The following is a 55,176-nucleotide window of genomic DNA, read 5'->3' on the forward strand; positions in this document are numbered from 1 at the left end:
AAATCACTTCCCAAGATGCCCACCGTCTCTCCGATGCGTCTCCGCCGTCTCCAGCGTCCCAACAACCGCCTCAGCAGCGCCGGTGAAGGGGGTTCTAAGGTTTACCAAAACAACCCGCAAGCAGAAAATTACATATTGCGCGATTTTTTTACTGCTTGCTGAATTATAGATTACTTTCAGATAGTTAACCCAAGTACTCTTTCCTCCTATTCACGGGTTTGCGTGCCTGATGCCTCCTTAAGTGTCCGACCAAGACCAAAGTCGCAACGCTCCCACCCAATATATAGTGAGTCTTTCAATCTCACCCACAAGAGCAATCCGACTCGGCCCGCGAAACTGATTCAGATTTGGGTCAGTTTCTACGACTCATTCCACAATCCAAACGCCGGAAACAGTGTGGGCATATCCCTGCTCTTGCGCATTGGCCTGGAATACGGTCAGGTCACCACGAAGATACGCCCGCGTTGTGATATGACATTAATGAATACGGACTCTTTTCCCCGCATAAGCACAGTTGGTCTGGATGGCCTGCTGGTGTCGTTTGCGGACACAATGGCCGAACCCTCTAATCGGGCAGCATTGGCCTTTCGCAATGCGGTCGATTCTCTGCAATGGTACGGCGTGATTGAGACATCCGCCTCTCTGGCGTCGGCCTATGTTCGGTTTGACCCCCTCTGCCTGTCGCATTCAGAAATAAAAGAGCGCATAACAGATGTGCTACGGCAGCAGGATTGGTACCATGCCCCCCTGCCCGCCGGTCGACGTCTATGGCAGGTCCCGACAGTATATGGAGGCACGCTTGCGCCGCAATTGGACGAGGCGGCGGCCGCCGCCGGACTGTCCGCCGCTGAAGCAATAAAGCGTCTGAGCGAAACCCGCGTTCGTGTGTTGACCATCGGGTTCGCGCCGGGGCAGCCGTATCTCGGGCCGCTGGGTCCGGAATTCAACATACCGCGCCTTAAGGAGCTTACCCCAATGGTGCCGGAAGGGGCTCTGGTTCTGGCGATTTCCCAATTCGTTCTGTTTTCCAGCCCGACCCCAACAGGCTGGCGGCACGTGGGCCAGACGGCCTTTCGCTGTTTTCGCCCTGACTCCGCGCAGAGTTTTGCTCTGCGCCCCGGCGACGAGATGCAGTTCCTGCCAGTCTCGCAAAACGAATTGGAGAAGGTTCGCGAAATGGATGTCGACGGATCGGGCGGCGCCACTTGCGAGGAGATCCGGGAATGAGCCTGATCGTTCGCTCGATAGGGCCGTCCTGCACAGTACAGGATCAGGGGCGCACCGGTTATCTGGATCAAGGGCTTTCAAGATCGGGCGCAGCGGATCAGTTGGCCCTACATGAGGGCGCGGCCCTGCTGGGGCAAAACCCGGATTGCGCCGCCCTGGAGATGGCGGGGATGGGCGGCACGTTCGAGGCCACCCAGACGACCACCATCGCTCTGACCGGAGCACCAATGCAAGTCAGCATCGATGGCAACCCTGTCGTCTGGAATGCCTCTTATACATTAGAGCCTGGACAACAGCTGGTGGTCGGAGCGGCCAAGCAGGGCACTTATGGTTACCTGCATCTTGGCGGGGGTATTGATGCGCCGGTGTTTCTGGGCTCGCGCTCGGCTCACCTGACGGCGAATATCGGACGTGTGGTGCAAGTGGGCGATTTACTTTCTGCTAGGGCACATGCGGCAATCTCAGGAATGAAACTACACGCCGTCGACCGTTTTGCCGGCGGCACATTGCGCATCGTAGCAAGCTTTCAGACACCCCTGTTTGACGAAGAGACGCTGGATCGCTTTACCCGCACAGTTTTCCAACGCGGAGCACGGGCCAACCGGATGGGGATGCAACTGGATAGGGGTGGCGAAGGTTTTGCCGCCAAAGGGCAGTTGAACATATTGTCCGAGGTAATCACCCCCGGAGACATCCAGATGACCGGCTCGGGAAATCCTTTCATCCTTTTGCCCGAATGCCAGACCACTGGCGGGTATCCCCGCATCGCCACCATTCTGCCCTGCGACCTGCCCCGAGCGGCGCAGACCCCTGCTGGCGCGCCGGTGCAATTCGAATTCGTGTCAATGGAGAGCGCAGTCGCCCTGAACGCCGCTTATCTGACCGAACTTGCACGGCTGCCGACGCGAGTAGAACAACTGGTACGCGATCCTCATGACATTCCGGATTTGCTATCATACCAATTGATCGGCGGAATGATCTCTGCCACCGACTAAGGAGTTTAGCCAATGCCCAGCGTCGATCTGAATGCAGATATGGGGGAAAGCTTCGGCCCCTGGAACATGGGGGACGATGAAAGCCTGCTAAAGATCATCACCTCGGCCAATATCGCCTGTGGTTTTCATGCGGGCGACCCGGATGTGATGGCGCGGACAATGGCGCTGGCGGCCGAAAACGGCGTGGGTATCGGCGCACACCCCGGCTTTCCCGATCTGCAAGGCTTTGGCCGCCGGAATATGAAAGTTCCACATGCCAGCTTGCGCAACCTCGTGCGGTTTCAGTTGGGGGCCGCCATCGGCATGGCCAAGGCGATCGGAACTGAAGTGCGCCACCTGAAACTGCATGGTGCCTTGGCCAACATGTGTTCGGTCGATATCGACATGGCGCGGGCTTGCTATCAGGGTGCATTGGATGTCGCCCCGGACATCATCATCATGGTGCTGGCCGTCACCAAACAGGAAGAGGCGGTCCGGGAACTGGGCTGCAAATGGGTCGGTGAGATTTTTGCGGATCGTGCGTATAATGACGATGGCACGCTGGTCGATCGCAGCCTGCCTGGCGCGGTCATCCACGATCCTGATCTGGCGGGCCCACGCATCCTGAACATGGTCCGCGAAGGCGCCATCATAACCGAATCCGGCAAACTGTTAGAGACATCAATCGACACGATCTGTTTGCACGGAGACGGCCCGACGGCGGTGCAGATTGCGCAATCCGTGCGTCAGAACCTGATCGAAGGGGGCGTCGAGGTAACAAAATTCACCCGATAACCATGCAGCCGTAATATCAACGGACGACCTTCTAACTGTTGCCCGCCCGAAAATCAGCCCCTAGCATGCCTGCAAGTGCATGTTCTGATTATTGGAAATTCAAGCATGGCCACGCCCGAGGATCATCGGGCATGTGCAAGGAGGTAAGTTAATGTCTTTCGATTTGATGTCTTATGAGCCGCGCGGGGATAAAAAGAACTCGGAGTTTTTTAACGAATACCTGCCCATGATTTACGAGCGTCGCACCAACTCGGGCGTTGCCGATCAGGTCGGTGCGATGCGGGCGATCGTGATGCAGGTGGAAACAGCAGCCGTTTTCGACACGCTGATCGAGCTCTATGTGATGACACCCTACCGTCACACGGCCTCTTACCTAGGACAAACCCACAAATTCGCGATCCTGCATTCCCACGCCGACTATCCGGCGCTGATTGTGATGGCACCGCTGAACCCGGGGTTCGAGGATTTCATCCCACGCGTCAACCGCATGTACCCGCTGGCGCGCAAAACCCCGCAAACCCGCTATGTGGGCGAGATTTACGGCGCGACCGATTTGAAAAACCTGTCGAAAACGCTCGAAGATCAGAATATCCGCTTCGAATATCGCGGTGACACCGAAAATCCCTTTTACACGCTGGATGGGTTCTGTTTCACCACCCCGTCCGATTTCACCTGCAATCGGGTTGGTTATTCCACACTGGATTTCAACGACACAGACAGTCTGGGATTGGGAGACCGCGTCCTGCTGAGCGACGCGGAACAGGCGCAACTGGATCAGGCTGCGGCCTTTGGCACGGACAGTAAGATTTCTCCGCTGATGCTGGGAATCGACCATCTTGCCACCCGTATTCTGGCCGGTGAACGTGAGGACGCGATCCTCGAGTTCCTGACTATGGTACCCTATTACTTCTGGGGGGCGTACAACATCTTCGACATGAATTCGTCCACCAATGTGAACCGCAACCCGAACGTGGATGACGACAAGAAATCACCTGCCAAGGTATTTACGGCGAACAACACACCCTCTTTTGTGAATTCATTTGCCAAATTGCCGATGCCGACCGAGGACTTTGTGCGCAACTTTGGCCGCCGGTTGCATCACATGGCCGTCGAGATTCAGGATGGGAACCACAACGCGGGCGAAAAGAACGTCGATTTCGTGGTCAACACGCTCAAGGACAAGGGCGTGCCGTTCCTGGCCCATGTGGTGGGTGAATGCAAAGACGATCCGAACCTGAAACAGATATTCTCGAAACACTCAAAGAACACGCTGCTGATCACGGAATATATCGAACGCTGCCATCACTATGACGGGTTCTTCACCAAGGACAACGTCGCTGCCCTGACTGCGGCCGCCGGGCAGGATGAGCAATACCAGCATGGCCACGTCTTCGATTAAGGTGATTTGCCCAAAAAATGGCTGCGAGTTCCCTCGCAGCCAATGTCCAACCAGGAGAATGCATGTCGGGTCTTATGACGGCCCGATCATGAAACAGGTGACATTCCGGGCCTGAAGCCTGCGACACGCCAGATCGGCCTGTTCGCGAGTCATGCCCTGGAACGTTGCCTCGAAGCCGCGCGAGCTTTGGTTTACCTTGCGCAGCGTGCCTTCCAGAGTGGTCATTTCCGACAAGGCGGTTTTCAGCAAAACCTTCTCTGCCTCGTATCGGGTGGTATATCGGCCCACATTGACGCCCCACAGGTGCCCGCCCGAAGTGGACAACCGTGTGACGATTTCCTGTTCTGGCTCAGGCTGTACCGTCGGTTCGGTCGAGGCCAGAACCAGGTTTTCAGGCCGCGTGGCGGGCCGCGTCGTATCGTCGGTCGGTGCCTGGATGTCGGCCGCTGCAATGGCGGCTGCGATGCCGTCCTGAATGCGCGAACCGTTCTTTGCGGCTGTCGCGGCGACAGTCCCGGCCACCTGAACGGCGGCACCGGGCCCCGGACGCAGCACGGGCCGTAGGCTGGTGGTCGGCGCACCGACCAAGCTTGCAACGGTGGCATTCAAACCCGCGTTTCCAGCATAGGCCGGACGGGCTGGTTTGCGAATGGGCGCGCGCGACGGAGCCCGGCGAAAACCCATATCCAGAAGCTCCGCAACCTTGGCATTACGTGATGCACCGGATTTGCCGCCGAATACGGTCGCTATGATGCGTTCATCCTTGCGCTTGGCTGATGCAACAAGGTTGAACCCTGCGGCACGTGTATACCCGGTTTTGATCCCGTCGGCCCCTTTGTAGGCCGCCAGTAGGCGGCGATTCGTATTGGGAACCGTTTTGATCCCCGCATGCGTAGATTGCCGCGAGAACAGGTTATAGTACTGAGGATAATCATAAAGCAGATGCCGGCCCAGCGTGGTCATGTCCCGCGCCGTCGACAGGTGGCCCGATTCTGTCAGTCCGTGCGCGTTTTTGAATGTCGTCCGGCTCATGCCCATGGCCTTGGCGGTGCGCGTCATGCGGCGGGCAAACGCCGCCTCAGAACCGCTGATCGCGATTCCGATGGCCGTAGCCGCGTCATTCGCGGACTTTACCGCCGCCGCGCGGATCAGATAGCGGAATGCAATCGTCTGACCGCTGCGCAGACCCAGTTTCGAGGGCGGCTCGGATGCGGCTTTCTTGGTGATGCGCACAGGTGTGTCCAATTCGATCTCACCGTTCCGCACCGCTTCGAACGCGATGTAGAGAGTCATCATCTTGGTCAGTGACGCCGGGTGTAGCCGAGTATCGGCATTACGCGAATGCAGCACCTCGCCGGTGCGAGCGTCAATCACCATCGCCGCATATGGCGCGGCCATCCCTTGCAACGGCGCAAAGGAAAGCAGCCACAAGAATGCTATAAGAAATAAGCCCATTCGGGCCGGAACTGTCCGCCGAACCTGCACGATCTTTGCCTCTGTCTACCTCGCGCCGCCGGGTTTTCCCGGTCGGCTAATCATTTATTTTATTATTGGTCAGGCTAGCACACGGACCGGGCAAAATAAACCGAAAGCTCATAATTTTGAGGTTTTGCATTCACGCCGCTGACATACCAGATATGGCCAGTTGCCGTGCAACACCCACCAAATCCTTGAAAATGGCCAGATTGTGCCGCCAACCCATGTCGAATTTTCAGGACTGAGACCAATCGGCAACATCACTTTAATGACTGAACCAGCCCCGCCAGTTGCCCCAAATCCCGTATCTCTTTGAATCGGGGGCTATCCGTCGGGGTTTCAGCCTCTTCAATCTCCCAGACCAGACCATGCGGCACATACACCCCCCAGCACCCGGCCTGAATCGGCGCGACCACATCTGACCGCATCGAGTTTCCAACCATCATTGCAGACGCCGGACCCTCACCGTACTGGTCGAAAATATGCTGATACGTCCGCGGCGTTTTTTCGGATACGATCTCGACCCCATCAAACAATTCTCCTAATCCGGACTGGGCCAGCTTTCTCTCCTGATCAATAAGATCGCCCTTGGTGATCAGTACCACCTTATGAGTCACCGCCACGCTTTCAATTGCCTCGCGTGCATGGGGCAGCAATTCGATCGGGTGGGCCAACATCTCTTGCCCGGCTTCGATCAACTGACGAATAACCGAGGCCGGAACACGGTCTTCGGTCACTTCGATCGCGGTTTCGATCATCGACAGGGTAAAGCCTTTGATTCCGTACCCGTAATGGCGGATATTTCGTTTTTCGGCAGCCAGCAGACGCTCTAACAGGTGGTCACGTCCGGCGTGATCTGCCAGCAGATCAGTGAAATAAGCCTGCGTCAGTTGGAAAAAACGTTCGTTGTGCCACAAAGTATCATCCGCATCGAAGCCGATTGTGGTAAGATTTTGGCCCATATCTATTACGTCCTGCTGGCTCTTTTCTCTGGCCCGTTCGACGTTATATAAGCGCACAGATAAACCGAAGCCTGAATCGGACAGTAGAACGCGATGCTTGAACACCAATGGATGATGTCTGACAAATCGGACGACGACCCCGATACGTCCGTCCTGGTGCAAACGCGCCCCAAGACCAAGCGGCCGCCTCTGTACAAGGTTCTACTATTGAACGACGACTACACACCAATGGAATTTGTCGTGCATGTGCTGGAACGCTTCTTCAGCATGACCCACGCACAGGCGTTCGAGATTATGCTGACTGTGCACAAAAAGGGCGTCGCGGTTGTGGGCGTGTTCAGCCACGAGATTGCCGAAACCAAGGTCGGGCAGGTCATGGATTTTGCCCGCAGGCATCAACACCCCCTGCAATGCACCATGGAACGCGAAGAGTAGGGCGCCTCAGGCCTGAACGCTGAATCGGATTCGTTTATGTCCCCTCGCCTTGATCTTGCGCTGCAAAGCGGCCTTGAGTTGTCACAACCTTTGACGGTGATCGGACCAACCCCGGATCATGACCTGTCTGACCTTCCACGCGAAACGCAGGTGGTTCAGCCGTTCAAGCCCTTTCACGACCATTTTGCGGATCGGGGCTTTGCCACGGTACCTGAGACGCAGGACACATGTCAGGACGCAATCGTTATCCTGCCCCGCGCCAAAGCATTGGCCCGCAGTCTCGTACATCAAGCCTGTCAGCGTGCCAGTGGAATGGTTGTGGTAGAAGGAGCGAAAACCGACGGCGTTGACAGCCTGCTGAAAGATATCCGCAAGAGGGTCGCTGTCGAAGGGCCGATTTCCAAGGCGCATGGTAAAATCTTCTGGTTCCAATCCGACGCGCAGGCCTTCACGGATTGGACCGCGCCAGAAAGCCAGACGGCAGATGGGTATCAAACCGCTCCGGGTGTGTTTTCCGCGGATGGAATCGATCCTGCCTCGGCCCTGTTGCTGGCGGCGCTGCCCGAAAAGCTGGGGGCGCGGGTTGCCGATCTGGGGGCCGGATGGGGATACCTGTCCGCTGGTCTGCTTCCAGCTCCGGGTCTGAAGGCGCTGCATCTGGTCGAGGCGGATCATGCCGCACTGACCTGCGCACGCACCAATGTCCCTGACTCACGCGCCTGTTTTCACTGGGCTGATGCGGTGACATGGCGCGCGCCGGACCCGATAGACGCGGTGGTGATGAACCCGCCCTTCCACACCTCGCGCAGTGCAGAACCCGCGCTGGGTCAGGGGTTTATCAAGTCCGCAGCCAAGAACCTGACTCGCAATGGCCACCTTTGGATGGTCGCCAACCGCCACTTGCCTTATGAAACCACGCTGACAGACACCTTCGCCCATATCGAAGAAGTCGCAGGTGACAATCGATTCAAGGTGTTCCACGCCTCTCGCCCTAAACGATGATCCCGGCTAACCTGCGCCGCAATTCAGGAGGAAACGCATGTCCTTTTCCATAGCTGGCAAAACAGCGATCGTGACGGGCGGAGCCAATGGCGTCGGGCTGGCCATCGGACGCCATTTTGCCGATGCGGGTGCCAACGTGATGTTCGCCGACATGGACGAAAAACGGCTGATCGAGGAACTGGGTGAGCAGGCGGACGACAGCAACATCCGATTCTTTGCGGGCGATCTGCGAGAAAAACTGACCATTGCCAATCTGCTGTCGGCCACCATCGACGCTTTCGACCAAGTCGATATCCTGATCAACGGCGCGCGGCAGGTGATCCCGTCCGATCCACTGGATACCGAGGACGACTCGGTCCGCACCCTGCTGAACCAGAACCTGATGCCCGCATTGCGTTTAAGCCAGCTTGTGGCCAAGCGGATGATCAAACAGTCAGGTGACGACGATGAAAATCCCGCCGGATCGATCATCAACCTGTCATCGATTGCGGCGCGGCGGACTCATCCCGACCTGATGGCCTATTCGGTATCGACGGCGGCCCTGGATCAGATGACGCGCTCGCTGGCCGTGGCACTGGCCCCAAACCGTATCCGGGTAAATTCTATCGCGTTGGGGTCTGTTATGAGTGCGTCGCTACAATCCACCCTGAAAGAGAACCGGGATTTTCGCAACGACATCGAAAAACACACACCGCTGGCGCGGATCGCAGCCCCGACCGAGCTGACCGAAACCGCGCAGTTTCTGGCCTCGGACGCGGCCGGGTTCATCACCGGACAAATTCTGACCATTGACGGCGGCCGCACCCTGCTGGACCCCGTCGCAGCCCCTGCTCACTAAACCTTATGTTCGAAAAAGAAAAATCCACCGCTTCGGCCTGGTTCCGCCAATTGCGTGACGAGATCGTCACCGCCTTCGAAACCCTTGAAGACAGCCACAACACGGGACCGTTTTCAGACAGCAGGCCTGGGCGGTTCGAAGTCAAAGAAACGACCCGTCAGTCCGATGACGGTTCTGACGCGGGCGGCGGGTTGATGTCCGTGATGCGCGGCGGTCGTGTATTCGAAAAGGTCGGCGTCAATATCTCGACCGTTTACGGCACGCTGGGCGCCCGCGCGCAACAGGCAATGGCCGAGCGCAAGGGCATTCCCGGGATGACCGAAGACCCGCGATTCTGGGCCTCGGGAATCTCGCTGGTGGCCCATATGCAGAACCCGCATACCCCCGCGGTTCATATGAACACGCGCATGTTCTGGACGCCCCATGCCTGGTGGTTCGGTGGCGGGTCCGATTTGAACCCCTGTATCGAATATGACGAGGACACCTCCCATTTCCATGCCACACAAAAGGCCTATCTGGACCCGCACGGGCCAAGGCACTATCCACGCCTGAAGGAATGGGCCGATGAATATTTCTATATTCCCCATCGCAAACGCGCCCGAGGTGTAGGCGGGATTTTCATGGACGACTATTGCACCGGCGACTGGGCCTCGGACTTCGCACTGACACAAGACATTGGCCGAGCCTTCCTGCCCGCTTTCCTGCCGCTGGTGGAAAAGCGCCGCGTGCAGGGTTTCAGTGACGCGGACAAGAACACCCAACTGGTGCACCGAGGGCTCTATGCCGAATACAACCTTGTGTATGATCGGGGCACCAAGTTCGGCTTGGAAACCGGCCATGACCCGGACGCAGTTCTCATGAGCTTGCCGCCCATGGCCAAGTGGGTCTGACCAGAGGTCAGCGCCTGAATTCAAGGAAGTTATCGTAGCAGTGGTTCTGGGCCGAATTCGCCGACATGTTTGCCCCTACACGTTTTACCGTCACGGAATAACTCGGCGAGGTGTCCGCACCCTCGGGTGGCGTCAGGGAAAATTGAACGGTCCGCACATGCTTTTCATAGGCCCTGGCGACATAAATACGCTGGTTCCCCTTTAATCCGAGGCCGCGTTTGACATAGTCGCCAATGCCACACCAATAGACGATTGGCGCAGATGAGCCGTGCGTGGCAACCTCGTACCAACCGTTTTTCAGTGGCGTGATCGTTGTGCGAAAGGCCGGGTTGATGCCGACGCCGAACCCCACTGCCTGCGCTTGCACCAGCCCAGGCAACAAGACCAATGCGGCCACGCAAGACATTTTCCAAATACCCATGGTGACATTCCTTAACAAAAAAACCTTTTCACGATCATAGGTTGCTGAGGCGATCAGTAAAGTTCTGAACAACCAGAACGCTGCTCTAGGATTGGCGCAGACGCCCACCGACGTCCTGCGGAGCCAGCGCCACCGTCTTGATCACTGCGAAACAAGAATTGCCCGGCGCCAGCCCCAACGCCTCGACCGAGCGGCGTGTAACGCGGGCCAGAACAGGCCCGGCCGGGGTTTTGACGGACACGATTGCACCCGGCCCCTCACCTGCACGTATTGTATCGACCACACCTTCCAGAATGTTCAGGGCCGAAAGTCCCTCGGGCCGCTTGTTCGACAGGATCACCTCCTGTGCGGGAATTCGAATTCGCAGACCCTCGCCCACTTTGTGCGTAATGCGCGGTAGAAACAGGCGTGCACCTCCGGCATCTAACTCGGTCAGCCCATCCGAATGATGGGCATGAACCCGGACTTCAAGTACGGCGCCGACGGCTCGCACCCCGGCCGGGGCCACTGATGGGTCGGCCATCACCTCGGATGCCGGGCCATGCCGCACGACCTTGCCGTCTTGCAAGGCAACCACAGACGTGGCCAGTCGAGCGACTTCGGCGGCGGAGTGTGTGACATAGAGAATGGGCACAGACACCTCATCCCGCAGACGTTCAAAATAGGGTAGAATCTCAGCCTTGCGCGCGTCATCAAGCGCCGCCAGCGGCTCATCGGCCAGGATCAGGCGCGGGCTGGCCAGCAGCGCGCGCCCGATGGCCACACGCTGCTTTTCCCCTCCTGACAAACCGGCTGGACGTCGGTCCAATAGATGCCCGATTCCCAACATCTCGATCACCTTGTCTGGGCTTTCCCGGCGGGCATTCTTCGGTGAGAACCAGCGGCCATAGGACAGGTTCTGTCGCACGGTCAGGTGGGGAAACAAGCGCCCTTCCTGAAAGATATACCCCAGACGGCGGCGATGCGGCGGCAACCAGAGGTTCCGCGCGGTGTCAAACAGTTCCCAGTCATTCACGGCGACACGCCCGGCCTTGGGCCTCAGCAACCCTGCCACCGCATTGACAACAGTTGTTTTACCCGAGCCGGACCGGCCAAACAGAACCGTCACTCCCGGCGGCGCATCAAAGCTGAGATCCAGATTGAGATCGGGCAAATCATGCTGCAGGCGAACAGACAGACTCATGACCCCGACACCCTTGCGGCGGCGCGGCGGCCTACATATTCCGACAGCAGCAACGCCCCCATGGCGATGATGATCGAGATCACGACCAATCGGGTCGCTGCAGTCTCACCCCCCGGGACCTGCAAGAACGCATAGACCGCCGAGGGCAGTGTTTGTGTCTGGCCCGGGATATTCGACACGAAGGTGATCGTTGCCCCGAACTCACCCATCGCTTTGGCAAAGGCCAGTATTCCCCCGGCGATCACACCAGGCAGGATCATTGGCAGAGTCACAGTGGCAAACACAAAAGGTCGCGACGCGCCTAGGGTTGCGCCGGCCTGTTCCAGTTTGGGATCAACCGCTTCGATCGACAATCGGATGGCGCGCACCATCAGGGGGAAGGCCATGATACCTGCCGCCAGCGCTGCCCCTGTCCATCGGAATGCCACGACAATGCCAAACTCAGCCAACAGTTTGCCCAACGGCCCTTGGACGCCGAAGGTCAGTAACAACAGATAGCCAGTCACAACGGGCGGCAGAATCAGCGGCAGATGCACCAACCCGTTCAGCAACTGGCGTCCGGGAAACTGCCAGCGCGCCAGCGCATAGGCCACAAAAATTCCAAACGGCAAGGTCACCAGCGTTGCCCAGAATGACACGCGCAGCGACAGCCTCAACGCCTCAAGCTCGGCAGGGCCCAACCAACCCATCGCTTAATGGTCCAGCAGGGCAAAGCCCTGTTCCGCAAAGACAGCACGGGCTTCGTCCGATTGCAAAAAGTCCAGAAATGCAGTTGCTTCGGGCGACGCCGGTGCGATCAAGGCTGCCGGGTAAATAATCGGGGGATGTACATCGGGCGGAAACGAGGCCACAATCTGAACCCGGTCTTCCGCCTGAGCATCGGACTGGTAAACAATCCCCAGCGGTGCCGCCCCGGCCGCCACCAACGCAAGCGCCGCACGGACATTGTCGGTTTGGGCGATCCGGGCCTGTACATCCCCCCACAGCCCCAAATTCTGCAGGGCGGCCTTGCCGTAAATGCCTGCTGGAACAGCATCGACCAAAGCCATCGCCAGATGCCCATTACCCAGCGCTGCAGTGAGATCAACATCGGGTTGCATTCTGCCAATCTGCCTTTGATCACCCGCGCCTATCAGCACCAACCCATTGCCCAACAGATCAATCCGCGACGCCTCGTCGATCAGCCCCTGTTCCTGCAGAACATCCATCCAGTCCACATTGGCCGAGATAAAAAGACCCGCAGGCGCCCCCAACTGTATCTGTCGCGCAAGAACAGATGAGGCGGCGTAGGACACAGTCACGTCATGCCCCTCCGCCTGTTCAAATACTGGAGCGATCTCATCCAATGCGGTCTTCAGGCTAGCGGCGGCAAAGACCAATACTTCCCCGGCACTGGCCCGTACAGGAGCCAGAGTCAAAGCGCCCAGCACCAAGGCGGTGGCCACAAATCGGCGAGCAATGGACAGGATCATGTGCTCCCCCGTCTGGAAGGTTACGATCCCTTCCGGAATATCTGAGGCAACAGGTAACACGCAAGCGCGTTTCCCGAGCGTGGGTCGCACAATTCACCGAAAACGCACGAAAATACCGGGGCCTGCAGTCATTAAGGGTTATTCGACCACCATCAAATCACTGAGACATCTACACCCTACCAACCTCTTCCCATGCAGGATGGGCTAGCGGCCGTAACGGTCCATTCCAGATTCCGAGAAAGAAATTGCGCAGACCCTCTTGCGTCCGCGCGCTGGCTTAGCTACATGCACCGTCACGGGTGATTAGCTCAGTTGGTAGAGCGCTTCGTTTACACCGAAGATGTCGGGAGTTCGAGTCTCTCATCACCCACCATCCTACCCCAATAAGTATCACGGGCTAACGCGCATAGGACCCGTCTAGGAACTCTTGCCGCAAACGCAGACGTTCGGGGTATTCGCCCAGAAATTGCTCGGGTGGTTTGCCTTCCCAAACTTGTGCAAAAACCCGCATCTTGTTGCCGCCATAAATCTTTGCAAGATCTTCGTTGGAATAGCCGCGGGTCCAAAGGTCATCGGTGATCGCCGCAAGGATTTTAGCAAGTTCACCGTTACCAGTGGCCCCTTTATTGAAGGCGTCGATCATGTAGCCGCCATCATCGTACATGCTGGCGTTTGCCGTCGCCCACTGCACAACCAGTTCAAGTGAGAACATGTCGTCCGTCGCGATCCCGACATGATCGACACCCACAAGTTGAACATAGTAATCGATCATATCGGCGGCCTGTTTGGGTGAAATATCCTCGGGCCAAACACCGTCCATCATCCATTCAGTGAACGTAGGGGAAATGTAGCCGCCCGATTTCGCCGCACGCAGTGCTTCGTCGTCGGGAATGGCGCGATAACATCCTTGTGGCGTGGCATTAGGCTCGTTCGCGTAAAGGCCCGCAGGGACCGAGTGTGTGTAGACATAAGGTACGCCGGGGTAGTTTTCGTCCATGTAGTCCATGGCATCGTGGGCTGTTTTGGAGCCGGTGTGGCTGAGGTCAAGCAGGATTCCGAACCGCACCATTTCATCGATGACCGACTTTCCCCAAGGTGTCAGCCCGATATCGCGCCCGTTATAGGCTGCCAACTGCCCCGATCCGGTTCGAAAAATGTCATTGTAGGCCAGGATCATACTTTTGATTCCCATGTCCTTGAGCAAGGCCATCTTCTTGAGGTCGCCATTAAGGATTGTGGCGGTTTGGCTGTTCCAGATGACGGCCGTCTTGCCCTGTACATGGGCAGCCTCAATATCGCGGGTTTCATTCACGATCAGATAGTTTTCTGGCTGCTGGGCCATGGCCGCGCGGAAGTGGTAGTGTTGATCAAGCAAAGCGTCAAAAGACATGCCCGCCGCGGCCAGCGTCATCTCATGCCCTGTAATGCCGTTGTCGCGAGCACGTTCAAAATAGGTGTGGAGTTGCTCGTACTCGGTCCAGCCGGTGCCGTACGGACTGGCCAGCATGCCCAAAACGATCGTGTCCTGCACAAATTGCTTCGCCTCGTCTGACGCGTCCCACGTCTTGCTTTCTTCACTGGCAAGTAGCGCTCCACCATAGACGATTGCAATTGCGCTTGCGGCCAACAGGGTCTTCATTATGGATCCTCCCTAAATACATCGTTGTCAGCTACTGCTTTTAAACCGCATCAGAAAACGATCCGGGTTCTTAGGCCGAACAGCGTTATGGTATCCTGAGTGGGGTTCAGCAGCGGGTCGGAAATGAACTGAACCGACGGTGTGATCTGCAAACCGGGCGAGATTGAAAAGCGATAGAATGCCTCAAGCGTGAACTGGTTGCCGTCAATGCCTCTTGCCTCGGCCCAGTTCAGGCCCAGACCGGCCAGATCAGTGTTGCGACCGTAATAGCCCAGGCCGGCAGAGACGGCCCTATCATAAAGCGCCGCCGTACCTTTTGAGGCACCCGCCCGAAAGAACGGCATCCATTTATTGCCGACAAACCAGGCCGCAGAAAACGCCGCGCCATAATCCTCAGCTCGGCTACCATCCTTGGCCGCATCCGCATGCCAAAGGGTCAGGTGGACATTATCGAAATAGATGCGATCAAAACCGGACGTATAACCAATCTCGAGCGATTTGAAGAGATTGCCATCGCTGAATAAATCGAAATTGGGATCAGACGGGTCGGCGTTGGCATCGGCGACGCTTGCAACCGCATACAGGTTGCTGCTGAGCTTCAGGCCGCCAGCTATTCCCAATCCGGGGTTCGGAGCATTTATGGTCGGATTGGTGTTAAATGCGAGGTTCTGGAACCCGCTGTAGGGGCTGACCAACCCATAGACATCAACGAAATCAGTCACGTCGATCTGCCCGGCTTGCAGCGTCCATGAGCCGTCCTCGGCCCTCTGCGTCCAGAACAGGTTTGTCAGCAGTAAACCGCTGTCGTTGAAAGCTGTCCCAGTGATCGAAAGGGCTCCGCCATTTAACCCGAGAAATTGCGGAGCAACGTCAGTATAGCTGTGCCGGTGTTCGATCTTGAACACCAAAGAGCCCCGTTCAGTTGCCTGCCAATTGCCGTAGAACCGGGCAATACCGCTGGCCGCGTCCCCTGTTCCCAGATCAGCGTTCGTAGTTTGGCCCAACGCCAAATAATCAATGTTGAACCGAAATCCGTCCTTAGCCAGCTGATCCTTCCAGTTGAACCAGCCCGGTGCAATGTTGCGCGGGAAGTCCGAACGATATTGCGGATCCGTCAGGCCATCCCCTGGCTGTAGGTCAGCCTCAACAGATGACGGTCCGGATAGGCCTTGCGCCGAGACCTGAGCAGCGCAGGCGATACCCAATACCGCAATCAGTGTTCTGATCATTCGGACGCCGATGCCCCGCCAGTCTTGCGATTACCCGCTGCGCGCACGTGATCGGCAGTACGCTGCTTCCACTCTAGCCTGTCAGCTTCCGATTCCAGGGTTTCGACACTGTCCGTCTCTAACCGGAAGGTCGCATTCATTGGCACAAGGCCATCCACCACCATCATGTTTTGAACAGAGGGGGCGATAGTCAGCGTACCCGTCAACCGAACAGGTTCGTGAAAATAGGCGGGCGCCCAGTCGCCGTTCAGAAGCACACGGATCATTTGGTTTGGCGGGGGTGGAGGCATGTGGCTGCACATCCCGCGTTCTGGCACCAAATATGCCACGGGCTGCCCATCTGGATCAGTTGGTGCTGGAATGGCAAAGCCCGACAGAGTAACCGTCTGACCGTCGAATAGCGGGTTTCCGTCCGTTGCTGCCTTTCTCCGGCGTTCTGTCACAACCTCTCGCTGATCCAACAGCCAGTCGATATTGATACCTTCGGCCGCCAGAGCGTCCTCTGTCTCGGTCAGAAGATCTTGCCATTTCTGCCTTTCTTCATCGCTGCCACCGCTCTGATACAGCTTGCCGCGCAGGCGCAGGACAAAGAGGACGTCGTCGAACTGTTCGGGGCTGAGATCGCGGTAGGGATCTTCAAAGACCTGCGAGGAAGGCTCGGGCAGGTCCGCCCAATCAAGCATCGTCCCCGGCGTCGCGAAGGCAGATTGGCAACACCAGACAAACCCTGCGACTACAGCGAAATGAAACCAATGGCGCATAAAGAATCTCCGGCTGGTTTTCGGATCAATCCAATGTGTTTTTGTATATCACACCATCCTTCATGATCAGGCGAATTGTTTCTGGGCTCTCTGGCCTTGGATCGGCTCCAAACCACTGATCGCCTGTTCCTACGACCGAAAAATCTTCAAGGGGGTTGCCATCAATCAGCAGAAGGTCTGCGTAGGCGCCCTCTTCGATCACACCCAGTTTGCCAGCTGTATACGGGTTCATGAAATCGCCAGACAGCGCGACGACCTCACCGCCGGTGGATGTCAGCGTCACCATCGACGTATAGGGCCCGAAGAATTCATTGTTCAGGTGTTTCTCGTAGGCAATCTGAATATTGCACGCCTCGACCGAGCCAACACAATCCGTCTGAAACCCCCGCTTTACCGGGCATTCCTTCATGTTGTCGATATAGCCCGCAAAAGTGGCCGACGCCGACTTTGCTTTGGCCAGGCTAGACGGTACGTTCGCCACCGCTGGAATATCCAGCAGGCCGGGATCAAAGGCTGTCAGGTTCGTGGTAATGTAGGCCCCTTTTTCGTTCATGACCTGGGCAATATCACAATCAAACGAGAAGCCATGTTCGATCGACATCACGCCGGCATCAAGCGCATTCAGGATCGCTTCCTTACGGTAGGAATGCGCCATGACATAGCTGCCATACTCATTCGCCACCTGCACGGCGGCCCTGATTTCCTCGGGCGACCCGGCCAATAATTGCCACGGGTCAAAGGCGGACACTACGCCACCGGACTGCATGTACTTCAGTTGGGTCGCGCCCATACGAAAATTGTTCCGACCATACTTCTGCACATCTGCAACGCTGTCGACTTCCTGCGCTAGGTTCAGGCGGCTCATATTCGTCTCAGACCCCGGCGGTGCCGTAAAATTGGCAAAGTCTGCATGACCACCGCGCGTTCCCAGAAACGCACCAGAGGCATAGTGGCGCGGGCCGATGATTTGCCCCGAGTCAATTGCTCTGCGCAGCCCTCCATTGGCACCGCCTGCATCCCGCACGGTAGTGAACCCCTGCATCAGGTACATCTCAGCCATCCGAGCACCGTGAATGGCAAAGTCTTCCCAGGTTGTGTTGGCTTCCATCGCCGGCAGCGTTGGCCCCATCAGCATAAGGTGTGCGTGGAGTTCGATGAATCCGGGGGTCAGTGTACGCCCCCCACCATCTATGACTGTCGCGTCGGGGGCATCGATCGCATCTAAGGATACGGCCCTGATCAGATTGCCCTCGACCAGAACACTGGCATTTTCGATGCGTTGTTCATTCACTCCATCGAAGACGTGCACGTTGGTAAACAGCGTTTGTGGTTCTTGTTGATCCTGAGTCTGCGCAGACACCGGGAAAGTAAGAGTTGCTGCGGCAAATACCATCGAGCAAAGGGACATTCGCATGCCGGACATAGGGACCCCCTTTATATTCAGGTTTTCCTAACTGTAGTTCGGAAATCCTTAGCCCGGTTGCCACTTTTGCATTAAAATGTTCGAATGTGATTTCAAAAGTGGCCACTTCGCAAAACTTCTATTCGCACCAAGGGTGACGAACTTGCCAATAAACTCCACCTCTCATGAGCATAGCGAGGGTTTTATCCGCCTCGTTTTGGCGGCACCGTTTTTTCAATACCTCACCGACCGCAAAATCGATCCGCAACCGGCCCTGGATCAGGTCGGCCTGAAAGCAGAACTGCTGTCTGACCCATCTGTCTATGTCCATTCCGAGCTGGTCTATGGCCTGTTGAATGCCTTTTCGGAATTGTCAGGAGAGCGATACCTTGGACTAAATGTGGGGGAGACATTTGACCTGCAGGGGTGGCCTCCATTCGCACAGTCCCAGCAGACTTCAAAGACGTTGTTCGAGTTCTTCGCCCGTTTCGTAAGACTTGTGCCCCAGGAATCCAATTCAGTGCGGCACAGTCTGGTTATCGAAGCTGACAAAGCGACCTATCGGATCACACGTCAACAGGAACCAACTGTCCCACCCATTCAGGTCACCGGTTTCGGAGCCGCGATCTACGTACGCCTACTGCAGACCGTGGTTGGAAACTCGTGGGATCCCGCTCGAGTGCGATGGGAAAGCAGATATGTCAACGGCCTGCCCTTTGATTACAAGGGCATTCAGGTCGGTCTTGGAACCGATCCCGGAATGCAAATTAGTTTCCCTGTGGAATGGTTGTTATTACACCATGATCCTCAGGCCCCTACCACGCTCAACTCCTTACATCGGCAAGACGAAGAGGTAACCGTGGTGGCCGCTTTGCGGTCTGTCCTGCGCGAAAAGCTGGATGAAACAGAGCTGGGGCCGGAGATGGTGGCGGGATTGTTGGGTATACAGCCAGAGCGGCTTCTGAAAGCCCTTCAGAAACAACAGACAACGCTAACCCGCGAGATAAAACGGCTACGTATTGATGTTGCCAAAGAACACCTCAGAGAGGGCAAGCTGACAATTGCAGAGATCGGACTCATGCTGGGCTACTCTGACAAGTCCCACTTCACCCGTTTTTTCCGAGGTCAGACCGGCATGACGCCGACCAAATTTCGCCTGGATTCATAGCATCGGGGCGCATTTCCGAACAGGCTGTTCGGCGTGCCGCCAAGGCTGACAAGAATACCGAACCTATTATTTAGAATATTTTTCCAATGGCCTAAGAGGGACGTTTACCCCCAAAACACAACGCGATAGACACGGGCTTGGCGTAATTTGCATCAGACCCTTGCAACCGATTGCAAGTTCTGCCCGTTGAGGCATAGTATTTCTCTCATGAATTCACTTACCAGCCTCTCCCTAATCCGTGGTTGCCAACCATGAGTGTCACCCTGAAAGACGTGGCCGCACTTGCAGGTGTATCGCGTTCCGCGGTTTCACGAACCTTTACAGAAGGTGCCTCTGTCTCGGCCAAGACCCGCAGCAAGGTTGAAAAGGCCGCGAAGGAGCTTGGGTACAGCCCCAATGCGTTGGCCTCGTCGCTAACCACCGGGCGAACCAAATTGATCGGGCTGATCTCGAACAACTTTCATAACCCAATCTTCCTTGAGGTGTTCGATCAGTTTACCCGCGCCCTGCAGGAACGGGGTTTGCGGCCCCTTATCGTCAATCTGACGGATGAAACCGAACCGACCAACTCGGTGCGGATGCTGCGGCAGTATTCAGTGGACGCAGCCATTGTCGCCTCGTCTACCCTGCCACCCAGCTTTGCCAAGGCGTTCCACGACGCGGGCGTGCCCGTGGTGCATACCTTTGGGCGCTCAGCCACCTCGCCCGAAGTTCACGTCGTAGGGATCGACAATGTGGAGTGCGGACGCATGGCGGCACGGGAACTGATGGCGCGGGGGTACAAGCGCGTCGGGTATCTGGGTGGCCCCAAGGATGCGACCTCGGCCATGGACCGGTATCGTGGCTTCATGGAAGAAGTTGAAAACCATGCCGGTCTCGACGTTTCTCATTCCTTTGCCGACAATTATTCCTTCGAAGCAGGACGGGCCGAGATGTTGCGCCTGCTGGATGGCGCACCGGCTGATGGCTATTTCTGCGGCGACGACATCCTGTCCATCGGTGCGTTGTCCGCTTTGTCGGACCATGGATTAAATGCAGGTCAGGACATCGGCATCATCGGCCTGAACGACATGGAGATGTCGCGCTGGGAAAGCGTGAATCTGACCACCATTCACCAACCCATCAAGCAGATCATCACATCGTCTGTCGATCTGGTCGAGGAGATGCTCAAAGATCCCGAACGGTACCCCGAAGCGCGTATCTTCCCCTGTCGGGTGATTGAGCGGGGCACGTTGCGCCCCCGCCTCTGATCAGCGGAACATCGGCGGGCGCGCGTCTTTCCAAACGCCGTCTTCTTTCCCCGACGCGACCGCGGCATGCACGGCTGCGATGGAACGAACACCATCTGCTGCACCGGGCAATCCATCGCGAGCTTCGCCCCGGATAGCATCGGCCAGATCGCAGTAGACATTGGCCACGGCCAAGGGAAACCCTTCGGGATGGGCGATGGCAACACGGGACAGACGCTGCACTTCGTCATGTAGGCCGCTTTCCCCTTTTTCGATGATTTGGGTGCGCCCGCCGACCGGGGTGTAAATCAACTGGTTGGGCCGCTCGGATTCCCAAGACAGGCCACCCGTCTCGCCAAAGACCTGAATGTCGAACCCGTGCTGACGGCCAATCGCCACCGAAGACGTCCACAGCCGTCCGACGGTTCCTCGCTCGGTGCGGAAACAGATCAGGGCGTCGTCCTCCAACTCTCGGCTTGGGATGGTCGAAGCCATGTCTGCCGATAGGGTCTTTACCTCATCATCACAGATGAAGCTGGCCATATGCAGCGCGTGGATACCGCAATCCGCGAATTGACCCGACACCCCGGCCATCGCAGGATCATAGCGCCAGCGGACCCGCGGATTGTCGGCATCGGTGGCGTCGCCGTGATGGCCGTGACTGAAATTCGTCACCACCAGCCGAACTTTGCCAATTTCCCCCGCCCGCACCATCGCACGGGCCTGCCGCACCATAGGATAAGCCGAATAGCAGTAGTTCACAGCGCAAATCTTGCCCGAAGCTTCGGCGACGCGAACGATCTCTTCGCCTTCTTCCACGGTCATGGTCATTGGCTTTTCACACAGCACATTGAACCCGGCTTCCAGAAACGCCTTAGCGATTTCGAAATGCGTGGCATTCGGAGTGGCAATCGTCACCAGATCAATCCGGTCGGCGCGGGCCCTTTCCCCGGCCAGCATCTCTTGCCAGTCGCCATAGGCGCGATCGGCGGCTACACCCAACCGCTGGGCGTATTCGCGACCAACATCCGGGCGGTGGTCCAACGCGCCTGCGGTGAATTCGAACATTCCGTCCGCCAGCGCCCCCAGCCGGTGGGCCGGACCGATCTGGCTGCCTTCGCCACCGCCAATCATGCCCCATTTCAGCTTTGCCATGGTTCGTATCTCTCTTCAGGTCGTTCGTGTTGTGCGTTCAGAAATCTTGGATGTCTTGCCAGGTTCGTCGCTCGGACGACGCCAGCGCCGCGGCCAGTACCCGGTTAACCTCGTGCCCATCGCGGAAAGTGGGCCATGTTGGGTGACCGGTATGGATGGCCTCAAGGAAATCCTTGGCCTCGATTATGATCTGGTCCTGATAGCCGGTACCGTGACCGGGGCCCTGACAGAAGGGCTCGTAATCGGGATGGGCCGGGCCGGTCAAAATCTTGGTGAACCCACGGTGCGCTTCGGGACCCTCACGGCGATAGAACCATAACGCATTCTGGTCCTCCTGATCGAACCGCAGCGCGCCCTTGGTGCCTGAAACCTCGTAGGCATACCCCATCTTGCGCCCGGTCGAGATTCGGCTGACATAGATATTGCCCATTGCACCGCTTTCAAACCGACACATGATCTGGGCGTGGTCGTCATTGGTGACTTTGCCACCGGGGCGGGTTTCGTGAACGGTTTCGACCTCGGCCATAACGACCTTGATCGGCCCCATCAGCGCAAGTGCGCCGTTGACCATATGCGGCGCAAGATCGCCGATTGTTCCGTTGGCCATACCAGTGGTGCGCCACGTCGCCGGGGCCTGCGGGTCGGCATAGAAATCCTCGGTGTGCTCGCCCCGGAACCAGGTGATATCGCCCAGCTCACCATCTGCGATCAGTTGGCGCGCGAATTGAGTGGCCGGCGTGCGGACATAGTTGAAACCGACCATGTTGGTCACGCCCGACGCCTCGGCCGCAGCCACCATGGCGGCACCGTCCTGAATCGACGCACCCAGAGGTTTTTCGCACAACACCGGCTTGCCCAAGGCAAAGGCCGCTTCAGCAATCTGCCGATGGGTTTCCTGAGGTGAGGCAATAACCACGGCCTCGACGGCTGCATCGTTGACAAGCTGCCGCCAATCCCCGGTCGCGCGCTGAAACCCGTAGGCGGCACGGTAACGCTCGGCGCTTTCAGAAGAGGACGCACAGATCATCTCAAGCCGTGGGCGTAGCGCAGTGTTGAACACCGCACCAACAGCTGACATCGCGACTGAATGAGCCTTGCCCATATAGCCGCCACCAATGATTCCAATTCCGATTTCAGGCATCTGTCACGGCTCCGAACATACTATTTGCAACCGGTTGCAAAATGAGTATCGTGTGAATCGATTCAGCGCAAGGTCCAAACTTTGCCAACCCCACTTTGCCGGAGGACATGACGTGAGCGCTTTGATAGACGGTATCAAAGGAAATCGCTTTGCCGTACTGGGGCGCGCGGGCATGGACCTGTATGCTGATCCCATTGGTGTCAAAAGCGAGGACGCTGATATGTTTCACGCCGATCTGGGCGGGTCGTCCGCCAATATCTGCGCCGGTCTGGTCAAGCTGGGCAGTCAGGCGTCGCTGATCACCTCGGTTTCGGATGATGCTGTGGGACGGTTCTGTCTCAACCGGTTGCACCACTACGGGGTGGACACGTCATATATCCGGGTTCTGGGCGGTGAATTCCGCATGTCGCTGGCCGTTTATGAAAGCCGGATCGAAGATTTTCAGAACGTTATCTATCGCAACGGCGCGGTCGATTTTCAGGTCACCGATGCAGATATGGATCGTGTCGATTTCACAACTTTCTCCGCGCTGATCTCGGCAGGCACAGTCTTTGCCGCCGAACCTTCGCGCAGCGCCACATTCCGGGCTTTTGACAATGCCCGCGCGGTTGGCCTGCCGATCATCTTCGATATCGATTACCGCCCCTACAGCTGGCCCTCACCCGAAGTGGCTGCCGACGTTTTGTCCCGCGCCGGAGAAGCCAGCGATTTGATCGTCGGCAATGATGAAGAGTTTGGTTTCATGGCCGGTGGCCTCGACAAAGGGTTCGCCAAGGCCAAGGAGCTGGCCGAAAAACCGGGCCGGATCGTCATCTACAAGATGGGCGAGAAAGGTGCCGTCACGCTGATGGACAGTCAGGAAGTCCACACCGGGATCTACCCGGTGACTGCCGTTAAACCCAATGGTGCCGGTGACAGTTTCATGGCCGGTTTGCTGGCCTCAATCGCGGCAGGGCACACGCTGAAAGACGCCGTCATGCGCGGTTCGGCCTGCGCCTCGGTCGTGGTGTCAAAGCCCGGTTGCGCACCCGCCATGCCGACAACGCCGGAACTGGACGCGTTCCTCGCGGATCATCCCGGCCCGACCACATAGGAGTACCCCATGCACATCGCGCCCTATGACAACCAGAATAAACCCATCGTCGATGCAGAGGACCCTACGGTACCGCTGAACTATTTCAACATCGTCAAACTGAAACAGGGCGAGGCGTTTGATTATCAGGTGCCGGGTTATGAAACCTGCATCGTACCCGCCACCGGCAGTGTGGATGTCGATGTCGAAGGCGTACAGTTTCCCAAACTGGGCAACCGCAGCGAAGACGTCTGGGATGGCGAACCCGAGGGCGTTTACGTCCCTGTTGGCGCCAAGGCACAGATGGTCTGCGTTTCGGACGAGGCCGAAGTATTCGTTGCTGGCGCGAAATACGACAAAGTGCTGGACCCGTTCGACGTGCGCCAGCATGACCTTGTGCAATACGGCAGCGACGACACCAAGACGCACCGTAAGATCAAACACATCCTGGGTCAGAAACAGCACGACAAGGTTGGCCGCCTGCTGGTCAGCGAATTGTTCACGGTTGGTCAGGGGGGCTGGTCTGGTTTTCCCAGCCATAAGCACGACACCAACCGCCTGCCGGATGAAACCCGGCATGATGAGACCTATAACTTCCGCTTCAAACCCAACTGGGGCTCGGGCCTGCAAATGTTGCAGCGCGAGGACAACGAACCGGGAGATGCCTATCACATCGTCGACGGCTCAACGATCTGCATCGACACGGGCTATCACCCCTGCTGCGTCCTTCCGGGATATGAAATGTACTATTTCACCATTCTGGGCGGTCTGAGCCAACGGTCGCTGGTGCAGTATTTCCAGCCCACACATGCCTACCAAATCGAGACAATTCCGGGCATCAAAGACATGATTGCAAAGTTCAAATGACCCTTGCCACGCTGAAAGACGTCCTGACCCCCGCCTATGAACAAGGTTACGCCGTGGGCGGTCTGGTGACGCTGGGTTGGGAGGACATGCGCGCCTATGTGGCCGCAGCCGAGGCCGAAAACGCCCCCGTGATCCTACAAGCCGGCCCCAGTTGCCGCGAGCACACGCCCCTACCCGTGCTGGGCAAGATGTTTCGCCATCTGGCCGAGTATGCTTCGGTGCCCGTAGTGGCTCATTTGGACCACGGATATACGTTTGACGAGTGCAAGTTGGCCCTCGACAGCGGGTTCACGTCACTGATGTTCGACGGGTCGCGCAAACCATTGCAACAGAATATCGACGAAACTGCAGCGATTGCCGAGATGGCTCATGCCGCTGGGATTTCCTGCGAAGGTGAGATCGGCTTTGTCGGGTATTCCGGCGGCGAAGGGTCGAACGGGACCGACCCAGCCGAAGCCGCGCAATTCGCGCGTGAAAGCGGTGTAGACGCGATGGCGATTTCGGTCGGCAACGTCCACTTGCAACAGAACAAAGAAGGTGGGTTGGACGAAAATCGCATCCGCCAGATCGACGCCATAACCGAAGTGCCTTTGGTTATTCACGGTGGTTCGGGTGTACCAGTGGAACAGCGCGCGCGCCTGGCGCGCGAAACCTCGATCTGCAAGTTCAACATCGGAACCGAACTACGCATGGCCTTCGGCGCGGCCCTTCGCGATGCCGTCAACCGCGTTCCCGACAGGTTCGACCGAGTCACCATCCTGAAAGAGACCCACGACCCGGTCGAAGCTGCCGCGCGAACCGTGATCCGTACATTTGGCGCGCCACCGCATAGGTAGAGTGTATTTTATCACTCAGACGGGTGCTGGTCACACCAGGTATTTATTCAGGTCATCCGTCACGTTCCATGATCCATTCGACTTCGGGTGCGGCAACGAAGCGCCACTTGCGCAGAGGGCCGGCCATGACGTTCAGATAGTACATCTCGAACCCGTAAGGCGCGCCGCAGGGATGATGGCCGCGCGGGACCGTCACAACATCGCCGTCTGACACCGCCATTGCCTCATCCAGTTGGCCGTCATCTGTATAAACTCTTTGAATACCAAAACCATTGGCTGGGTTGAGCCGATGGTAATACGTCTCTTCCAGATAGGTAATCCGGGGATAATCGTCTTCGTCATGCCGATGGCTGGGGTACGATGACCAGTGGCCGTTTGGCGTAAAAACCTCGGTCACCAGCAGGCTGTCGGCGTAGTCCTCGGCCTCCATGGCAATATTGTTGATGTAGCGCGTGTTCACGCCCTTGCCGCGTTCTGTCAGAGTAATGCCATCCGGCCCAATGCGCCGGGCCGAATGGCCGCCTTTGCCCGGAGCCGAACAGACAGCAATAACGCAATCTGTTTCGGCAACAGCCGCCCACTCGGTCCCGTTGGGCAGGTACAGACAATGCGGCGGGGACTTTTCGAACACATTCATCCGGTCGCCCAAGATCCCCCACTCCTGCCCGGCCCCAGTGATCTGCGCCTTGCCTTCGACCATGACCAGAATAACCTCGCGGTCGCCGGTTGCCTCAGCCGCGCGGTCGCCCGCTTGCAGGTGATAGAGGCCGAACCCGACATAACGCCATCCAGCACTGTCCGGCGTGACATCGTGGACCTTGCCGTGGGCTCCGACGGGCTTCTTGAGCAGATCTGCCATCATTGTCTCCTCTTTAGGCGTTCACGAGGACCGCCACGTTCTTGTTTCAGGCAGCTTGCCTTTTGTGCAGGGCCGACAAAGCCTCAGCCAGATACGCTTCGGTCCACCCCTCGACCACGGCCCGACGTAGGATTTCGGCCTGACTTTCCGGCGCGTTTCCCCCGACCGGTGGGTCGGTGTCCAGATTGGTGGGAAAGGGATAACCTTCGGCTGTGGCCGCAATCGCCGCATCCAGCTCTGAGGCGCTCAGGTCGCCCCGCTGTTTCAACGTGATCAGCGAGGGGAATATCGCTTGCGCCATGGTGCGACGATCAACAGCCTCCATCGCCCGACCGAAGGCCGAAGAAATCTGCAACAGGTTCGCCATTCTGTGGATATCCGCACTGCCGTTTTCGCCAGCGGCATGAAACAGCGCCGGGTTGAAAAAGACGGCATCGCCCTTTTCCAACGGAAGTTGGACAAACGCGTCATCGAAATGATCCCGATGGGCCGCATCGTGAAACGCCAGATAACCGGGCGGATAAAGCTGTGAGAACGGCAGGAGTCTGGTCGGGCCGCTTACCACTGGCATATCACAATGGGCCACCGCCCCCTGCAGTGTCAGCGACGCCGTGACCAGATGAGCGTGCGTCGGGTATTTTGCCGCTCTGTCGGCGCTTTGAAACCCCAGATGGTAATCCCGGTGCGCCTGCTGCGCTTTGCCTCCGGGGCGAACCTGATTGATCTGTGCGGTAACCTGATAGTCCGGCCCCAGCCACGCCTCACACGCCGCGGCAATTGCGGAATTGCCAAAGTACAACGCAAAGCCCTCCGGGTCGCGCAGGCACTGCTTTTGCAGGGCATTCCAAACTCGGTCATTGGCGCCAGAGGCGGCGAAGTGGTCTCCTTCACCTGCACCGCTTTGGCGTTCATCTTCAATGATCTGGCGAAACACATCCGTCGCCCGGTCAATCACCGAGGTATCGGCAAATGCGCCTTTCAGAACGATCACACCAGCCGATTTACCCAGAACCCAGCCCCATTCACTGAGCAATGTCTGACGCGTGTCCGCCTGTTCCAAAGCAGGGCGCAGCACCTGCATGTCATAGATTGGCACGTTCTTCTGAACACACGTGGCATGAGGCACCGCGTCTGCCGCAAGATCCTGCGAGGTCAACACCTTGAATTCATCCAGATCACAGGATTCCCGGTCAAAATATCCGACATATCCAAGCTCTTGATTTACCATGAACATCTCCCTTCTCATGGCTTCGGCATTGCCCCTTGAGGCGTGTGTTAAGTGCTAATCTCCAATCCGGCCTGCCCGCAGATTTCGACGATATGTTCGAACCCCTTCTTGGAATACTCATAGGGCGGTGCTTTGGCCGGGTCCTGTTCGGCCTCGACTACGATCCAACCGTCGTAATCCATCGCCTTAAGCGCGTTGGCGACCGACTGAAAATCAATGCAGCCATCACTGGGCACGGTAAATGCCCCCGAAATCACGGCATCCAGAAAACTGCGATTGTTTTCGCGCGTATCCTGTACGACAGCTGGCCGGATATCCTTGAAATGCACATGATGCACCCGGTCGCCCCAACGGTTCAGAGTCGCCATGACATCACCGCCGCCAAACAACATGTGGCCGGTGTCAAAACACAGCTTCACCTCGGGGCCAGAACCCTCCATCAACCAGTTCACATCGTCTTCGGATTCGATGATCGTACCCATGTGATGGTGGTACGCCATCGTCATACCCTGATCACCCATCCACTTCGCCAATTCAGTGATTTTACGCGCGTAGGCCAGCACGTCGTCTCTGGACAGTGTCGGGCGGCCATTAACCGGCGTTCCGGCCTGCGTCTGAATGGTGTTGGAACATTCCGCATAAACGATGCAGGGGCTGTTCAGCGCCACAAACTGCTCAACCTGATCGCGCACCGCTTCACGCTCGGTTGCAAAGTCATTGATCAGAGATGCCCCGGAACACCAGCCGCCGCACAGCGCGATGTCATTGCCATCCAGGTAGGCGCGCAAACCCTCGGTATCGCCCGGCATCCGCTGACCGCGCTCAACGCCGGTATAGCCGATCTCACGCGCCTCTTTCAGCGCTTGCTCCATGGTGTAGGCCGCCGTCAGATCGGGCAGGTCATCATTCTGCCACGCGATCGGAGAAATCCCGATTTTCACGCTCATTTTGCGTTTCTTTCTTTAATGGCGACGTCGTAGGCCGCACGTTTTTCGTTCACTTCGGGGCGGATGCTGACTTCGGGCACGGCCACTTCCCACCAGGTGCCGCCATATTCGGTGGACGGGTACGGATCGGTGTCGATGACCACGACGTAAGGCCCCTTGATATCACCGCGTTTCGCCAGCGCGCCCTCAAGCTCGGCAATCGAGCCGACCTTGACCGAGGTTGCCCCCATCGCTTTCGCATGCGCCGCAAAGTCGATGGCCGAGGGGGTCTCGTGCACTGCGTGATCCAGAAGGTTGTTGAACTCGGCCCCGCCTGTACCCATCTGCAGCCGATTGATGCAGCCAAAGCCTCGGTTGTCGGTGATGACCACGGTAAAAGAAACGCCCATCATCGCAGCCGTCGCCATTTCCGAATTCGCCATCATGTAGGTGCCGTCGCCGGTAAAGCAGATCACGTCGCGATCCGGTTGGGCCATCTTGATGCCCATAGCGCCTGCGATCTCATACCCCATGCAACTGAAACCGTATTCCATGTGGTAGGCCCCTGGACGCGGCGCTTTCCACAGCTTGTGCAACTCTCCTGGCATTGTGCCTGCAGCACACATCACCACCGTGTCGTTATTTGAGGTGCGTTGCACCGCACCCACCACTTGCATGTCGGTTGGAAGCGCGTTTCCGTCGCCCGGCGCATCGGTCAGAGCATCGACCTTTTCGTACCAGTCGGCTTTCAACGTGTCAGCCACCGGGTTAGCACGGTACCCCTGCAAGGCTGCGCCCATTTCTTCTAACCCGACCCGCGCATCAGATTGGAGCGGCATAGCACCGTGTTTGGCGGCGTCATAGGCGGCGGTGTTCAGACAGATCGTCTCGCGTTCGGGGTTCGAGAACAGACCCCACGATCCGGTGGTGAAATCCTGTAACCGTGTGCCAACGGCCAGCACCAGATCGGCTTCGGCACAGACATCATTGGCCGGTTCGCCGCCGGTCACACCGATGGGGCCAAGGTTCAGCGGATGATCCCAGGCCAGTGCTGACTTACCGGCCTGTGTCTCGGTAATGGGGATGTTGTGCGTTTCTGCAAAGCTTTGCAGCGCATCGGTCGCACCCGAGTAATGCACCCCGCCCCCAGCCACGATCACCGGACGCTTTGCCGCCTTGATTACCGCTGCAGCGCGGGAAAGTTCGCCTTCATCCGGGCGGATACGGCGTTGATACCAGACGCGCGGTTCAAAGAAACTTTCGGGGTAGTCATAGGCCATTGCCTGCACGTCCTGACACATGGACAGGGTTGCAGGCCCACAATCGGCCGCGTCCGTCATGGTACGGAATGCCCGTGGCAACGCGGTCAGCAATTGCTCGGGGCGTGTGATACGGTCGAAATACCGGCTGACAGGTTTGAAGCTGTCATTGACAGTGACTGTGCCATCCCCGAAATCCTCGACCTGTTGCAGCACCGGGTCAGGCCCACGAGTGGCAAACACATCGCCAGGTATGATCAGAACCGGGATACGGTTTACGTGCGCCAACGCCGCCGCCGTTACCATGTTGGTGGCTCCCGGACCGATCGAAGAAGTCACCGCCATCGCCCGTGTCCGCCGCATCTGCTTAGCATAAGCAATCGCGCAATGCGCCATGGTCTGTTCGTTATGCCCACGATAGGTGGGCAGGCTGTCCCGGACGCCATGCAACGCTTCGCCCAGCCCGGCGACGTTGCCATGACCGAAAATGGCCCAGACCCCAGCGATGAACGGCTCTCCGGCCTCGTTCATCTGTGCACCCAGATAGCGCACCAAAGCTTGCGCTGCGGTCAATCGGACTGTCTTGCCCATTGTGATCCCTTTCAACACATGGCCGTGCCGGCCAATTCCGCGATTTTGATAGTTTTGGCAGCCTGGAGCCTGATGCAAGAAGGAACGGTGTTAAACCGTTCCGCCTAAAGACCCCTCAAGCTGGGCCAATTCCTGACCGCCTGCCATCAGGTCCTGCAATTCTTCTGGTGTGATTTCGCCGCGTTTCGCGGTTCCAAGCGTCTGGCCCCGGTTCAGCACGGTAAAGCGATCGCCCACGGCCAGCGCGTGCCGCACGTTGTGGCTGATGAAAACCACACCTATTCCCTGACTGCGCACCTTGTCGATGGTGGCCAGCACGTTTGACGTCTGACGCACACCAAGGGCCGAGGTCGGTTCGTCCAGGATCAGAATCTTGGCCCCGAAATGCACCGCTCGGGCAATTGCAACCGTCTGACGTTCACCGCCGGACAAAGTGCCCACTGCCTGATCCGGCCCCCGCAGGTTGATGCCCATCTTGCGCATCTCTTCCATGGTGATCTCGTCCGCCAGCTTCTTGTCAAAGAAATTGATCCCGGCAACCTTGCGCGTGGGTTCATTACCCATGAAGAAGTTGCGGCTGACACTCATCAGCGGGATCATCGCCAGGTGTTGGTGCACTGTTGCAATCCCGGCAGAAATCGCGTCACGCGGGTCTTCAAAGTGCATCGGCTTGCCTTCAAAGAAAATTTCACCAGACGTCGGCTTGTGCACGCCGGACATGGTCTTGATGAAGGTCGACTTACCTGCGCCGTTGTCACCCAGAAGGCAGTGACACTCACCCGGCCGCAAGTCAAAACTGACCCCTGCAAGCGCAATGACCGAACCAAAGTGTTTTTGGATGTCGACCATCCGGATAATCGGTTCCTTGGCCTGCGCGTCGCCGTGATGGAATGTGGTATCTTCGGTCATCTCAGCGTTCTCCTGTGATGATGCGACGGATGTAGGTGTTCAGGATCACCGCGCCCAGCAGGATCACACCCAGAAACACCCGGAACAGAGAGCTTTCGACCCCGGCGAAGAACAGCCCTTGCTGAACCACCCCAAAGATCAACGCCCCCAGGGCCGCCCCAAGGACCGAGCCATAACCGCCGGTCAGCAACGCGCCGCCTATGACCACGGCGATGATCGCCTCGAATTCTTTCAGCAAACCGCGATCCGCACCAGCCGAGCCGAACTCCATCACCTGACAGGTTGCAAATACGGTGGCGCAGAAGGCTGTAAACATGAACATCAAAATCTTGACCTTGTTCACTGGAACACCTGAATTACGGGCCGCTTCGGCATCGCCGCCAGCCGCAAAAATCCAGTTTCCGAACTTGGTCTTTGTCAGTAGCACATGACCAAAGACGATGATCACGATAGCCCAGATGATCAGCATCGGAATCCCGTCAACTACCGGCTGCCCCTCGCGCGTACCGCGCTCGAACGTGGCGATGATCCCATTGTCGCCAAGCCAGACAAAAAGGCCTTGAAACACTTTTCCGCCAAACAGCGAGGCCAGCCAGTCACCTTCGGCCACGTCCTTGATGCCGCCGATGATGGTTTTTCGCTCGATGGTCTGCGGCAGGTAAATTGTGAAACCGCGCAGGATGAACAGAAATGCCAGCGTCACGATAAAGCTGGGAAGACCTGTCCGCACCACTATGTATCCGTTCAGCGCACCGATTGAGACACACAGAACAAAGGTCACCACAATCGCCATCCAGACCGGCCAACTCATCGTGACCGAAAAGATCGCGATCATCATCCCGGCAAAGCCGATCATCGAGCCGACGGATAGGTCGAATTCACCTGCAATCATCAACAGGCAAGCGCCTACGGCGATGATCATGAATTGCGCCGATACGATCGACCAGTTCAGAACGCCCTGGCTGTTGAACATGCCACTGTCAAAGGCGAACAGCAGGAAAAACGTGAACACGGCAACTGTGCCAACCATTCCGCCCAGTTCCGGGCGGATCAGGGCGCGGCGTAACGGCGAAATCTCTTTGATCCGTTCGTCGCCGCCTACCGTGGATTGTGCTGACTCAGACATTGTTGTCCTCCCTCGCGCGGGCTTCTGAGTGTTGGAACGTGCAGCGGGTGCACATCATCTGCGCCCGCTGCAATGTGAAGATCAGCGGTATTCGCCCGCGAACTCTTCGATTTTCGTCAGGCCATCCGCTGTCACGAAACCAGGACCCGAGTTGATGTTGTTTCCGGGCAGAACGCCATAGCGGTGGTAGTTGGTCAGAACCACAACCGGCAGATAGGCTTGCAGGAAGGGCTGCTGGTCGATCCCCCACTGAATGGTTCCGTCCTTGATACCTTTGACGATTTCGCCGCCCAAATCGAACGTGCCGAAATAGATATCACCGGCCATTCCATTTTCCTGAAGCGCCAGAATGGTGGGATCAGCCGAGGTGGGCCCAAGCGTCAGAACCGCGTCCGTGTCTGGGTTGGCTGACAGATAAGCCAGTACTCGGTTCTTGATTTCTGCCGGGTCCTGACCCGCGTCGATCATCTGCTCACCCAGCTCGACGCCCAGACCGTCGGCAAAGCCCTGGCAGCGCTCTTGGCTGGAAGGCTGGACGATATAGTGGTTCACACACAGGAACGATCCGATTCCGTCCGCTTTGGCCCGCTGACCAGCGGCAAGGCCCGCGTCGTATTCGGGCTGGCCGACATACATCAAAGCCCCCACTTCACGCGCTTTCTCCGGGGTTCCGGTATTCATGATGATCACATCAATGCCGGAATCGACAGCTGCCTTTATCGGTCCTTCCAGAATGTCAGGATCTGCCAACGTGGTAATGATACCGTTCGGACCGGACGCGGCTGCCTGATCAATGATGCGCGCCATGTCCGCAAGATCGCCTGTCGGAGGGTTGCGGTATTCCACCTCGACACCCATCTGCTCGCCCGCCAGCGCGATACCGTTTTTGATCGTATTCCACCAGCTATCGCTGTCAGGGGCGTGACTGACCAGAATGTATTTCTCACCCTCCGCGGCAGCGCCAGATACGGTCGCCAGCGCCATCGCACTGGCAGCCAGTGCACTTTTTACGAACTTATTCATTTGGTTTCCTCCCATAGAACAGTTTGTCTATTTACCCGGGCCTCTCCCCGATCCTTTCGGGCACCCCGATTCTCCTCCGCTCCGGGAATCTGGCGGAGCTATCCCCAGTTTCCGGAAATCCGATCATTTTGCAACCGGTTTCAAAAAACATCGGTCATTGCGACCGCCTTTCCAGACTGGGCCGACAGGGTTGCCGCTTCGGCCATTGCAAGGGCTGCGACGCCGTCCTCCATTGTCACCGGCATTGCAGACCTGGACTGTACAGCCCGAACAAACGCATCCCATTCCGCGCGGTAGGCAGGCATGTAGCGTTCCAGGAAAAAATAGGTCGGCTTTGCGCCGGTGACGCCATCAGCAGTCGACTTGACCACAGCATTTTCCAGTATGTTGTGCGCCTGCAATAACCCACCCGATCCCAGCATCTCGACTCGCTGATCGTACCCATACACCGCCCGGCGGGAATTCTTGATAACGGCCACCTGCCCATCGGCGTAAGCCATTGTGACAACAGCCGTATCCACGTCTCCGGCGCGTCCGATCTCGGGGTCAATGATCGAGGTGCCTACTGCTGAAATCCGCTCTGGCAGCTGGCCCATAAGAAAGTTCGCCATGTCGAAATCATGGATCATCATGTCCCGAAACAAACCACCTGACACCTTGATGTAACTGATAGGCGGCGGCGCAGGGTCAAATGACGTGATTGACAGCAACTCGGGTCGACCGATCTCACCCAGATCTGCGGCGGTCTTCAGGGCAGAAAAGCTGGGGTCAAACCTGCGGTTGAACCCCACCATCACCGGTTGGCCGGCTTCCTCGGCAGCCAACCGGCACTCCTGCGCCCGTTCAAGGCTGAGATCCACGGGTTTTTCACACAGAACCGCCTTACCCGCCCGAGTGGCAGCCTCGATCAGGTCGGAATGGGTGTCTGTGGGCGTGGCGATCAAAACGGCATCAATTGATGAATCAGCGATTATGTCTTGAGATGCGCGCGCGACGGCACCGTGTTCGGCGGCAAGGCTTTCTGCGGCGTCAGAAATCGCGTCGGACACCGCGCAAAGGATGCTATGAGGGTGCGCAGCAATGGCATGTGCATGCACGCGCCCGATACGCCCCGCCCCAAGCAGTCCGACTCTCAGCATGCGACTCTCCCGATTCCCTACTTTGGTGATACAATGTTTATTCTTGCAACCGGTTGCAAGAAATTTTTCAAGACATTAGTGTGAACTTGCCCCGCAGCGCGCATTCCAAGCCGGTTCATCGCCAAACATTGCAGGTGTAAAAGACGGACCGCAGACCAGCATTACTATTGAAAAACAGCCACTCCGAGGTTGGCGCTGACTGAATAGAATGCGTCAATTTTTGGTGGAAATGGCGATCCCGGAAGGACTCGAACCCTCAACCTGCTGATTAGAAGTCAGCTGCTCTATCCAGTTGAGCTACGGGACCGCTGCGCCCTTCTTGCGGTTTTTACGGGCGGGGTTCAAGAGGCAAGCGCATGAAGGCGCTGTTTGGATCAGATTCATAGCCAAAGATCGGGCCGCAATGAGAATATCCCAGCGCCTCGTAGAGCTTACGCGCGGCGTCATATTCCGGCAAATGGGCAGCGCCGGTTTCCAGAACCAAGGCCCGAAACCCTTCGGCGCGTGCCAAATCGGCCAAGCGGTTCATCATAGTGCGCGCCAAACCCCGACCACGTGCCTGCTCCAATATGTGCACCGATTTCACCTCGACCGTGCCATCGGGCAGCGCCTTTAACGCACCGCAGCCTATGGGGTGCCCGGCTTCATACATGGCCCAAAATCGAACCCCCGGCCCAGCCAAGGCTTCGGCATCCATGGTGTGATTGCTCTCCGCGGGCCCTGCCGTTTCGCTATGGGTATAATGCGCCTCGACCAGCGGGCGCAGCTCGGCCGAGGTCGGGTCGGCTTCGCGGATGTCGATCATTCAGTGGGTCCAGGGACCGCGGCGGTCGGTAGCAAAATTTTCGCCATAGCCCCGGGCTCGCAGGTTGGGTTTGCGTTTGTGGGGCTCGCTAACCTGCGCGTCGATCCCATGATCCTTGGCGTAATCAAGCGCTTCTTCTTTGGTGTCAAATTTCAGGCGCACCTGAGTCTGCGTGTCCGAGGAAGACGTCCAGCCCATAAGCGGATCCACCTCACGTGCAGACGCAGGGGCATATTCCAAAACCCATTTGCGGGTCTTGGCCATTCCCGAAGTCATCGCATTCCTTGCAGGCTGGTAAATCCGTGCGCGCATGTCGCCTCTCCGTACTCACTTGGCTGGCCTTGTTTATGCGTCAGAGCGCGACCGGGGACAAGATCGCAATTGTCGCGGGGCTCTAACAGCAGCCAAGGCGCCGCGCGCGTCAGCTGGTGTCAGAAGATGTCATTAGGGCTCTTTATGAAACGCAAACCCCCATGGCGAGGACACCGCAATGATCCACCACGATAGAGACCTTGAAACCGATGCCCCTGAATGAGGCGAGCTTGACCATCACCATCATTCCGCCGTCTGGCCACAGGGTCTGAGTTGTCTGGAGCATGGATTACCGCATGAAGTACGGCCCCTTGGAGTGGCTGCTGGGGCGGTCGATGGAGAAAATGATGATCCAGCGCGTGCTAACTGAAACCCTCAGTGCGCTTGCAGACTATGTGCAATTCAAGCCTGAAACCCTGCCGCAAACTGCCTGAAGGCAAATGAATCCGGATCAGGTCTTGCGGATGGACAAAATAAGAACAAATGTAGGGACCTGACCCGGAGCCTGACCATGCCCTATGCCCATTCCGACAAGACCCAGCTGACCGCCGAAGACGTCCGAGCGCGGCTCAAGCTGGAAGGCGGCAAACAGTTCGTCATGCATACAGAATTCGCCCCTGCTGGCGACCAGCCGACCGCCATAAAGGAACTTGCCGGTGGCGTGAACGACGGCGAACGCGATCAGGTACTGCTGGGCGCGACCGGAACGGGCAAGACCTTCACCATGGCCAAGGTCATCGAGGAAACCCAGCGCCCCGCCATCATTCTTGCACCGAACAAAACTCTGGCCGCCCAGCTTTATGGTGAGTTCAAGGGCTTCTTCCCCGAAAACTCGGTCGAGTATTTCGTCTCCTACTACGACTACTACCAGCCTGAGGCCTATGTGCCGCGCTCGGACACGTACATAGAAAAAGAATCGCAGATCAACGAACAGATCGACCGGATGCGCCACTCGGCCACGCGGGCGCTGTTGGAACGGGATGACGTGATCATCGTGGCCTCGGTGTCGTGCATCTACGGCATCGGTTCCGTTGAAACCTACGGGGCGATGACGCAGGACCTGAAAGTCGGTCACGAATACGATCAGCGGCAGGTGATGGCCGATCTGGTCGCCCAGCAATACCGCCGCAACGATCAGGCGTTTCAGCGGGGCTCATTCCGGGTGCGTGGTGATTCACTGGAAATCTGGCCCGCGCACCTTGAGGACCGCGCATGGAAACTGTCCTTTTTCGGCGAGGAATTGGAACAGATCACCGAGTTCGACCCGCTGACCGGCGAACGCGCCGCGACGATGGAGCATGTGCGGGTCTACGCGAACTCCCACTACGTGACGCCAAAACCGACGATGCAGCAGGCCATTATCGGGATCAAAAAGGAACTCCGCATCCGGCTGGACCAACTGGTGGGCGAGGGCAAATTGTTGGAAGCCCAGCGGCTGGAACAGCGCACCAACTTTGACCTTGAGATGCTGGAGGCCACCGGCGTCTGCAACGGGATCGAAAATTACTCGCGCTATTTGACCGGCCGCGCGCCGGGCGAGCCGCCCCCAACCCTGTTCGAATTCATCCCCGACAATGCCATCGTCTTTGCCGACGAATCCCACGTCAGCGTGCCTCAGATCGGTGGCATGTACCGGGGCGACTATCGGCGCAAGTTCACGCTGGCTGAACACGGATTCCGCCTGCCGTCCTGCATGGACAACCGCCCGCTGAAGTTCGAGGAATGGGACGCCATGCGCCCGCAGTCCGTCTTTGTCTCGGCCACGCCTGCGGGATGGGAGCTGGACCAGTCAGGCGGCGTTTTCACCGAACAGGTGATCCGCCCCACCGGCTTGCTGGACCCCGAGGTCGAAATCCGCCCCGTGTCGATGCAGGTGGACGACCTGCTGGACGAGGTGCGCAAAGTTGCCGCCGACGGCTACCGCACGCTGGTCACCACGCTGACCAAACGCATGGCTGAGGACCTGACCGAATACCTTCACGAACAGGGAATTAAAGTCCGCTACATGCACTCGGACATCGACACGCTGGAACGCATCGAAATCCTGCGCGACCTGCGGCTTGGGGCCTTCGACGTGCTGATCGGCATCAACCTGCTGCGCGAAGGGCTCGATATCCCCGAATGCGGGCTGGTTGCCATTCTGGACGCCGACAAAGAAGGCTTCCTGCGGTCCGAGACCTCCCTCATCCAGACCATCGGCCGCGCCGCGCGGAACGCCGATGGCCGCGTGATCATGTATGCCGACAAAATCACCGGCAGCATGGAGCGCGCCCTGAACGAAACCAACCGCCGCCGCGCCAAACAAATCGCCTATAACGAAGAACACGGCATTACGCCTGAGACAGTGAAAAAGAATGTCGAGGACGTTCTGGCCGGTCTCTACGAAGGCGACGTCGACATGAACCGCGTCACCGCCACCATCGACAAACCGATGCACGGCGCGAATTTGGAGGCCCATCTGGACGGGTTGCGCGACCAGATGCGCAAAGCTGCCGAGAACCTGGAGTTCGAAGAGGCCGCCAACATCCGCGATGAGATCAAACGCCTGGAAGCGGTCGATCTGGCCGTTGCCGACGACCCCATGGCGCGCCAATGGGCAGTCGAGAAAGCGTCTGAGGATGCCGTGAAATCGCGCGGACGGTCAACGGCTGGACGTCCGGGGCAGCGGGGTGGGAACGTGAAGAGAAGGAAGCGGTAGGATAAAATTGGCTGTCGAGATCAAGTTACCATTTTAATTGGCACAAGCCCTGGACTGAACCTCTGTACTTCGTCGCGTGGCCTTGATCCGAATCAATGCCGAAACATGAATTTGTTGGCAGTGTGCAACGCATGAAGGTTCACAATCCAACCGGCGTAGACGCTTACAAACCTGCACAGATTGCAGAACTCGTTGAAACATCTGGTGTCGCAAAGGCACATCTTTCCATCGTTCAAACGCTGACACTTGCAATACTCGCAGGTGTCTTTATCGGCTTCGGTGGGGCCGCTTACACTATGGTTATGACCGGCGTAGATCCCGGATTTGGGCCAGCCCGGTTTCTGGGTGGGGTGGTGTTTTCTCTGGGCCTGATCCTTGTGGTCGTTGGTGGGGCGGAACTGTTCACTGGAAACGCGCTGATGACCATAGCGGCAGTGGATCGAAAAATCTCGATGCGTGACCTTTTGAGGAACTGGGGATTCGTGTATCTTGGGAATTTAGTCGGAGCCGTCGCACTAGTTCTGGCTTGCGCTGCAAGCGGTTTGCTGGAAGGACCAATGGGGGCCACTGCTGCAGCGATCGCAAATGGCAAGATTGATCTCTCTCCAACGCAAGCCTTTATACGAGGCATTCTGTGCAACGCCTTAGTGTGCCTTGCCGTCTGGCTGAGCTTCGCCGCCAGATCGGTCGTGGGAAAGGTCATGGCAATACTCTGGCCAATTGCGGCCTTTGTTCTGTTGGGTCTCGAACACTCGATCGCTAATATGTACCTGCTGCCTCAGGGTGCACTAGCAGGTGCCGAACTCGGTTGGGGCGCCACCATCAGCAACCTTTTTTGGGTGACATTCGGCAATGTAGTCGGAGGCGCGGGCGGTGTCGCCCTCGCCTATCGACTTGCCTATTTGGGCAAGGCAAGCGGCTGACACAACCTCAAGTCCTGTCTCGATCGACAATATCCATACACTACAAGGTTGCAGCGCAGCCCTCTCTCCTCCACGTTCGCAATCACAGATTGTGATTCCAAACGGCTGATATGACGAAACCCAACACCCTGCCCAGCACGCATCAGGTCCAAAGCGCCATTCACCGGGTGCGCGGCACCCGTGTGGTGCTGGCCGAAGATCTGGCGCAGTTCTATGGAAAGTCCGTCAGCGCCTTCAATCAGGCCGTCTCGCGCAACAAGGACCTGTTCGAGGCATACCGCTTTCAACTGACCGACGCCGAGGTTGCCGATTTGCAATCACAGAATGTGATTTCAAAACCCAAGGGCCGCGGCGGGCGGCGGGTCAATCCTTGGGTCTACACGGATTACGGCGTGGCCATCGCCTCGGCCCTGTTCAAGGACCCGCGCGCGATCAGGATCACTCGGATGATCACCGAAGCCTTTGTCGACGGCGCGAATGCGCTGGCCGAGACCCCGCGCAGCGTGCCCGAGATTCTGCCGCCCGAGGACGCCCCCGCCCCGCTGCTGCCCAATGGCGAACAGTTGCGCGATCTGGCCGAAAACATCCTCGATTCCGGTCAGCAGAGCCTTGTCGATTACATCGCCAACCCAACCACCAAGCGCCAGCAGGCCGTGGCGGCGATCATGAAGACCCTCGCCGAAACCGCCGGGGAAGAGGTCCGCACCCAGCACGAGCGCCTGCGCCTGAATATTGCTCAGCGTCTGGCCTCGGGCGACTATACCGATGATGACGACCGCAAACGGTTGCTGGAACTGCTGCACGCGATGAAGGGTTAAACCCCCAGTTCGGCCCGCAGCTTCTTGGTCAGCTTGGCCACGACCAGATCATAGGACGTCACGATATGTTCGCGCAGTGAAGTGTCAGACATGCCGCGTTCTTCATAAACCTGAAGCCATTTCATCCCCCGTGACGCCAGATAAGGCGCTGGGCGGATGCCGGGTTCGTCGCCCAGCACCTCAAAGGCCAGATCGGTGGCTTTGAAGGTAAAGGCATCACGCCCGTCGTTCCAGCCGCAGATCGCAAAGACCTTACCACCCACTTTCCACACATCCGCATTGCCCCATTGCACAACATGGCTGGTGGCCTTGAGACTGGCACAGAATGCATTGAACTCATCACGGGTCATGGTTTGATCTTGGCTTGCAAGATCAACTGAAAGCAAGCGAGATGGTCAATGCACTCGCTTACTTTCGTTTCAAGTATTTAGTAGCTGAGCCACCAATCATGTAAGTTGCGTTTTCCGTCCGTAATTCTCAGGTCACGACCGAGAAAATAGACATTCGAACAGAGTTCGCCCTTACCAGAGGTATCAGACTCCCGGCATAGTTCGTTGCCTTTGACCAACCACGTGCCTTTGTCTGTCAATGACCCGTCATTTGCGGTTGAAGACTGTTTTCCATCTTTTTCAAACGTCCAGGTCCAGTTGGAACTATTCAGAGTATTTCCCGAAACGATCCTTTCTATCGACGCACCGTCCATTTGCTGTGCGCCCATATCCTTAATCTGGGATACTTTGGTCGCCGTCAGGAATTCTGTAGACGTGTCTGCAATGGCGATTCCGGAAAATTGAATCGCGACTAACGCAATAGCTGAGCGTTTCGAAAAGTTCATTGAACTTTCCTTCTGAAAAAAACCGACACTAGAATTGAAAATTTTGGCCCTGGGTTCGCGGTGCTATCCCTTATCCCAATGAACGACCACGTCGAACCCGGCCGGTGATGGCGGGCCTTCGAGGAATTCGGCGAAATGCCCCCAAAGCGCGGCTACTTTAGGCGCGTTGGCGTTCGAGGTTTCCTCGCTTTGAACCACCGCCACAACAAATCCGGTGCCATCTTCGTTCATGACATTGGTAAAGCTGTGCATGCCCTCCATGCCCATAATCTGATCTTTCAGTTCATTCATCTTTGCCTCGGCGGCATCCCGCATTCCGGGCTTCATTTTGAACTGAGTAATTCGTGCAAACATATCTTTCCTCCCATTCAGGGCGAAATCCCCCAATGACCGCCACAATGGCGACCGCGCGGACTGTACCACACATTCAGGAATTCTCAGAGCGCAAGAGCACAGGCCAGAACGAGCCGATGTTCACGGCTTGATAAATTTGGCTGTTCCGACTGTTCGTTGCCTTGGTGTTTCAACTCGCGGCGCCGAGGGCGTTTCATCCGGCGGCGGCGCGGCTGATCCACAGGCTACACCATCACCTTCGGGGTCGTTGCGCAGGTGGTACCCGGGCTCACCAGCCAGAAACGGACCTGGCACGACAGCCTCGACCGTTTTGCACCCCGCCAGCGCGATCAGGTGAACCAAGGCGTCTTGATGTTCAAATTCCGAAGTTCGGATAAAGACCCCCGTAGCGATCACCGCCGTCGTCACCGGCAACATGAGGATCATCAACAGAATTCGTACCGGCGATAGAGCTCGTCTGCGCAGGGCATCGGCCCGCTTCTGACGTCCTGCGGAACCCGGATCGGAAAAACGTACCCGGTGGTCGGGCTTTCTGGATGACATGCAAACCTGTTAACCAAGGTTTATGGCGAATCCGAGACGATAATCCAACAACACCTCGCTCTGATCTGGCGATAGGGTTATTTTCGGGGTGGTTCGGACTGTTAGGGGTACAGATTACCTAATGACAAAAAATGATCCCTTCCGTCCTGTTGACGACACGGCGCGCACTTTGGCCCGCAGTTTGATTGATACGGCAACTCACGGGGCGCTGGCGACAATGCGCCCGGACAATGGGGCACCCTCGGTGTCCCGTATTGCCATTGCCCCGGACACAAGCGGTGGATTGGTCACGCTGATATCCGAACTGTCGGATCATACGTTGGCCCTGCGTGCCAACCCAGCATGCGCACTTTTGATAGGCGAACCCGGAGAAACTGGCGATCCTTTGACCCACCCGCGCTTGACGCTTCACGCGAATGCCAAATTTGTCTTACGCGACAGTGCCGAGCATGAGCGGCTTCGCAGCAGGTATTTGGCGCTGAGACTCAAAGCAAAACTCTATATCGACTTTACTGATTTCAGCTTTACACATTTCGACGTCACGGATGCCGCCTTAAATGGTGGGTTCGGAAAGGCCTGGCGCCTTACCCCCAGGGATATCTGGCCTGCTCAGCGCACCACGTGAACTGCACAGGCTGCATGGCGGACCACGTGGTTCGTGGTCGATCCCAATAGCAGGTCCTGCATGCCCGGCCGGTGCGAAGCCATGATGATCAGATCGGGTTTGTGCGCTTCGGTCCAGTCCAGAATAGTGCGGCCGGAATGCCCTTCGACCACGACGCCGCTCGCGTTGGGCAGCTTGGCCGCCAGTTCATCCAACTCAGCCTGAATCGCTTTACGGGCCGCGCTGAGATATTCCGGCGGCATGTAAGAAATCGCGTAGTTCGGGATATGCTCGACCACATGTAACAACGTGATCTGTGCGTCTGGCGTAGCGAGTATTTCGGCCAGTTTCAACGGACCGGAAATGTCGCGCTCGGCATCGAAGGAAATGGGAACAAGAATATTGTGATACATGATGTGTACCTCTGCTTTTCCGGCATCCATTCTGCGAGGTTCAGTGCCTTATGGCATTGATCCAGGTCAGGAACCGCCAAATGTTTCGGCCACATCATACATTACCGGCTCAAAGCTTTTGCACAGTTCGTTGATCTTGCGGTTGCGATCGCGCATTTCCGGGGTGCGCAGCATGGCCAGAAAGTCCTCGCGGCGTTGCCATTGGGAATAATTGGCGATCCGTGTCTGGGCATCGTTCACATGCAGCCCTGCTGAAACAAAACCCGGCTGCTTTGATATGAACTCTGCATAGGCGTCAGTCAGCGCCTCCAGCAGATCGTGGCAGGTGCCGGGTGTCATTTCAAAGGTGGTAATGACTGTCTGGACGCTGTTGCTCTTGGAAATCGTCGGCATCTGAATACTCCCTTGTCTTTCCTAAGCCTAACACATGATTTGGAAAGGTCTTGTGTTTCCTTTGCTGAAAGCACTCGTTGTTGGCTTCCAGGGAATGAGCAAAAAACTAACGATCCGTTAACCATGCTGCTGGATGCTGCGCGCATGCGCCGGCTTCTTTTCTTTTTACCTTTTATACTGATAGCAGCACCCGCCTGGTCTGGAGCCTGGTTGCGGGAAAAGGATTCGTCGTTCACAGCAGTCTCTGTTACCGCATTCAAAGACCCCGATGGCGCTTATGATTACAACACAGCGCTCTACGCCGAATGGGGGTTCAAGCCAAACCTGACGATCGGGCTTGATTTCGAAGAGAACCGTGACGTCTACGGCCACGCGCTTGTGTTCGCGCGGGTTCCGGTCGCCGATTTCCAGCGATGGGGGCGATTTGCAGCCGAATTTGGGGTGGGCGCCCACCACCGAAGCCTGGACGCATGGGCGCTGTACAAGTTCACCTTGTCTTACGGCAAAGGGTTCCAGACCGGTTGGGGTAACGGATGGCTGGCGGTTGACAGCGCTCTGGAATACAGGACGCATGAAGCAGTTTACCGGAAATTGGATGTGACCACAGGCCTGTCAGCGGACAGGTTGCTGAATCCGTTGATCCAAATCGAAACAGCTTATACCCCTGACAAGTCGCTGTTCTGGCGGGCGCGACCTTCGGTCATGATCCGAACAAAGAAAGGAAAACCTACCTGGATACTGGGCCTCGAGCGCAAAAATACCCGCAGCGAAACGGGCCTTAAACTATCGATCTGGAACGAATTCTGAGACCCGCAAACCGGCCGCCCCGCAACAGGGCGGCCGGATTTCCAGTCAGGTATCCATTCGAATGAGGGTGGATACTTCTCCACTCACGGCTTCGGGCCATCTCAGTCGGATGTCTCCGCCGGAAAAGCCTTGCTGCAACTCCACATAAGGCGAGGCATAAATTGTGGACCCAAAGACAGACTTCAAAGGTCCCAAATTGGTCACAGCATCACAGCCACGCGCACGGGAAGCAAAAGGTAAGTGCTTAACGGAGGAAATCGACCAGGCCTGAGACGCTGAACTCTGTTTATGCCGCAGCCTCAAGGGGTTCGAAACCTCGGTTGTGACGCCGTGAAAGGTGTTGTTCTCAAACAGAACATTTTTATGCCTTTGGTGGTTCAGATCGGCCAGTGTGGTATTCACACGGTCTACCCGGTCAATTTTACCGCTCGTCGAACGGAACTTATTTCCTGTCACGACCACACCGTTCAGGAAATGCCCACCCCCATGAGGACGAATGACAATATAGCTGAACCAAGGTGCCACCTCACTGGAATAGAAGATATTGTTCGTGATGCTCAGAGAACTGAACGAAAAGCCGACCGTATAAACAGGGGATGCATCCCGCTCGTTTGTCCACTCGATATAGCAGTTATCGATATAGTTTTCAGAGATGGTCGAACTGTTATAGGTGCCGATCAGTATCAGGCCAGAGCTGCGTATTCCCTGCGGGATACTGTCACCCTGAAAAAAGTGGTTGCCAAGAACCAAGTTGTTGGTTCCCCCCAACACTGCAAAGTGCAGGAACCGAACCGCTCTGTTGTGGCGCAGTTTAACATCATTTGCCGTTGCATTCAGAGCGATCGATTTGCGGTCTGAGACATTGAAGGATTCCTCGGTCGACAGGAACTGACAATTGTCGATCAGCATGCCCTGACACCCGGTTCCGATAGAGGTGATCCCCCGATCCAACGGTCGGCTGATGAAACAGTTCGAAATCGCAAACGTACTGCCCGAGGGGGCCAGTCGAATGCCGCTGCTGCGGCCATTGCACTGAAACTCGATCTCTTCCATTCCGAATTTTCGCAGCGTGCTGAACCCGCTGAAATCCAGCAGATATTTGAATGAAACAAAGGTAAAGTTCTGCGTCCCTGCCGCGTCATAAATCGGTGCGTTCAGCGTAATTTCACCCGCACCGACATTCTTGGATCGAACATAGATCTCGCGCCCCACTCCGTTGCCTTTCACCAATGCACCAACCGGGATGTTTGCCACGTTGGTCACATTGGTCAGACGGGTCGGAGCAGAGGGGTTATAGGTGGCAACCGAGTTAAAGGTTTCGGTATCCCAGGCTGAACTGCTCTGAACATCAAACTGCCCATTGCGGATTATGCGGCGCGTCGAAAACCCGGACTGCCGGTTCGGAACCGCCGCCGCCATGTCAATCGGCTCGCTGACGGAAACCTTTCGCCCGCCCATATCCAGCGATTCATGGTCGGAATTGTTGAGCAACGCCTGAAACGCCTTTTTGAAGGCCAGCGTTTCGTCTCCAAAAGCGGAGATATAGGTTGGCAGGTCAAAGTTCTTGGTCAGTAGCAGCATCTTGTCATCAGGCATCGTTACCGTACCCTGAAATTCAATCTCGGATGCCATCGATGTGTTCTGTGACAGCAGATAGGTGCCATCGGACACAAACACCGTCCGTCCGTTCGCAGCCTGATCCGCCGCCTCGAACGCGGCCGAGTCATCCGCCACGCCGTCACCGACTGCGCCGAAATCACGCACATCGACCAAGCTGATCAGATCGCGCAGGAACACCCCGGTCACGTCCGTGATCTTGATGTCGTCAACCCGGATCACAGCACCGTTTGCACCGTCGATATCCAAGCCAAAATGCCCGTAAAGCGCCTGCACGCCCCACGCCATATCGACCCCTGGCCTTTGTCCGGTGCCAACAATGGCAGTGATCTCATGCACCGTGCCATACCCCGAAAGCTGCGTTGCCGGGCCTTGTTCAACCACGCCTGTTACCTGAGCGTCTCCAGCACCACCGGCCCACCCTGCGATACGCACTTCGGGCAGTGGGCCGCTGATGGCCTTGACCCGTGCCTTGATCTGCAAATAGCACCCCGGCAAAATCGGTGTTTGCCCCATATAACGCAAGCGCTGCGTGGTGCTGACCTTCAGGATTTCCAGACAGCCACCAAAATCCGCATCGGCCGGAACAAAAGCACCGGTCCCCGATCCGTCATAGGTCGGAGACCCCGGTGTACCGTTGCCGCTGGACCAAACATTCAAACCGTTGGCGAATGCAGGCGGCATGAATTCGATGCCGTCGGTGATAGCCTTGTTCATAGAAATCCCTTTCCCAATCGCGTCACGGCGGATCACCGCGCGCATCAACCCTGTGTGCGGGGTTGCCCACCCCGAACGCAAAAGCCTGAGTATCGAAAAGAAATTAATCGCCGCTCATGTCACCGTGACGGTGGCGTTGCATCAGGTTGCCGGGTCCGAGTTTCCCAACAACTGCACGCCGTTGATCTTCCAGCCGTTTTTGAGAGAGACCATCTGGTAATCGAGAATATGAACCCGCCCATCGCCATCGGTGATCATGACCTTTTGCCAAAGCGATCCAGCCACTTCGCGCAGTTCCAGAAACCGCACATCGGCCGGGCGCCAGACCATCGGGTAGCCGCGTTTCACCATGACCCCGAAATTCTCGGGCGTCTGGAAAAGGCGCTGTATATTGGGACTGGCAAAAGTGAAGGCGGTGGCAAAATCATCCACCTTGAAGGCCTGTATCTGCGCCGAGATATTTGCCTCGATCTCAGAGTTTTGGGCGGACGCACCCGTGGCCAATCCGACACTGACCAATACAGCAAGTAGTAAACGACGCATGGGGCCACCTCCTGTTGAAAGGGTAGCCCCACACTGTTTCAGGTCAAATCAGACCAGCTCTCCGGCCAGAGCCTTGTCGATCAAAGCGATGGTGTCAGGCACGCCGTAAAGCGCGATGAAACCGCCAAAGCGCGGACCTTGCGACGCGCCCAGCAGCACTTCGTATAGCGCCGTGAACCAGCCACGCATCGGGTCGAACCGCTCGCGCCCAATTGAATAGACCACCGATTGCAGCGCTTCGTCCTCGGTTGGGCCGTCATATGCTTCCAATGCCGCTTTCAGGGCCTCCAGTGCCTCGCGTTCCTGATCGGTCGGTGCACGGTGCTGGCGGGTCGGTTTGACGAAATCGTTGAAATAACGCACGGCAAAGCCCGCAGCCTGATCCAGGTCGGGGTGCGTTTCAGCCGTAGCTTCGGGCGCATAGCGGCGGATGAACCCCCACAGCGCCTCCTTGTCCTCGGCCCCGGAAACGGAAGCGAGATTCAACAGCATTGCAAACGGCACCATCAGCGTGGATTCCGGAACGTCTCCACCGTGGATATGCCACACGGGGTTGTTCAACTGCGCTTTCAGGTCCTGACCCGGATAGGCCCGCAGTTGCTGATGATACTCATCATAAGCTTTCGGTATCACATCGAAATGCATCCGCTTGGCGGTCTTTGGCTTTTGGTACATGAAGTACGCCAGCGACTCGGTCGGCGCATAGGTCAGCCATTCGTCAATCGACACGCCATTGCCCGATGATTTGGAAATCTTCTGACCGTTTTCATCCAAAAACAGCTCGTACGAGAAATGCTCGGGCGCACGACCGCCAAGCGCGCGACAGATCGCGTCGTAGATCTTTTCGTTGGTGGCGTGTTCCTTGCCGTACATCTCGAAATCAACGCCCAGCGCCGCCCAGCGCGCGCCGAAATCGGGCTTCCATTGCAGCTTAACATTACCGCCGGTGACCGGAACGGTCCATTCCTTGCCCGTCTCATCATCAAAGGTCACGGTGTATGTTTCGGCACAGACCTTTTTCATCGGCACATACATGACCCGTCCGCTCTCGGGATGCAGCGGCAGAAAGATGGAATAGGTCTGCTGGCGCTCTTCCCTTAGGCTCTTGAGCATGATCGCCATGATCTCGTCGTATCGCTCAACCGCACGCTTGAGGATCTCGTCAAACTGCCCGGACTCGTAAAACTCTTTGGCCGAGTAGAACTCATACTCGAACCCAAACGTGTCCAAGAACCGCCGGAGCATCGCATTGTTATGCTCACCAAAGCTGTCATATTCCCCAAACGGGTCTGGCACCGAGGTCAGCGGGCGCTGCAGATGTTGCTCCAGAATTTCTGGATTCGGCACGTTGCTAGGTACTTTACGCATCCCATCCAGGTCGTCCGAGAAACAGATCAGCTTAGTTGGAATATCCGACAATGCTTCAAACGCGCGCTTGACCATCGTGGTCCGCGCCACTTCGCCGAAGGTGCCGATATGCGGCAGCCCCGAGGGGCCGTAGCCAGTTTCAAACAGCACAAACCCCTTGTCCGGGGCCGCTTTCTGATAGCGTTTGAGCAACCGGCGCGCCTCTTCGAAAGGCCAGGCCTTGGACGTCATAGCGGTTTCACGCAGTTCAGACATTTGAATTCAGCTCCATCGGGAAAAACCACCGGTCGCCACATGCAACCGACCGGCCCCTCCTATTGTGCCGGTGCAGCATGAGTCAATAAAGCGTCGGGTTTTTCCTCATGGAAAAGCCAGTTTCGGGTCGTTTCAACCGGTCAACTGATCCAATTTGGCGGCCCAGATAAAGTCGTTCTCGCTGAGCCCGCCGATTTCATGCGTGGCCAGTTTAACATCGACATAACCCCAACCAAACGCAACATCCGGATGATGCCCCTGCTGATCGGCCAGCCAGGCGCAAAGATTTGCCAGATACGTGGCCTTGGCGAACCCTTTGAACTTGTAATGGCGGCTCAGCATCTTTGCATTCGCATCCAATGTCCATTCGGTTGAGAGCTCGGCCATATGGGTGTTTGCCTCGTCCCGGGTCAAGGCCGGCACACCACCGGAACAAGGGACACAGGTTCGGTCCGACAGGCTACAGGTTTCTCCTGATGTGGTCATGATCCGCTCACTCCGCTGCTGTTGACTTTGGCGGGAACTTGTTCGGCAGCAAACCAAGGGATTGCGCCTGCCGCACATCCGCCAGCAAGTTGCGGTCAGCTGCAGCAAAAAGCTCCTCTGGGTCATTTAACACGAAATAGCCCATCTGGTGCATATCTATCCGATACGGCGTGCGCAGAATTGTGAGAATATCGAACGGGTCGCGGTCGGGAATATCACTTTCCACGGAATACACCAGTTCGGTTGGGGATGATGCAAGCCCCGACCCCAGCGCCTTGATCTCGCCGTCCCGACGGCGCAACCCGAATTCGATCGAGAACCAGTACAGCCGGATCAACCAAGCATAATCCTTGTCACCTGCCTGAACCCCAGCCTTCCCGATGGCATGACTAAAGGCCGCAAAACGCGGATCGCTTAGCAAGGGTGTGTGGCCGAATATTTCATGAAAGATATCCGGCTCCTCGATATAGTCGAAATCCTCACGCGACCGAATGAAAGAAGCGGCTGGGAAAACCCGGTCAGCCAGCATGCCAAAGAAGGTCTTGAACCCGATCAGCGCTGGCACCGGCTGAACCCGCCAACCGGTCAAATCCAACAGACGCTCCGAGATGTCCGCGCAGGAAGGCACACGGGTTTTCGGAAGGTCCAGACGCTCAAGCCCATCCAAGTAGTCGCGCGCCATATAACGTTGCACGTTTTCCTGCTGCGCAGCATAGAGATCGGCCCAAACCGCATCCTCTTCGGCAGTGTAAACAATATGTCCGCGCGCATCGGCGATCTTGGCGACGTATTTGGTCGACTTTGGCATCACTCTTCCTCCTTGGGAAAAGTATAGCCGTACACATTGGGAATTTTGGTTTGGTCTTCAGGTGTTTTCGCAGTAATTTGGCAAATATATATCGCTTAGGCATGTTTCATGAAACAAACCCTTCAAACCGCAGATATCGCCATCCTGCAAGAACTTCAGACCGATGGCCGCTTGTCGATGCAAGAGCTTGCCGACCGCACCGGCCTTTCGGCTTCGCAATGCTGGCGACGTGTCCGCGAACTGGAAGCCTCTGGCGTGGTCGCCGGCTACACCGCGCAGGTCCGGGCCAAGTCTGTCGGTCTGGACGCCATCGCCTATGTTCACGTGGCACTGCGCGACCATCAGGAGGACAGCATCACGTCGTTCCTGCGCTTGATTGAAACTGAACCCCAGATCGTCGAGTGCGCCTCGATCACCGGAGATCACGACTTTATCCTGAAGGTCTATGCCAAAACCCCCGAAGACCTTGAGCACTTCATCATGCAACGTCTGCTCAAGTCCGGCCTCGTCCGCGACACCCGCAGCAATTTTGTGCTGCGCCAGACCAAGACACGCGGGCCACTGCCCATTCTCTAGCCACCCATGGTTCAATATCCGTTGAACCTGCCGTCAAGCCCACCTATCGTGCGGGCGCAGAAAAGCCCAATCAGGACGAAATCATGACCGAACAAGTACCCCACCCAATGTCCCCTCAGGATTGCCTTGTTGCGATCATGGTTGCGGTGTCCGCGTCGGACGAAACGATCCGCACGGCCGAGTTGGTCAAGATCGAAGGCGCGGTAAACATGCTGCCGGTGTTTGCTGAATACGATATCGACCGCACCCGCCGCGTATCGCAAACCGTGTTCGATCTGTTCGAACAAGAGGACGGCCTGGATGCCCTTTTCGGCCTGATCCGCGACAACCTGCCGGAACGCCTGAACGAGACAGCATATGCGCTGGCCTGCGACGTAGCCGCGGCAGATGGCTCTCTTGCGGAAACCGAGCTGCGACTATTGGAAGAAATCCGGTATGAGCTGAGCATCGACCGCCTTCACGCGGCGGCCATCGAACGCGGCGCACGGGCACGTCATACGACCTGAGGTTAGCTGCCTTTAAGCGTTCCCCAACGCTCGATCAAAGCCCGTTGCAGCTTGCGCGATCTACTGTTCCAGCTGCGCGCGCCGTCTGGACGTTCACGTAGTGCGCGCGGGATCGTCGCACGGCGGTCGACATCAGCGGTAAAGATGGCGAAGGCCAGCTCGGAACCATTCGGAGCAGTGATGAAGCCACCCAATCCTGACACGAAATTCAGCGTCCCTGTCTTGGCATCCACCCTGATCGGGTGGTCCTTGACCGGTCTCCCCTTGCTGTCCATCAACGTGAACCTCTTGAGCAGCGGTCGCAGTGCTCCGTCCTTTCGCGCCGCCACCAAGGCCGTTACCAGATCCGCGGGCGCGACGCGCGACGCATCGCCAAGCCCTGAGTGATCCACCATCTCAATCCCGGACACGCCATAGGTTTCAGCCGCCCAAAGGTTCATTTCCGCAGCCGAGCCGGCCAAACTCTGGATATTTGCACCCCGCGCTTTCGAGGCCGCCATTCCGACCATTTCCGCTGTAATATTGGTCGAGTACTTCAACATTCCTCGCAGGATACTGTCCAGCGGGTCACTTTGATGGGCAACCAGAACGGTTCCCTGTGGTTGTTCCCGTGTGATCTGGACCCGCCCCAACTTGATGCCATTAGACCGCGCTAAAGTTCGAAACACATCCCCAGCATAAAGCGCGGGCTTGCGCACGGGCAGCCACCGCGCACCGCCGTTACCTAATGCAGCTTTGGCCACAGTCCATCGATCCTGCCGCGCACTGGGCTGATACGTGTAGATCGGGGCCTTGCGGCCCTCAACCAGCATCGACGCCATATCCACCGATGGTTTGTAGCGTGCACTACGCGCATCCATAGCGATATCATAACTTGTGCCCTGCCGTTTCCATTCAAAATGCACGCGATTGAAGTTCAGGGAAATACCGCTGATTGCCGGGCTGTACCCCAGATGATCGGGCTGTCCGGGGTCGATACTGAACACGTACGGCAAAGCGCCGTCATAGACCTTGAAGGCCCCGCGCACCTCGGTGATCCCTGCTTCGCGCAGATTGGCTGCCATGGTGGCTAGCGCATCCGTGTCCAGCAATGGATCTCCGCCGCCCACTAGGATCAGATCGCCCTTGATGATGCCGTTTTCGATAGGCCCGTCTGCCACCAGCTTGGTTTCAAACCGATAATCCGGCCCCAGGACGTCAAGCGCGTACAGCGCGGTCAGCGCCTTTGCCACGCTGGCAGGCGGCAGGCCGTGATCTCCTTCAAACGCCTCAAGCTGCGCTCCGGTTTCCACGTCAGCGACAGCAAAAACAACTTCGCCCCGCAACCCTGCGGCCTTAACAAGCCGCTCGGCCCCGCTGGGCTGTACACCGCGAAGCTGAGGGCGCAGTGACACCAACGGTGCATCTGCCAGAACCGAAGCCGGAACAAGTGAGGCCCCCAGGCCTGCAAGAAAGAAGCGACGCGAAATACGATCAACCATGGGTCAATTAAAATCCCAGAGATCACAGGCAAACAACCACTGAATGGCATTATGCCCGCATGGGGGCTATTCAGGCAACACCCCGCCATCCCATCCACCACGTATGCGAATTTCGGTCGAGCTGACATCGATCATCGGCACATTCACAAAACACCACGCCGGAGCCTGCGCCCGCCCCAGCAAATGACGCGCCTGACCGTCGATCCGGTACCTAGCATAGACACGCGCAGCAGGCGACATCCGGGCCGATATCCGATCCCCCGGTCGCGCGACCACACCCACAGGCACATTGTCCATAATGGCCCGCCAATCCTTCCAGCGGTGAAATTGAGCCAGATTGTCGGCCCCCATCAGCCAAACGAACCGCACTTGAGGATAATAATCTTGCAGAGCCTTCAGTGTATCCGCTGTCGCTCGGGTTCCGGTCAGCGCCTCGATATCCGTCACATCGACCCGGGGATGTTGCATTAGGTCTCTCGCGGCGGTCATTCTTTGCATCAAGGGAGCAGGCCCATGTGCCTTCAACGGATTACCCGGAGAAACCAGCCACCACACCCGATCCAGCCCGAACGCCTTCATAGCCTCAAGCGTGACATGCACATGCCCTCTGTGCGGCGGATCGAATGACCCACCAAACAATCCGATAACCTGACCGGGTCGTGCATAGGGAATGGCATTTCGCAACATCCCTTGCTGTTGTTCAGAACTGAAGCGGCTTGTCAATCAACAGGTTGCACTACATCACCCAGCCTCACCTGCCCGGGCCGCACCACTTCGGCACACCACCCACCATGTCCACGCACGGCGGAATAGCCGCCTTTGCCCAACGCCTCCTCCATCCGGCTGCAGGGCGCGCAGATCACAGTAAAGCGCAATATTGCCCCTCCAACCTGCACTTCACGCTCCTTGAGTGCCGCCAGATTGATCCCTGAAACCACCAGATTGCGCCGCAGCACCTCGGGCGCAACTGGTCCTTGTCCCAGATACGAACCAATAGCCGCAAGATACTCCTGCTGGATTAGTGTCACCGCCCGTTTGCCCGAGCGGCCTCGGTCGCCATCGAGGCCGTCGGCAGAGATCGTGACCTCTTTCATTACCCTTATTCCGGCCCGTCGGGCAGGTCGGAGACCAATCCACCTAACACAGCCGGGCTTAGCCCAACTCGCGATCAACTCAGCCAAATCGGTCAACTCACACCTCTTGCTTGTCTCGGCCCTTCTACGTCAGGCCCATTCCCAACAAAAATCACAAAACCACCAGCTTGCCCCGCCCGCTCGGCTTGGATATCTAGCGTTTCAACCCAATTTCCCCGACCCAGAGGACGCGACATGGCCGCCTATCAATATGTCTACCACATGCAGGGTGTCTCCAAGACCTATGCCGGTGGCAAGAAGTGCTTTGAAAACATCCACCTGAGCTTTTTGCCCGGCGTGAAAATCGGTGTTGTCGGCGTCAACGGCGCGGGTAAATCGACGCTGATGAAGATCATGGCTGGCCTCGACACCGACTTCACCGGTGAGGCATGGGCCGCCGAGGGTGCCAAAGTCGGCTATCTACCGCAGGAGCCGCAACTGGATGAATCCCTCAGCGTCCGGGAAAACGTCATGCTGGGCGTCGCTGCGAAAAAGGCCAAGGTCGACCGCTTTAACGAGATCGCCATGGAGATCGCCGAGAACTACTCGGACGAGCTGATGGAGGAAATGACCACTCTGCAGGACGCCATCGACGCCGAGAACCTCTGGGACCTCGACAGCCAGATCGACGTCTCGATGGAGGCGCTGCGCTGCCCGCCGGACGACGCCAACATCGCCAACCTCTCGGGTGGTGAGAAACGCCGCGTAGCGCTCTGCAAACTGCTGCTGGAAGCGCCCGACATGCTGCTGCTCGACGAGCCGACCAACCACCTCGATGCCGAGACCATCGCCTGGCTGCAACAGCACCTGATCGACTACAAGGGCACCATCCTGATCGTCACCCACGACCGGTACTTCCTGGATGACATCACCGGTTGGATTCTGGAACTCGACCGTGGCCGCGGCATTCCTTACGAGGGCAACTACTCCGCGTGGCTGGAACAAAAGGCCAAACGGCTGGAGCAAGAAGCGCGCGAGGACAAGTCCAAGCAGAAGACCCTGCAGCGCGAGTTGGAATGGATGCGTCAGGGTCAAAAAGCCCGTCAGGCCAAATCCAAAGCCCGGATCAATGCCTATAACGAGCTGGCAGAACAGTCCGAACGCGAGAAGCTGACCCGCGCTCAGATCGTCATCCCCAACGGCCAGCGCCTTGGCGGCAAGGTGATCGAGGTCGAGGGCCTGTCGAAGCACATGGGCGACAAGCAACTGATCGAAGGGCTGGACTTCGCCCTGCCCCCCGGCGGCATTGTCGGCGTCATCGGCCCCAACGGTGCCGGTAAATCAACCCTATTCAAAATGCTGACCGGTCAGGAACAGCCTGACAGCGGCTCGATCACTTTGGGCGACACTGTGCAGCTGTCCTATGTCGATCAGTCCCGCGACGACCTGAAAGATGGTGATACCGTGTGGGAGGCGATCACTGGCGGTGCTGAGATCATCCAGTTGGGCGACGCGCAGGTCAATTCCCGCGCCTATTGCTCGTCCTTCAACTTCAAGGGCGGCGACCAGCAGAAAAAGGTTTCCTTGCTGTCAGGGGGTGAGCGCAAC

General features: G+C 57.3%; 59 protein-coding genes and 2 tRNA genes (1 of these 61 only partly in view). 23 read left to right on the top strand and 38 right to left on the bottom strand.

Going from position 1 to position 55,176, the window contains the following annotated elements:
* Window positions 1-480 precede the first annotated feature (480 nt).
* The 4 genes from ACR0IY_RS16220 to ACR0IY_RS16235 all read left to right on the top strand — a co-directional run bounded on the left by ACR0IY_RS16220 (window position 481) and on the right by ACR0IY_RS16235 (window position 4,395).
* Window positions 481-1,227, top strand: coding sequence for a 5-oxoprolinase subunit B family protein (locus ACR0IY_RS16220; RefSeq protein ID WP_480675070.1), 747 nt, complete (start codon window positions 481-483; stop codon window positions 1,225-1,227).
* A complete protein-coding gene (locus ACR0IY_RS16225; protein ID WP_480675072.1) occupies window positions 1,224-2,222 on the top strand; it encodes a 5-oxoprolinase subunit C family protein in 999 nt (332 codons plus the stop codon). Before ACR0IY_RS16220 ends, ACR0IY_RS16225 begins: the two co-directional genes overlap by 4 nt.
* A gap of 12 nt (window positions 2,223-2,234) precedes the next feature.
* The gene (locus ACR0IY_RS16230; RefSeq protein ID WP_480675074.1) at window positions 2,235-2,996 is read left to right on the top strand and encodes a LamB/YcsF family protein; all 762 of its coding nucleotides are present in this window, start codon (window positions 2,235-2,237) and stop codon (window positions 2,994-2,996) included.
* Window positions 2,997-3,147: 151 nt separating this feature from the next.
* Window positions 3,148-4,395, top strand: coding sequence for a hypothetical protein (locus tag ACR0IY_RS16235; RefSeq protein WP_480675076.1), 1,248 nt, complete (start codon window positions 3,148-3,150; stop codon window positions 4,393-4,395).
* Window positions 4,396-4,467: 72 nt separating this feature from the next.
* Here the strand turns inward: ACR0IY_RS16235 and ACR0IY_RS16240 are convergent, their stop codons facing one another.
* Window positions 4,468-5,850, bottom strand: a complete 1,383-nt coding sequence (locus ACR0IY_RS16240) for a D-alanyl-D-alanine carboxypeptidase family protein (RefSeq protein ID WP_480675078.1) — start codon at window positions 5,848-5,850, stop codon at window positions 4,468-4,470.
* Window positions 5,851-6,131: 281 nt separating this feature from the next.
* Window positions 6,132-6,833 carry an HAD family hydrolase gene (locus tag ACR0IY_RS16245; RefSeq protein ID WP_480675079.1) on the bottom strand — a complete coding sequence of 234 codons (702 nt, stop codon included), beginning with the start codon at window positions 6,831-6,833 and terminating at the stop codon, window positions 6,132-6,134.
* 93 nt (window positions 6,834-6,926) lie between these two features.
* Here ACR0IY_RS16245 and clpS point away from each other — a divergent pair, with 93 nt between their 5' ends.
* The 4 genes from clpS to hemF are packed head-to-tail and all read left to right on the top strand — an operon-like array spanning window position 6,927 to window position 9,998.
* Window positions 6,927-7,268 carry an ATP-dependent Clp protease adapter ClpS gene (gene clpS, locus ACR0IY_RS16250; protein WP_480675080.1) on the top strand — a complete coding sequence of 114 codons (342 nt, stop codon included), beginning with the start codon at window positions 6,927-6,929 and terminating at the stop codon, window positions 7,266-7,268.
* 36 nt (window positions 7,269-7,304) lie between these two features.
* The gene (locus ACR0IY_RS16255; RefSeq protein ID WP_480675081.1) at window positions 7,305-8,270 is read left to right on the top strand and encodes a class I SAM-dependent methyltransferase; all 966 of its coding nucleotides are present in this window, start codon (window positions 7,305-7,307) and stop codon (window positions 8,268-8,270) included.
* A 37-nt stretch (window positions 8,271-8,307) separates the two neighbouring features.
* Complete coding sequence (locus ACR0IY_RS16260; protein WP_480675083.1) at window positions 8,308-9,108, top strand: SDR family NAD(P)-dependent oxidoreductase; 801 nt, start codon at window positions 8,308-8,310, stop codon at window positions 9,106-9,108.
* A 5-nt stretch (window positions 9,109-9,113) separates the two neighbouring features.
* Window positions 9,114-9,998: an oxygen-dependent coproporphyrinogen oxidase gene (gene hemF, locus ACR0IY_RS16265; protein ID WP_480675085.1), complete on the top strand. Its 885-nt coding sequence runs from the start codon at window positions 9,114-9,116 to the stop codon at window positions 9,996-9,998.
* A 7-nt stretch (window positions 9,999-10,005) separates the two neighbouring features.
* On the opposite strand, the gene ACR0IY_RS16270 is transcribed toward hemF, so the two are convergent.
* The 4 genes from ACR0IY_RS16270 to modA all read right to left on the bottom strand — a co-directional run bounded on the left by ACR0IY_RS16270 (window position 10,006) and on the right by modA (window position 13,074).
* The gene (locus ACR0IY_RS16270) at window positions 10,006-10,419 is read right to left on the bottom strand and encodes a hypothetical protein (RefSeq protein ID WP_480675087.1); all 414 of its coding nucleotides are present in this window, start codon (window positions 10,417-10,419) and stop codon (window positions 10,006-10,008) included.
* 85 nt (window positions 10,420-10,504) lie between these two features.
* The gene (gene modC, locus ACR0IY_RS16275; RefSeq protein WP_480675089.1) at window positions 10,505-11,602 is read right to left on the bottom strand and encodes a molybdenum ABC transporter ATP-binding protein; all 1,098 of its coding nucleotides are present in this window, start codon (window positions 11,600-11,602) and stop codon (window positions 10,505-10,507) included.
* Window positions 11,599-12,291, bottom strand: coding sequence for a molybdate ABC transporter permease subunit (modB, locus tag ACR0IY_RS16280; protein WP_480675090.1), 693 nt, complete (start codon window positions 12,289-12,291; stop codon window positions 11,599-11,601). The genes modC and modB overlap by 4 nt, the downstream gene beginning before the upstream one ends.
* A gap of 3 nt (window positions 12,292-12,294) precedes the next feature.
* Window positions 12,295-13,074 carry a molybdate ABC transporter substrate-binding protein gene (gene modA / locus ACR0IY_RS16285; RefSeq protein WP_480675092.1) on the bottom strand — a complete coding sequence of 260 codons (780 nt, stop codon included), beginning with the start codon at window positions 13,072-13,074 and terminating at the stop codon, window positions 12,295-12,297.
* Between the two features lie 297 nt (window positions 13,075-13,371).
* On the opposite strand from modA, the gene ACR0IY_RS16290 reads away from it, so the two are divergent.
* Window positions 13,372-13,447, top strand: a tRNA-Val gene (locus tag ACR0IY_RS16290).
* A gap of 24 nt (window positions 13,448-13,471) precedes the next feature.
* Here ACR0IY_RS16290 and ACR0IY_RS16295 read toward each other — a convergent pair.
* From ACR0IY_RS16295 to ACR0IY_RS16310, 4 genes are read right to left on the bottom strand one after another with little or no spacing between them, the layout of a single operon-like run.
* Window positions 13,472-14,713 carry a membrane dipeptidase gene (locus ACR0IY_RS16295; protein ID WP_480675094.1) on the bottom strand — a complete coding sequence of 414 codons (1,242 nt, stop codon included), beginning with the start codon at window positions 14,711-14,713 and terminating at the stop codon, window positions 13,472-13,474.
* 50 nt (window positions 14,714-14,763) lie between these two features.
* A complete protein-coding gene (locus ACR0IY_RS16300; RefSeq protein ID WP_480675096.1) occupies window positions 14,764-15,942 on the bottom strand; it encodes a carbohydrate porin in 1,179 nt (392 codons plus the stop codon).
* A complete protein-coding gene (locus tag ACR0IY_RS16305; RefSeq protein ID WP_480675098.1) occupies window positions 15,939-16,703 on the bottom strand; it encodes a DUF3299 domain-containing protein in 765 nt (254 codons plus the stop codon). Before ACR0IY_RS16305 ends, ACR0IY_RS16300 begins: the two co-directional genes overlap by 4 nt.
* 25 nt (window positions 16,704-16,728) lie before the next feature.
* A complete protein-coding gene (locus ACR0IY_RS16310; RefSeq protein ID WP_480675100.1) occupies window positions 16,729-18,126 on the bottom strand; it encodes an amidohydrolase family protein in 1,398 nt (465 codons plus the stop codon).
* A gap of 142 nt (window positions 18,127-18,268) precedes the next feature.
* Here ACR0IY_RS16310 and ACR0IY_RS16315 point away from each other — a divergent pair, with 142 nt between their 5' ends.
* On the top strand, window positions 18,269-19,273 hold the full coding sequence (locus tag ACR0IY_RS16315) for an AraC family transcriptional regulator (protein WP_480675102.1): 1,005 nt from the start codon (window positions 18,269-18,271) through the stop codon (window positions 19,271-19,273).
* A gap of 251 nt (window positions 19,274-19,524) precedes the next feature.
* The gene (locus tag ACR0IY_RS16320; protein ID WP_480675104.1) at window positions 19,525-20,523 is read left to right on the top strand and encodes a LacI family DNA-binding transcriptional regulator; all 999 of its coding nucleotides are present in this window, start codon (window positions 19,525-19,527) and stop codon (window positions 20,521-20,523) included.
* Here the strand turns inward: ACR0IY_RS16320 and ACR0IY_RS16325 are convergent, their stop codons facing one another.
* Window positions 20,524-21,657 (bottom strand): Gfo/Idh/MocA family protein, encoded by a 1,134-nt coding sequence (locus ACR0IY_RS16325; protein ID WP_480675106.1) that lies wholly within the window; start codon window positions 21,655-21,657, stop codon window positions 20,524-20,526.
* A 37-nt stretch (window positions 21,658-21,694) separates the two neighbouring features.
* Window positions 21,695-22,798: a Gfo/Idh/MocA family protein gene (locus ACR0IY_RS16330; RefSeq protein WP_480675108.1), complete on the bottom strand. Its 1,104-nt coding sequence runs from the start codon at window positions 22,796-22,798 to the stop codon at window positions 21,695-21,697.
* Window positions 22,799-22,910: 112 nt separating this feature from the next.
* Here ACR0IY_RS16330 and iolC point away from each other — a divergent pair, with 112 nt between their 5' ends.
* The 3 genes from iolC to ACR0IY_RS16345 are packed head-to-tail and all read left to right on the top strand — an operon-like array spanning window position 22,911 to window position 25,573.
* Window positions 22,911-23,891 carry a 5-dehydro-2-deoxygluconokinase gene (gene iolC, locus ACR0IY_RS16335; protein WP_480675110.1) on the top strand — a complete coding sequence of 327 codons (981 nt, stop codon included), beginning with the start codon at window positions 22,911-22,913 and terminating at the stop codon, window positions 23,889-23,891.
* 9 nt (window positions 23,892-23,900) lie between these two features.
* Window positions 23,901-24,737 (top strand): 5-deoxy-glucuronate isomerase, encoded by an 837-nt coding sequence (locus ACR0IY_RS16340; protein WP_480675112.1) that lies wholly within the window; start codon window positions 23,901-23,903, stop codon window positions 24,735-24,737.
* Window positions 24,734-25,573 carry a class II fructose-bisphosphate aldolase gene (locus ACR0IY_RS16345; RefSeq protein WP_480675114.1) on the top strand — a complete coding sequence of 280 codons (840 nt, stop codon included), beginning with the start codon at window positions 24,734-24,736 and terminating at the stop codon, window positions 25,571-25,573. The genes ACR0IY_RS16340 and ACR0IY_RS16345 overlap by 4 nt, the downstream gene beginning before the upstream one ends.
* A gap of 52 nt (window positions 25,574-25,625) precedes the next feature.
* On the opposite strand, the gene iolB is transcribed toward ACR0IY_RS16345, so the two are convergent.
* The 12 genes from iolB to ACR0IY_RS16405 form a co-directional block, all read right to left on the bottom strand.
* Window positions 25,626-26,432 (bottom strand): 5-deoxy-glucuronate isomerase, encoded by an 807-nt coding sequence (iolB, locus tag ACR0IY_RS16350; RefSeq protein ID WP_480675116.1) that lies wholly within the window; start codon window positions 26,430-26,432, stop codon window positions 25,626-25,628.
* A 46-nt stretch (window positions 26,433-26,478) separates the two neighbouring features.
* On the bottom strand, window positions 26,479-27,660 hold the full coding sequence (locus tag ACR0IY_RS16355) for a phytanoyl-CoA dioxygenase family protein (RefSeq protein ID WP_480675117.1): 1,182 nt from the start codon (window positions 27,658-27,660) through the stop codon (window positions 26,479-26,481).
* 47 nt (window positions 27,661-27,707) lie between these two features.
* Complete coding sequence (iolE, locus tag ACR0IY_RS16360; RefSeq protein ID WP_480675119.1) at window positions 27,708-28,607, bottom strand: myo-inosose-2 dehydratase; 900 nt, start codon at window positions 28,605-28,607, stop codon at window positions 27,708-27,710.
* Window positions 28,604-30,436 (bottom strand): 3D-(3,5/4)-trihydroxycyclohexane-1,2-dione acylhydrolase (decyclizing), encoded by a 1,833-nt coding sequence (gene iolD, locus ACR0IY_RS16365; protein ID WP_480675121.1) that lies wholly within the window; start codon window positions 30,434-30,436, stop codon window positions 28,604-28,606. Before iolD ends, iolE begins: the two co-directional genes overlap by 4 nt.
* Window positions 30,437-30,526: 90 nt before the next feature.
* On the bottom strand, window positions 30,527-31,345 hold the full coding sequence (locus tag ACR0IY_RS16370; RefSeq protein ID WP_480675123.1) for an ATP-binding cassette domain-containing protein: 819 nt from the start codon (window positions 31,343-31,345) through the stop codon (window positions 30,527-30,529).
* Between the two features lies 1 nt (window position 31,346).
* Entirely contained in the window at window positions 31,347-32,471 is a 1,125-nt protein-coding gene (locus ACR0IY_RS16375; protein ID WP_480675125.1) for an ABC transporter permease, read from the bottom strand.
* An 81-nt stretch (window positions 32,472-32,552) separates the two neighbouring features.
* On the bottom strand, window positions 32,553-33,455 hold the full coding sequence (locus tag ACR0IY_RS16380) for a sugar ABC transporter substrate-binding protein (RefSeq protein ID WP_480675566.1): 903 nt from the start codon (window positions 33,453-33,455) through the stop codon (window positions 32,553-32,555).
* 179 nt (window positions 33,456-33,634) lie between these two features.
* Window positions 33,635-34,633: an inositol 2-dehydrogenase gene (gene iolG / locus ACR0IY_RS16385; RefSeq protein WP_480675127.1), complete on the bottom strand. Its 999-nt coding sequence runs from the start codon at window positions 34,631-34,633 to the stop codon at window positions 33,635-33,637.
* Window positions 34,634-34,863: 230 nt separating this feature from the next.
* Window positions 34,864-34,940 (bottom strand) — tRNA-Arg (locus ACR0IY_RS16390).
* A 21-nt stretch (window positions 34,941-34,961) separates the two neighbouring features.
* Complete coding sequence (locus tag ACR0IY_RS16395) at window positions 34,962-35,438, bottom strand: GNAT family N-acetyltransferase (protein WP_480675129.1); 477 nt, start codon at window positions 35,436-35,438, stop codon at window positions 34,962-34,964.
* Window positions 35,439-35,750 (bottom strand): ETC complex I subunit, encoded by a 312-nt coding sequence (locus tag ACR0IY_RS16400; protein ID WP_480675130.1) that lies wholly within the window; start codon window positions 35,748-35,750, stop codon window positions 35,439-35,441.
* A 142-nt stretch (window positions 35,751-35,892) separates the two neighbouring features.
* A complete protein-coding gene (locus ACR0IY_RS16405; protein ID WP_480675132.1) occupies window positions 35,893-36,036 on the bottom strand; it encodes a hypothetical protein in 144 nt (47 codons plus the stop codon).
* A gap of 10 nt (window positions 36,037-36,046) precedes the next feature.
* Between ACR0IY_RS16405 and ACR0IY_RS16410 the strand changes: the two genes are divergently transcribed.
* The 4 genes from ACR0IY_RS16410 (at window position 36,047) to ACR0IY_RS16425 (ending at window position 40,189) form a co-directional block, all read left to right on the top strand.
* On the top strand, window positions 36,047-36,184 hold the full coding sequence (locus tag ACR0IY_RS16410) for a hypothetical protein (RefSeq protein ID WP_480675134.1): 138 nt from the start codon (window positions 36,047-36,049) through the stop codon (window positions 36,182-36,184).
* A 77-nt stretch (window positions 36,185-36,261) separates the two neighbouring features.
* Window positions 36,262-38,448, top strand: a complete 2,187-nt coding sequence (uvrB, locus tag ACR0IY_RS16415; protein WP_480675136.1) for an excinuclease ABC subunit UvrB — start codon at window positions 36,262-36,264, stop codon at window positions 38,446-38,448.
* 95 nt (window positions 38,449-38,543) lie between these two features.
* Window positions 38,544-39,371: a formate/nitrite transporter family protein gene (locus tag ACR0IY_RS16420; protein WP_480675138.1), complete on the top strand. Its 828-nt coding sequence runs from the start codon at window positions 38,544-38,546 to the stop codon at window positions 39,369-39,371.
* Between the two features lie 110 nt (window positions 39,372-39,481).
* On the top strand, window positions 39,482-40,189 hold the full coding sequence (locus ACR0IY_RS16425) for an ORF6N domain-containing protein (protein ID WP_480675140.1): 708 nt from the start codon (window positions 39,482-39,484) through the stop codon (window positions 40,187-40,189).
* On the opposite strand, the gene ACR0IY_RS16430 is transcribed toward ACR0IY_RS16425, so the two are convergent.
* The 4 genes from ACR0IY_RS16430 to ACR0IY_RS16445 all read right to left on the bottom strand — a co-directional run bounded on the left by ACR0IY_RS16430 (window position 40,186) and on the right by ACR0IY_RS16445 (window position 41,921).
* Entirely contained in the window at window positions 40,186-40,539 is a 354-nt protein-coding gene (locus ACR0IY_RS16430) for an MmcQ/YjbR family DNA-binding protein (RefSeq protein WP_480675142.1), read from the bottom strand. The two genes, ACR0IY_RS16425 and ACR0IY_RS16430, sit on opposite strands and share 4 nt — an antisense overlap.
* A gap of 77 nt (window positions 40,540-40,616) precedes the next feature.
* Window positions 40,617-41,024, bottom strand: coding sequence for a hypothetical protein (locus ACR0IY_RS16435; protein WP_480675144.1), 408 nt, complete (start codon window positions 41,022-41,024; stop codon window positions 40,617-40,619).
* 63 nt (window positions 41,025-41,087) lie between these two features.
* Window positions 41,088-41,378 (bottom strand): antibiotic biosynthesis monooxygenase family protein, encoded by a 291-nt coding sequence (locus tag ACR0IY_RS16440; RefSeq protein ID WP_170350529.1) that lies wholly within the window; start codon window positions 41,376-41,378, stop codon window positions 41,088-41,090.
* Window positions 41,379-41,498: 120 nt separating this feature from the next.
* Window positions 41,499-41,921, bottom strand: a complete 423-nt coding sequence (locus tag ACR0IY_RS16445) for an excalibur calcium-binding domain-containing protein (RefSeq protein ID WP_480675146.1) — start codon at window positions 41,919-41,921, stop codon at window positions 41,499-41,501.
* Window positions 41,922-42,042: 121 nt separating this feature from the next.
* Here ACR0IY_RS16445 and ACR0IY_RS16450 point away from each other — a divergent pair, with 121 nt between their 5' ends.
* Window positions 42,043-42,546 carry a HugZ family pyridoxamine 5'-phosphate oxidase gene (locus tag ACR0IY_RS16450; RefSeq protein WP_480675148.1) on the top strand — a complete coding sequence of 168 codons (504 nt, stop codon included), beginning with the start codon at window positions 42,043-42,045 and terminating at the stop codon, window positions 42,544-42,546.
* On the opposite strand, the gene ACR0IY_RS16455 is transcribed toward ACR0IY_RS16450, so the two are convergent.
* Together ACR0IY_RS16455 and ACR0IY_RS16460 are read right to left on the bottom strand one after the other, a co-directional pair.
* On the bottom strand, window positions 42,531-42,938 hold the full coding sequence (locus tag ACR0IY_RS16455; RefSeq protein WP_480675150.1) for a universal stress protein: 408 nt from the start codon (window positions 42,936-42,938) through the stop codon (window positions 42,531-42,533). The two genes, ACR0IY_RS16450 and ACR0IY_RS16455, sit on opposite strands and share 16 nt — an antisense overlap.
* A gap of 66 nt (window positions 42,939-43,004) precedes the next feature.
* Complete coding sequence (locus tag ACR0IY_RS16460; RefSeq protein WP_480675152.1) at window positions 43,005-43,331, bottom strand: antibiotic biosynthesis monooxygenase family protein; 327 nt, start codon at window positions 43,329-43,331, stop codon at window positions 43,005-43,007.
* Between the two features lie 210 nt (window positions 43,332-43,541).
* On the opposite strand from ACR0IY_RS16460, the gene ACR0IY_RS16465 reads away from it, so the two are divergent.
* A complete protein-coding gene (locus ACR0IY_RS16465; protein WP_480675154.1) occupies window positions 43,542-44,138 on the top strand; it encodes a hypothetical protein in 597 nt (198 codons plus the stop codon).
* Window positions 44,139-44,183: 45 nt separating this feature from the next.
* Here ACR0IY_RS16465 and ACR0IY_RS16470 read toward each other — a convergent pair whose 3' ends face one another.
* The 5 genes from ACR0IY_RS16470 to phhA form a co-directional block, all read right to left on the bottom strand.
* A complete protein-coding gene (locus ACR0IY_RS16470) occupies window positions 44,184-46,472 on the bottom strand; it encodes a glycosyl hydrolase family 28-related protein (protein ID WP_480675156.1) in 2,289 nt (762 codons plus the stop codon).
* A gap of 141 nt (window positions 46,473-46,613) precedes the next feature.
* Entirely contained in the window at window positions 46,614-47,015 is a 402-nt protein-coding gene (locus ACR0IY_RS16475; protein WP_480675158.1) for a DUF4864 domain-containing protein, read from the bottom strand.
* Between the two features lie 48 nt (window positions 47,016-47,063).
* Window positions 47,064-48,638, bottom strand: a complete 1,575-nt coding sequence (locus ACR0IY_RS16480; protein ID WP_480675160.1) for a lysine--tRNA ligase — start codon at window positions 48,636-48,638, stop codon at window positions 47,064-47,066.
* 132 nt (window positions 48,639-48,770) lie between these two features.
* Window positions 48,771-49,124 (bottom strand): 4a-hydroxytetrahydrobiopterin dehydratase, encoded by a 354-nt coding sequence (locus ACR0IY_RS16485; RefSeq protein ID WP_480675162.1) that lies wholly within the window; start codon window positions 49,122-49,124, stop codon window positions 48,771-48,773.
* Window positions 49,125-49,131: 7 nt separating this feature from the next.
* Window positions 49,132-49,932, bottom strand: a complete 801-nt coding sequence (gene phhA, locus ACR0IY_RS16490; RefSeq protein ID WP_480675164.1) for a phenylalanine 4-monooxygenase — start codon at window positions 49,930-49,932, stop codon at window positions 49,132-49,134.
* A 108-nt stretch (window positions 49,933-50,040) separates the two neighbouring features.
* On the opposite strand from phhA, the gene ACR0IY_RS16495 reads away from it, so the two are divergent.
* Entirely contained in the window at window positions 50,041-50,508 is a 468-nt protein-coding gene (locus ACR0IY_RS16495) for an Lrp/AsnC family transcriptional regulator (protein WP_480675166.1), read from the top strand.
* Window positions 50,509-50,591: 83 nt separating this feature from the next.
* A complete protein-coding gene (locus ACR0IY_RS16500; RefSeq protein WP_170350540.1) occupies window positions 50,592-51,014 on the top strand; it encodes a tellurite resistance TerB family protein in 423 nt (140 codons plus the stop codon).
* 2 nt (window positions 51,015-51,016) lie between these two features.
* On the opposite strand, the gene dacB is transcribed toward ACR0IY_RS16500, so the two are convergent.
* The 3 genes from dacB to ACR0IY_RS16515 all read right to left on the bottom strand — a co-directional run bounded on the left by dacB (window position 51,017) and on the right by ACR0IY_RS16515 (window position 53,589).
* Window positions 51,017-52,495 (bottom strand): D-alanyl-D-alanine carboxypeptidase/D-alanyl-D-alanine endopeptidase, encoded by a 1,479-nt coding sequence (dacB, locus tag ACR0IY_RS16505; protein WP_480675168.1) that lies wholly within the window; start codon window positions 52,493-52,495, stop codon window positions 51,017-51,019.
* Between the two features lie 66 nt (window positions 52,496-52,561).
* Window positions 52,562-53,182, bottom strand: a complete 621-nt coding sequence (locus tag ACR0IY_RS16510) for a nicotinate-nucleotide adenylyltransferase (RefSeq protein ID WP_480675170.1) — start codon at window positions 53,180-53,182, stop codon at window positions 52,562-52,564.
* A 32-nt stretch (window positions 53,183-53,214) separates the two neighbouring features.
* Entirely contained in the window at window positions 53,215-53,589 is a 375-nt protein-coding gene (locus tag ACR0IY_RS16515; protein ID WP_480675172.1) for an MOSC domain-containing protein, read from the bottom strand.
* A 234-nt stretch (window positions 53,590-53,823) separates the two neighbouring features.
* Here ACR0IY_RS16515 and ettA point away from each other — a divergent pair, with 234 nt between their 5' ends.
* Window positions 53,824-55,176, top strand: the 5' portion of a protein-coding gene (gene ettA, locus ACR0IY_RS16520) for an energy-dependent translational throttle protein EttA (protein WP_480675174.1). 315 nt of this gene lie beyond the right edge of the window; only the first 1,353 of its 1,668 coding nucleotides appear in the window; its start codon is at window positions 53,824-53,826; its stop codon lies beyond the right edge, outside the window.

It is taken from the genome of Ruegeria sp. BC1 (genome assembly GCF_056539305.1).

Bases quoted from the DNA above. Each gene is read 5' to 3' on its own strand.
- ACR0IY_RS16355 (WP_480675117.1), bottom strand. From the start codon at position 27,660: ATGGTAAATCAAGAGCTTGGATATGTCGGATATTTTGACCGGGAATCC.
- clpS (WP_480675080.1), top strand. From the start codon at position 6,927: ATGCTTGAACACCAATGGATGATGTCTGACAAATCGGACGACGACCCC.
- ACR0IY_RS16340 (WP_480675112.1), top strand. From the start codon at position 23,901: ATGCACATCGCGCCCTATGACAACCAGAATAAACCCATCGTCGATGCA.
- ACR0IY_RS16495 (WP_480675166.1), top strand. From the start codon at position 50,041: ATGAAACAAACCCTTCAAACCGCAGATATCGCCATCCTGCAAGAACTT.
- ACR0IY_RS16235 (WP_480675076.1), top strand. From the start codon at position 3,148: ATGTCTTTCGATTTGATGTCTTATGAGCCGCGCGGGGATAAAAAGAAC.
- ACR0IY_RS16325 (WP_480675106.1), bottom strand. From the start codon at position 21,657: ATGGCAAAGCTGAAATGGGGCATGATTGGCGGTGGCGAAGGCAGCCAG.
- iolD (WP_480675121.1), bottom strand. From the start codon at position 30,436: ATGGGCAAGACAGTCCGATTGACCGCAGCGCAAGCTTTGGTGCGCTAT.
- ACR0IY_RS16455 (WP_480675150.1), bottom strand. From the start codon at position 42,938: ATGTATCACAATATTCTTGTTCCCATTTCCTTCGATGCCGAGCGCGAC.
- ACR0IY_RS16220 (WP_480675070.1), top strand. From the start codon at position 481: ATGAATACGGACTCTTTTCCCCGCATAAGCACAGTTGGTCTGGATGGC.
- ACR0IY_RS16330 (WP_480675108.1), bottom strand. From the start codon at position 22,798: ATGCCTGAAATCGGAATTGGAATCATTGGTGGCGGCTATATGGGCAAG.
- ACR0IY_RS16295 (WP_480675094.1), bottom strand. From the start codon at position 14,713: ATGAAGACCCTGTTGGCCGCAAGCGCAATTGCAATCGTCTATGGTGGA.
- ACR0IY_RS16240 (WP_480675078.1), bottom strand. From the start codon at position 5,850: ATGGGCTTATTTCTTATAGCATTCTTGTGGCTGCTTTCCTTTGCGCCG.
- ACR0IY_RS16445 (WP_480675146.1), bottom strand. From the start codon at position 41,921: ATGTCATCCAGAAAGCCCGACCACCGGGTACGTTTTTCCGATCCGGGT.
- ACR0IY_RS16255 (WP_480675081.1), top strand. From the start codon at position 7,305: ATGTCCCCTCGCCTTGATCTTGCGCTGCAAAGCGGCCTTGAGTTGTCA.
- ACR0IY_RS16410 (WP_480675134.1), top strand. From the start codon at position 36,047: ATGAAGTACGGCCCCTTGGAGTGGCTGCTGGGGCGGTCGATGGAGAAA.
- uvrB (WP_480675136.1), top strand. From the start codon at position 36,262: ATGCCCTATGCCCATTCCGACAAGACCCAGCTGACCGCCGAAGACGTC.
- ACR0IY_RS16500 (WP_170350540.1), top strand. From the start codon at position 50,592: ATGACCGAACAAGTACCCCACCCAATGTCCCCTCAGGATTGCCTTGTT.
- ACR0IY_RS16470 (WP_480675156.1), bottom strand. From the start codon at position 46,472: ATGAACAAGGCTATCACCGACGGCATCGAATTCATGCCGCCTGCATTC.
- ACR0IY_RS16375 (WP_480675125.1), bottom strand. From the start codon at position 32,471: ATGTCTGAGTCAGCACAATCCACGGTAGGCGGCGACGAACGGATCAAA.
- phhA (WP_480675164.1), bottom strand. From the start codon at position 49,932: ATGCCAAAGTCGACCAAATACGTCGCCAAGATCGCCGATGCGCGCGGA.
- dacB (WP_480675168.1), bottom strand. From the start codon at position 52,495: ATGGTTGATCGTATTTCGCGTCGCTTCTTTCTTGCAGGCCTGGGGGCC.
- ACR0IY_RS16400 (WP_480675130.1), bottom strand. From the start codon at position 35,750: ATGCGCGCACGGATTTACCAGCCTGCAAGGAATGCGATGACTTCGGGA.
- hemF (WP_480675085.1), top strand. From the start codon at position 9,114: ATGTTCGAAAAAGAAAAATCCACCGCTTCGGCCTGGTTCCGCCAATTG.
- ACR0IY_RS16430 (WP_480675142.1), bottom strand. From the start codon at position 40,539: ATGACCCGTGATGAGTTCAATGCATTCTGTGCCAGTCTCAAGGCCACC.
- ACR0IY_RS16245 (WP_480675079.1), bottom strand. From the start codon at position 6,833: ATGGGCCAAAATCTTACCACAATCGGCTTCGATGCGGATGATACTTTG.
- ACR0IY_RS16230 (WP_480675074.1), top strand. From the start codon at position 2,235: ATGCCCAGCGTCGATCTGAATGCAGATATGGGGGAAAGCTTCGGCCCC.
- modA (WP_480675092.1), bottom strand. From the start codon at position 13,074: ATGATCCTGTCCATTGCTCGCCGATTTGTGGCCACCGCCTTGGTGCTG.
- modC (WP_480675089.1), bottom strand. From the start codon at position 11,602: ATGAGTCTGTCTGTTCGCCTGCAGCATGATTTGCCCGATCTCAATCTG.
- ACR0IY_RS16450 (WP_480675148.1), top strand. From the start codon at position 42,043: ATGACAAAAAATGATCCCTTCCGTCCTGTTGACGACACGGCGCGCACT.
- ACR0IY_RS16475 (WP_480675158.1), bottom strand. From the start codon at position 47,015: ATGCGTCGTTTACTACTTGCTGTATTGGTCAGTGTCGGATTGGCCACG.
- iolB (WP_480675116.1), bottom strand. From the start codon at position 26,432: ATGGCAGATCTGCTCAAGAAGCCCGTCGGAGCCCACGGCAAGGTCCAC.
- ACR0IY_RS16300 (WP_480675096.1), bottom strand. From the start codon at position 15,942: ATGATCAGAACACTGATTGCGGTATTGGGTATCGCCTGCGCTGCTCAG.
- ACR0IY_RS16405 (WP_480675132.1), bottom strand. From the start codon at position 36,036: ATGCTCCAGACAACTCAGACCCTGTGGCCAGACGGCGGAATGATGGTG.
- modB (WP_480675090.1), bottom strand. From the start codon at position 12,291: ATGGGTTGGTTGGGCCCTGCCGAGCTTGAGGCGTTGAGGCTGTCGCTG.
- ACR0IY_RS16320 (WP_480675104.1), top strand. From the start codon at position 19,525: ATGAGTGTCACCCTGAAAGACGTGGCCGCACTTGCAGGTGTATCGCGT.
- ACR0IY_RS16515 (WP_480675172.1), bottom strand. From the start codon at position 53,589: ATGAAAGAGGTCACGATCTCTGCCGACGGCCTCGATGGCGACCGAGGC.
- ACR0IY_RS16480 (WP_480675160.1), bottom strand. From the start codon at position 48,638: ATGTCTGAACTGCGTGAAACCGCTATGACGTCCAAGGCCTGGCCTTTC.
- ACR0IY_RS16460 (WP_480675152.1), bottom strand. From the start codon at position 43,331: ATGCCGACGATTTCCAAGAGCAACAGCGTCCAGACAGTCATTACCACC.
- ACR0IY_RS16370 (WP_480675123.1), bottom strand. From the start codon at position 31,345: ATGACCGAAGATACCACATTCCATCACGGCGACGCGCAGGCCAAGGAA.
- ACR0IY_RS16310 (WP_480675100.1), bottom strand. From the start codon at position 18,126: ATGTCCGGCATGCGAATGTCCCTTTGCTCGATGGTATTTGCCGCAGCA.
- ACR0IY_RS16420 (WP_480675138.1), top strand. From the start codon at position 38,544: ATGCCGAAACATGAATTTGTTGGCAGTGTGCAACGCATGAAGGTTCAC.
- ACR0IY_RS16485 (WP_480675162.1), bottom strand. From the start codon at position 49,124: ATGACCACATCAGGAGAAACCTGTAGCCTGTCGGACCGAACCTGTGTC.
- ACR0IY_RS16305 (WP_480675098.1), bottom strand. From the start codon at position 16,703: ATGCGCCATTGGTTTCATTTCGCTGTAGTCGCAGGGTTTGTCTGGTGT.
- ACR0IY_RS16435 (WP_480675144.1), bottom strand. From the start codon at position 41,024: ATGAACTTTTCGAAACGCTCAGCTATTGCGTTAGTCGCGATTCAATTT.
- ACR0IY_RS16225 (WP_480675072.1), top strand. From the start codon at position 1,224: ATGAGCCTGATCGTTCGCTCGATAGGGCCGTCCTGCACAGTACAGGAT.
- ACR0IY_RS16440 (WP_170350529.1), bottom strand. From the start codon at position 41,378: ATGTTTGCACGAATTACTCAGTTCAAAATGAAGCCCGGAATGCGGGAT.
- ACR0IY_RS16345 (WP_480675114.1), top strand. From the start codon at position 24,734: ATGACCCTTGCCACGCTGAAAGACGTCCTGACCCCCGCCTATGAACAA.
- iolE (WP_480675119.1), bottom strand. From the start codon at position 28,607: ATGAGCGTGAAAATCGGGATTTCTCCGATCGCGTGGCAGAATGATGAC.
- ACR0IY_RS16510 (WP_480675170.1), bottom strand. From the start codon at position 53,182: ATGTTGCGAAATGCCATTCCCTATGCACGACCCGGTCAGGTTATCGGA.
- ACR0IY_RS16260 (WP_480675083.1), top strand. From the start codon at position 8,308: ATGTCCTTTTCCATAGCTGGCAAAACAGCGATCGTGACGGGCGGAGCC.
- ACR0IY_RS16270 (WP_480675087.1), bottom strand. From the start codon at position 10,419: ATGGGTATTTGGAAAATGTCTTGCGTGGCCGCATTGGTCTTGTTGCCT.
- iolG (WP_480675127.1), bottom strand. From the start codon at position 34,633: ATGCTGAGAGTCGGACTGCTTGGGGCGGGGCGTATCGGGCGCGTGCAT.
- ACR0IY_RS16425 (WP_480675140.1), top strand. From the start codon at position 39,482: ATGACGAAACCCAACACCCTGCCCAGCACGCATCAGGTCCAAAGCGCC.
- ACR0IY_RS16380 (WP_480675566.1), bottom strand. From the start codon at position 33,455: ATGGCGCTGGCGACCGTATCTGGCGCTGCCGCGGAGGGTGAGAAATAC.
- ACR0IY_RS16395 (WP_480675129.1), bottom strand. From the start codon at position 35,438: ATGATCGACATCCGCGAAGCCGACCCGACCTCGGCCGAGCTGCGCCCG.